General features: G+C 60.7%; 56 protein-coding genes (1 of these 56 cut by a window edge). 30 read left to right on the top strand and 26 right to left on the bottom strand.

The genetic code is table 11. The features are described 5' to 3' along the window. Positions 1-96: 96 nt before the first annotated feature. Together L2I46_RS12015 and L2I46_RS12020 are read left to right on the top strand one after the other, a co-directional pair. Positions 97-516 (top strand): translesion error-prone DNA polymerase V autoproteolytic subunit, encoded by a 420-nt coding sequence (locus L2I46_RS12015; RefSeq protein WP_032452491.1) that lies wholly within the window; start codon positions 97-99, stop codon positions 514-516. Positions 517-518: 2 nt separating this feature from the next. Further along, positions 519-1,784, top strand: a complete 1,266-nt coding sequence (locus L2I46_RS12020; protein ID WP_065805789.1) for a Y-family DNA polymerase — start codon at positions 519-521, stop codon at positions 1,782-1,784. A 6-nt stretch (positions 1,785-1,790) separates the two neighbouring features. Here the strand turns inward: L2I46_RS12020 and L2I46_RS12025 are convergent, their stop codons facing one another. Continuing rightward, positions 1,791-2,696 (bottom strand): LysR family transcriptional regulator, encoded by a 906-nt coding sequence (locus tag L2I46_RS12025; protein ID WP_236947887.1) that lies wholly within the window; start codon positions 2,694-2,696, stop codon positions 1,791-1,793. A 166-nt stretch (positions 2,697-2,862) separates the two neighbouring features. Between L2I46_RS12025 and L2I46_RS12030 the strand changes: the two genes are divergently transcribed. Beyond that, complete coding sequence (locus L2I46_RS12030) at positions 2,863-3,612, top strand: SDR family oxidoreductase (protein ID WP_023289256.1); 750 nt, start codon at positions 2,863-2,865, stop codon at positions 3,610-3,612. Between the two features lie 90 nt (positions 3,613-3,702). On the opposite strand, the gene L2I46_RS12035 is transcribed toward L2I46_RS12030, so the two are convergent. Together L2I46_RS12035 and L2I46_RS12040 are read right to left on the bottom strand one after the other, a co-directional pair. Further along, positions 3,703-4,296, bottom strand: coding sequence for an ester cyclase (locus L2I46_RS12035; protein ID WP_065805828.1), 594 nt, complete (start codon positions 4,294-4,296; stop codon positions 3,703-3,705). A 2-nt stretch (positions 4,297-4,298) separates the two neighbouring features. Next, positions 4,299-5,408: an alkene reductase gene (locus L2I46_RS12040; RefSeq protein ID WP_102002553.1), complete on the bottom strand. Its 1,110-nt coding sequence runs from the start codon at positions 5,406-5,408 to the stop codon at positions 4,299-4,301. 100 nt (positions 5,409-5,508) lie between these two features. On the opposite strand from L2I46_RS12040, the gene L2I46_RS12045 reads away from it, so the two are divergent. From L2I46_RS12045 to L2I46_RS12080, 8 genes are all read left to right on the top strand, one after another. Further along, positions 5,509-6,417, top strand: coding sequence for a LysR family transcriptional regulator (locus L2I46_RS12045; protein ID WP_023289259.1), 909 nt, complete (start codon positions 5,509-5,511; stop codon positions 6,415-6,417). A 124-nt stretch (positions 6,418-6,541) separates the two neighbouring features. Then, positions 6,542-7,399 (top strand): MurR/RpiR family transcriptional regulator, encoded by an 858-nt coding sequence (locus L2I46_RS12050; protein WP_064154862.1) that lies wholly within the window; start codon positions 6,542-6,544, stop codon positions 7,397-7,399. Positions 7,400-7,527: 128 nt separating this feature from the next. Beyond that, positions 7,528-8,856 (top strand): aspartate aminotransferase family protein, encoded by a 1,329-nt coding sequence (locus tag L2I46_RS12055; protein ID WP_048297302.1) that lies wholly within the window; start codon positions 7,528-7,530, stop codon positions 8,854-8,856. Beyond that, positions 8,853-9,407, top strand: coding sequence for a carboxymuconolactone decarboxylase family protein (locus L2I46_RS12060; protein ID WP_171005034.1), 555 nt, complete (start codon positions 8,853-8,855; stop codon positions 9,405-9,407). Before L2I46_RS12055 ends, L2I46_RS12060 begins: the two co-directional genes overlap by 4 nt. Positions 9,408-9,534: 127 nt before the next feature. Continuing rightward, a complete protein-coding gene (gene glnH / locus L2I46_RS12065; RefSeq protein WP_023289263.1) occupies positions 9,535-10,287 on the top strand; it encodes a glutamine ABC transporter substrate-binding protein GlnH in 753 nt (250 codons plus the stop codon). A 51-nt stretch (positions 10,288-10,338) separates the two neighbouring features. Beyond that, on the top strand, positions 10,339-10,995 hold the full coding sequence (glnP, locus tag L2I46_RS12070; protein WP_023289264.1) for a glutamine ABC transporter permease GlnP: 657 nt from the start codon (positions 10,339-10,341) through the stop codon (positions 10,993-10,995). A gap of 2 nt (positions 10,996-10,997) precedes the next feature. Next, a complete protein-coding gene (gene glnQ, locus L2I46_RS12075; RefSeq protein ID WP_236947911.1) occupies positions 10,998-11,720 on the top strand; it encodes a glutamine ABC transporter ATP-binding protein GlnQ in 723 nt (240 codons plus the stop codon). 21 nt (positions 11,721-11,741) lie between these two features. Continuing rightward, positions 11,742-12,758, top strand: a complete 1,017-nt coding sequence (locus L2I46_RS12080; protein WP_236947888.1) for a C45 family autoproteolytic acyltransferase/hydolase — start codon at positions 11,742-11,744, stop codon at positions 12,756-12,758. Here the strand turns inward: L2I46_RS12080 and L2I46_RS12085 are convergent. Then, entirely contained in the window at positions 12,755-13,945 is a 1,191-nt protein-coding gene (locus L2I46_RS12085) for an MFS transporter (RefSeq protein WP_048334769.1), read from the bottom strand. The two genes, L2I46_RS12080 and L2I46_RS12085, sit on opposite strands and share 4 nt — an antisense overlap. Before the next feature lie 175 nt (positions 13,946-14,120). Between L2I46_RS12085 and L2I46_RS12090 the strand changes: the two genes are divergently transcribed. Further along, positions 14,121-15,002 (top strand): LysR family transcriptional regulator, encoded by an 882-nt coding sequence (locus L2I46_RS12090; RefSeq protein ID WP_044522291.1) that lies wholly within the window; start codon positions 14,121-14,123, stop codon positions 15,000-15,002. A 70-nt stretch (positions 15,003-15,072) separates the two neighbouring features. On the opposite strand, the gene L2I46_RS12095 is transcribed toward L2I46_RS12090, so the two are convergent. Continuing rightward, positions 15,073-15,168 (bottom strand): hypothetical protein, encoded by a 96-nt coding sequence (locus tag L2I46_RS12095; RefSeq protein WP_232689797.1) that lies wholly within the window; start codon positions 15,166-15,168, stop codon positions 15,073-15,075. A 91-nt stretch (positions 15,169-15,259) separates the two neighbouring features. Between L2I46_RS12095 and L2I46_RS12100 the strand changes: the two genes are divergently transcribed. Next, entirely contained in the window at positions 15,260-15,571 is a 312-nt protein-coding gene (locus L2I46_RS12100; protein ID WP_032452501.1) for a hypothetical protein, read from the top strand. Positions 15,572-15,692: 121 nt separating this feature from the next. Here the strand turns inward: L2I46_RS12100 and L2I46_RS12105 are convergent, their stop codons facing one another. Continuing rightward, positions 15,693-16,175, bottom strand: coding sequence for a glutathione peroxidase (locus tag L2I46_RS12105; protein WP_236947889.1), 483 nt, complete (start codon positions 16,173-16,175; stop codon positions 15,693-15,695). A 158-nt stretch (positions 16,176-16,333) separates the two neighbouring features. Here L2I46_RS12105 and L2I46_RS12110 point away from each other — a divergent pair, with 158 nt between their 5' ends. Then, a complete protein-coding gene (locus tag L2I46_RS12110; RefSeq protein ID WP_048297308.1) occupies positions 16,334-16,897 on the top strand; it encodes a hypothetical protein in 564 nt (187 codons plus the stop codon). Positions 16,898-16,942: 45 nt separating this feature from the next. Here the strand turns inward: L2I46_RS12110 and L2I46_RS12115 are convergent, their stop codons facing one another. Then, complete coding sequence (locus tag L2I46_RS12115) at positions 16,943-18,226, bottom strand: YeaH/YhbH family protein (protein ID WP_012968476.1); 1,284 nt, start codon at positions 18,224-18,226, stop codon at positions 16,943-16,945. Positions 18,227-18,311: 85 nt separating this feature from the next. After that, positions 18,312-20,246, bottom strand: coding sequence for a protein kinase YeaG (gene yeaG, locus L2I46_RS12120; RefSeq protein WP_004203779.1), 1,935 nt, complete (start codon positions 20,244-20,246; stop codon positions 18,312-18,314). 416 nt (positions 20,247-20,662) lie between these two features. Between yeaG and L2I46_RS12125 the strand changes: the two genes are divergently transcribed. Then, the gene (locus L2I46_RS12125; RefSeq protein ID WP_023289272.1) at positions 20,663-21,409 is read left to right on the top strand and encodes a MipA/OmpV family protein; all 747 of its coding nucleotides are present in this window, start codon (positions 20,663-20,665) and stop codon (positions 21,407-21,409) included. A 91-nt stretch (positions 21,410-21,500) separates the two neighbouring features. After that, a complete protein-coding gene (locus tag L2I46_RS12130; RefSeq protein WP_072420375.1) occupies positions 21,501-22,355 on the top strand; it encodes an aldo/keto reductase in 855 nt (284 codons plus the stop codon). A 60-nt stretch (positions 22,356-22,415) separates the two neighbouring features. Here L2I46_RS12130 and L2I46_RS12135 read toward each other — a convergent pair whose 3' ends face one another. Next, entirely contained in the window at positions 22,416-23,300 is an 885-nt protein-coding gene (locus L2I46_RS12135) for a D-hexose-6-phosphate mutarotase (protein WP_032452506.1), read from the bottom strand. A 74-nt stretch (positions 23,301-23,374) separates the two neighbouring features. Beyond that, a complete protein-coding gene (gene gapA, locus L2I46_RS12140; RefSeq protein WP_004203784.1) occupies positions 23,375-24,370 on the bottom strand; it encodes a glyceraldehyde-3-phosphate dehydrogenase in 996 nt (331 codons plus the stop codon). A 337-nt stretch (positions 24,371-24,707) separates the two neighbouring features. Here gapA and msrB point away from each other — a divergent pair, with 337 nt between their 5' ends. Together msrB and L2I46_RS12150 are read left to right on the top strand one after the other, a co-directional pair. Next, positions 24,708-25,121 carry a peptide-methionine (R)-S-oxide reductase MsrB gene (gene msrB, locus L2I46_RS12145; RefSeq protein WP_004203786.1) on the top strand — a complete coding sequence of 138 codons (414 nt, stop codon included), beginning with the start codon at positions 24,708-24,710 and terminating at the stop codon, positions 25,119-25,121. 43 nt (positions 25,122-25,164) lie between these two features. After that, positions 25,165-25,443 carry a YeaC family protein gene (locus L2I46_RS12150; RefSeq protein ID WP_004203787.1) on the top strand — a complete coding sequence of 93 codons (279 nt, stop codon included), beginning with the start codon at positions 25,165-25,167 and terminating at the stop codon, positions 25,441-25,443. A gap of 94 nt (positions 25,444-25,537) precedes the next feature. Here L2I46_RS12150 and yajD read toward each other — a convergent pair whose 3' ends face one another. The 5 genes from yajD to sppA form a co-directional block, all read right to left on the bottom strand. Continuing rightward, on the bottom strand, positions 25,538-25,882 hold the full coding sequence (yajD, locus tag L2I46_RS12155) for an HNH nuclease YajD (protein WP_002901254.1): 345 nt from the start codon (positions 25,880-25,882) through the stop codon (positions 25,538-25,540). A gap of 160 nt (positions 25,883-26,042) precedes the next feature. After that, entirely contained in the window at positions 26,043-27,296 is a 1,254-nt protein-coding gene (locus L2I46_RS12160; RefSeq protein ID WP_236947890.1) for a glycoside hydrolase family 18 protein, read from the bottom strand. Positions 27,297-27,466: 170 nt separating this feature from the next. Beyond that, positions 27,467-28,108, bottom strand: a complete 642-nt coding sequence (gene pncA / locus L2I46_RS12165; RefSeq protein ID WP_236947891.1) for a bifunctional nicotinamidase/pyrazinamidase — start codon at positions 28,106-28,108, stop codon at positions 27,467-27,469. Between the two features lie 9 nt (positions 28,109-28,117). Beyond that, on the bottom strand, positions 28,118-29,137 hold the full coding sequence (ansA, locus tag L2I46_RS12170) for an asparaginase (protein ID WP_032452508.1): 1,020 nt from the start codon (positions 29,135-29,137) through the stop codon (positions 28,118-28,120). 138 nt (positions 29,138-29,275) lie between these two features. Further along, on the bottom strand, positions 29,276-31,129 hold the full coding sequence (gene sppA / locus L2I46_RS12175; RefSeq protein WP_032452509.1) for a signal peptide peptidase SppA: 1,854 nt from the start codon (positions 31,127-31,129) through the stop codon (positions 29,276-29,278). 166 nt (positions 31,130-31,295) lie between these two features. Here sppA and L2I46_RS12180 point away from each other — a divergent pair, with 166 nt between their 5' ends. Next, positions 31,296-31,847 carry an NAD(P)H nitroreductase gene (locus tag L2I46_RS12180; RefSeq protein WP_032452510.1) on the top strand — a complete coding sequence of 184 codons (552 nt, stop codon included), beginning with the start codon at positions 31,296-31,298 and terminating at the stop codon, positions 31,845-31,847. Between the two features lie 658 nt (positions 31,848-32,505). Here the strand turns inward: L2I46_RS12180 and phoC are convergent. Then, on the bottom strand, positions 32,506-33,252 hold the full coding sequence (phoC, locus tag L2I46_RS12185) for an acid phosphatase PhoC (protein WP_004203793.1): 747 nt from the start codon (positions 33,250-33,252) through the stop codon (positions 32,506-32,508). A 225-nt stretch (positions 33,253-33,477) separates the two neighbouring features. On the opposite strand from phoC, the gene selD reads away from it, so the two are divergent. From selD to L2I46_RS12200, 3 genes are all read left to right on the top strand, one after another. Next, positions 33,478-34,521 carry a selenide, water dikinase SelD gene (gene selD / locus L2I46_RS12190; protein ID WP_048297312.1) on the top strand — a complete coding sequence of 348 codons (1,044 nt, stop codon included), beginning with the start codon at positions 33,478-33,480 and terminating at the stop codon, positions 34,519-34,521. Positions 34,522-34,525: 4 nt separating this feature from the next. After that, positions 34,526-36,472, top strand: a complete 1,947-nt coding sequence (locus tag L2I46_RS12195) for a DNA topoisomerase III (RefSeq protein WP_023289280.1) — start codon at positions 34,526-34,528, stop codon at positions 36,470-36,472. A 174-nt stretch (positions 36,473-36,646) separates the two neighbouring features. After that, positions 36,647-37,627: an NAD(P)H-quinone oxidoreductase gene (locus L2I46_RS12200; protein ID WP_065805804.1), complete on the top strand. Its 981-nt coding sequence runs from the start codon at positions 36,647-36,649 to the stop codon at positions 37,625-37,627. A gap of 43 nt (positions 37,628-37,670) precedes the next feature. On the opposite strand, the gene gdhA is transcribed toward L2I46_RS12200, so the two are convergent. Beyond that, positions 37,671-39,014, bottom strand: a complete 1,344-nt coding sequence (gene gdhA, locus L2I46_RS12205; RefSeq protein WP_004176526.1) for an NADP-specific glutamate dehydrogenase — start codon at positions 39,012-39,014, stop codon at positions 37,671-37,673. A gap of 182 nt (positions 39,015-39,196) precedes the next feature. Next, the gene (locus tag L2I46_RS12210; RefSeq protein ID WP_236947892.1) at positions 39,197-39,607 is read right to left on the bottom strand and encodes a pyrimidine (deoxy)nucleoside triphosphate diphosphatase; all 411 of its coding nucleotides are present in this window, start codon (positions 39,605-39,607) and stop codon (positions 39,197-39,199) included. A gap of 86 nt (positions 39,608-39,693) precedes the next feature. Between L2I46_RS12210 and L2I46_RS12215 the strand changes: the two genes are divergently transcribed. Next, complete coding sequence (locus L2I46_RS12215) at positions 39,694-40,308, top strand: CDP-alcohol phosphatidyltransferase family protein (protein WP_032452514.1); 615 nt, start codon at positions 39,694-39,696, stop codon at positions 40,306-40,308. A gap of 51 nt (positions 40,309-40,359) precedes the next feature. On the opposite strand, the gene L2I46_RS12220 is transcribed toward L2I46_RS12215, so the two are convergent. The 7 genes from L2I46_RS12220 to L2I46_RS12250 all read right to left on the bottom strand — a co-directional run bounded on the left by L2I46_RS12220 (position 40,360) and on the right by L2I46_RS12250 (position 46,974). Then, entirely contained in the window at positions 40,360-41,667 is a 1,308-nt protein-coding gene (locus tag L2I46_RS12220) for a sulfurtransferase (RefSeq protein ID WP_065805805.1), read from the bottom strand. Positions 41,668-41,760: 93 nt separating this feature from the next. Next, a complete protein-coding gene (locus L2I46_RS12225; RefSeq protein ID WP_065805806.1) occupies positions 41,761-42,393 on the bottom strand; it encodes an ATP-binding cassette domain-containing protein in 633 nt (210 codons plus the stop codon). Next, positions 42,393-43,928, bottom strand: a complete 1,536-nt coding sequence (locus L2I46_RS12230) for an ABC transporter permease subunit (RefSeq protein ID WP_110212113.1) — start codon at positions 43,926-43,928, stop codon at positions 42,393-42,395. Before L2I46_RS12230 ends, L2I46_RS12225 begins: the two co-directional genes overlap by 1 nt. Further along, positions 43,901-45,079: an ABC transporter substrate-binding protein gene (locus L2I46_RS12235; protein WP_236947893.1), complete on the bottom strand. Its 1,179-nt coding sequence runs from the start codon at positions 45,077-45,079 to the stop codon at positions 43,901-43,903. The genes L2I46_RS12230 and L2I46_RS12235 overlap by 28 nt, the downstream gene beginning before the upstream one ends. A 2-nt stretch (positions 45,080-45,081) precedes the next feature. Further along, the gene (locus L2I46_RS12240) at positions 45,082-45,642 is read right to left on the bottom strand and encodes a carboxymuconolactone decarboxylase family protein (protein WP_032452523.1); all 561 of its coding nucleotides are present in this window, start codon (positions 45,640-45,642) and stop codon (positions 45,082-45,084) included. After that, a complete protein-coding gene (locus L2I46_RS12245; RefSeq protein WP_032452524.1) occupies positions 45,639-46,349 on the bottom strand; it encodes a TVP38/TMEM64 family protein in 711 nt (236 codons plus the stop codon). Before L2I46_RS12245 ends, L2I46_RS12240 begins: the two co-directional genes overlap by 4 nt. Continuing rightward, entirely contained in the window at positions 46,336-46,974 is a 639-nt protein-coding gene (locus L2I46_RS12250) for a TVP38/TMEM64 family protein (protein WP_223822588.1), read from the bottom strand. Before L2I46_RS12250 ends, L2I46_RS12245 begins: the two co-directional genes overlap by 14 nt. Here L2I46_RS12250 and L2I46_RS12255 point away from each other — a divergent pair. After that, positions 46,906-47,049: a hypothetical protein gene (locus L2I46_RS12255; protein ID WP_023289292.1), complete on the top strand. Its 144-nt coding sequence runs from the start codon at positions 46,906-46,908 to the stop codon at positions 47,047-47,049. The genes L2I46_RS12250 and L2I46_RS12255 overlap by 69 nt on opposite strands. A gap of 155 nt (positions 47,050-47,204) precedes the next feature. Here the strand turns inward: L2I46_RS12255 and xthA are convergent, their stop codons facing one another. Next, complete coding sequence (gene xthA, locus L2I46_RS12260) at positions 47,205-48,011, bottom strand: exodeoxyribonuclease III (protein WP_023289293.1); 807 nt, start codon at positions 48,009-48,011, stop codon at positions 47,205-47,207. Positions 48,012-48,449: 438 nt separating this feature from the next. Between xthA and astC the strand changes: the two genes are divergently transcribed. From astC to spy, 6 genes are all read left to right on the top strand, one after another. Beyond that, the gene (gene astC / locus L2I46_RS12265; RefSeq protein WP_023289294.1) at positions 48,450-49,670 is read left to right on the top strand and encodes a succinylornithine/acetylornithine transaminase; all 1,221 of its coding nucleotides are present in this window, start codon (positions 48,450-48,452) and stop codon (positions 49,668-49,670) included. Then, positions 49,667-50,701, top strand: a complete 1,035-nt coding sequence (gene astA / locus L2I46_RS12270) for an arginine N-succinyltransferase (RefSeq protein ID WP_023289295.1) — start codon at positions 49,667-49,669, stop codon at positions 50,699-50,701. Before astC ends, astA begins: the two co-directional genes overlap by 4 nt. Further along, on the top strand, positions 50,698-52,176 hold the full coding sequence (gene astD / locus L2I46_RS12275) for a succinylglutamate-semialdehyde dehydrogenase (protein ID WP_236947894.1): 1,479 nt from the start codon (positions 50,698-50,700) through the stop codon (positions 52,174-52,176). The genes astA and astD overlap by 4 nt, the downstream gene beginning before the upstream one ends. Next, the gene (gene astB, locus L2I46_RS12280) at positions 52,173-53,498 is read left to right on the top strand and encodes an N-succinylarginine dihydrolase (RefSeq protein ID WP_065805812.1); all 1,326 of its coding nucleotides are present in this window, start codon (positions 52,173-52,175) and stop codon (positions 53,496-53,498) included. The genes astD and astB overlap by 4 nt, the downstream gene beginning before the upstream one ends. Before the next feature lie 9 nt (positions 53,499-53,507). Next, entirely contained in the window at positions 53,508-54,473 is a 966-nt protein-coding gene (astE, locus tag L2I46_RS12285) for a succinylglutamate desuccinylase (RefSeq protein ID WP_236947895.1), read from the top strand. A gap of 342 nt (positions 54,474-54,815) precedes the next feature. Then, positions 54,816-55,228: the 5' portion of an ATP-independent periplasmic protein-refolding chaperone Spy gene (gene spy, locus L2I46_RS12290; RefSeq protein WP_072096650.1), read on the top strand. It continues 73 nt past the right edge of the window; 413 of the gene's 486 nt are visible here — the first part of the coding sequence; it begins with the start codon at positions 54,816-54,818; the stop codon falls past the right edge of the window.

Here is a 55,228-nt window from a genome sequence, read left to right on the forward strand (position 1 = left end):
CAGGAGCCCGGTGCGTAAATCGCGCACGCCGGGATCTGTGCGGGGGGTATCCGGTAACGGGTATCCCTACCGCGACATTATATGGTGGGTTGAAAAATGAACTTTTACACGCCGGTTGAGCTACGTCAGATTGTCTCCTTTCCCTTTTTTGCCGACCTGGTGCAGTGCGGCTTTCCCAGCCCGGCTCAGGACTATGTCGAGAAGCGAATCGACCTCAACGAGCTGCTGGTGCAGCATCCCAGCGCGACCTATTTTGTCAAAGCCGCTGGCGACAGCATGATCGACGCCGGCATTGACGAAGGGGATCTGCTGGTGGTGGACAGCGCGCGCAAAGCGGAGCATGGCGATATCGTGATTGCCGCCGTCGGCGGCGAGTTTACCGTAAAAAAGCTGCAGCTTTTGCCGCGGGTGCAGCTTAACCCGATGAACCCGGCCTATTCGCCCATCGTGGTCGGCCGCGAGGAGACGCTCGATATTTTCGGCGTGGTGACCTACATCATCAAGGCGGCGGGCTGATCATGTTCGCGCACTGTGATGTGAACGCCTTCTATGCGAGCTGCCAGACCGCCTTCCGGCCAGACCTGAAGGGGCGGCCGGTGGTGGTGCTGTCGAACAACGATGGCTGCGTGATCGCCCGCTCGGCGGAGGCGAAGCCGTTTGTGAAAATGGGCGAACCCTACTTTAAGCAGAAGGCGGCGTTTCTTCGCCACGGCGTCGTGGCGTTCAGCAGCAACTATGAGCTGTACGCCGACATGTCCAGCCGGGTGATGTCCACCCTGGAAGAGCTCGCCCCGCGCTGCGAAATTTACAGTATCGATGAAGCCTTTTGCGATGTCAGCGGCGTGCGCCACTGTAGAGATCTGACTGACTTTGGCCGGGAAATCCGCGCCACGGTGCAGCAGCGCACCCATCTGACGCTGGGCGTCGGGATCGCCCCGACCAAAACCCTGGCGAAGCTGGCCAACCACGCGGCGAAACAGTGGCAGCGGCAGACGGGCGGGGTAGTGGATTTATCTTGCCCGCAGCGGCAGCGAAAGCTGATGGCGCTGCTGCCGGTGAGTGAGGTCTGGGGCATCGGGCGGCGGATCGGCAAAAAGCTCGAGGCGATGGGGATCGGCACGGTACTCCAGCTGGCGGAGAGCGATATCCGCTTTATCCGCAAGCACTTCACGGTGGTGCTCGAGCGAACGGTACGGGAGCTGCGCGGCGAGCCTTGCCTGGCGCTGGAGGAGTTTGCCCCCGCGAAGCAGGAAATTATCTGCAGCCGCTCGTTCGGGGATCGCATTACGGCCTATGAGGATATGCGCCAGGCGATCTGCAGCTATGCCGCGCGGGCAGCAGAAAAGCTGCGCGGTGAGCATCAGTACTGCCGGTTCGTCTCCGCCTTTGTCAAAACCAGCCCCTTCGCGCTGAATGAACCCTATTACGGCAACAGCGCCTCGCTGAAGCTGCTGACGCCGACGCAGGATTCCCGGGATATTATCGCCGCGGCGACAAGCTGCCTGGACGCCATATGGAAAGCGGGGCACCGCTATCAGAAGGCCGGGGTGATGCTCGGCGATTTCTACAGCCAGGGCGTCGCCCAGCTGAACCTGTTCGACGAGCTTGCCCCGCGGCAGAACAGCGCCAGGCTGATGCAGGTGCTCGACCAGCTGAATGCGAAAAACGGCAGGGGGGCGCTCTATTTTGCCGGCCAGGGGATCCAGCAGCAGTGGCAGATGAGGCGAGAGATGCTATCGCCGCGCTACACCACGCGATACGGCGACCTGCTCCGCGTCAGATAACGCGCTTTATCCCTGCACCGCAGCCGGAAAAACCGCCGCCAGCCAGTCAATAAAGACGCGGAGCCGGGGCGGGACGTGCCGGTGCCGGGCATAGACGACGTGAAAGGGATAGGGGGCCGGGCGCCAGGCGCTGAGGATCTCCACCAGTTTGCCGCTTGCCAGCGCCGGTCTTAGCGAATAGGTAAAGGTCTGCACAATGCCTAAGCCCGCCTCGACGGCGGCAATATGCGCGTTGCTCTCATTGATGCCGAGATGGGGCTCTGTCTTGAGCTCGGTACTGACGCCGTGACGCGTAAAGCGAAACGGAAACGCTCTGCCGCTGGCCGGCGACAGATAGCTGATGAGTTGGTGGCCATGATGGAGTTCATCCGGCGAGGCGGGCGTGCCGCAGCGCTGAAGATAGTCAGGGGTGGCGCAGGTAACCAGCGTCGCCTCGCCGATTTTACGGGCGATCAGCGTCGAGTCTTCCATCGGCCCGCCGCGGATGGCGCAGTCAATATTGCCGCTGATGAGGTCCGCGGGTTTATCGGCCACCTGCAAATCAATACGGATATCCGGCCAGGAGGTCATAAAGTCCGCCAGCAGCGGGATCAGCACATCGCGCGCGGTCGACCCGCCGATGGCGATCCGCAGATGGCCCTTCGGCTTATTGTGGGCGGTATTGAAGGAGGCGTCGATCTCTTCCAGGTCTTCCAGCAGGCAGCGAGCTTTTTCATAGTACTCCCGTCCTTCCGGCGTTACGGTAATACGCCGGGTGGTGCGCTGCAGGAGGGAAACCCCCAGGTGCGCTTCCAGTTGCTTGATGGTTTTGCTGAGGGTGGCGTTGGGCATATCCAGCGAGTCCGCGGCGCGGGTAAAGCTGCCGGCTTCGACAACGCGGGTGAAGGCTTTGAGGGCTGAAAACCGGTCCATTATGGGCGTGATCCTGGTTATTGGACGTCATTATCCACGGAGGGGAAAAGTGTTTTTCAGATTAGGCCATTTTTCCGCCTCTCTGAGGCGATTACAGTGCTTTCCATACCCGGCGGGGCGCTTTCGCGAGCCTGGCCTGTTTATACTCTAACCAAGGAAATGCACCATGAGCAAAAAACTTGCGGATAAAGTGGCGTTAGTGACCGGCGGCAGCACCGGGATTGGCCTGGCGTCGGCGAAAGCGCTGGCGGAGCAGGGCGCGAAGGTGTATATCACCGGCCGCCGACAGGAGGAGCTGGATGCGGCGGTAAGATTCATCGGGCCCGCCGCCCGCGGGATCCGCGCCGACGCCGCCGTGTTAAGCGACCTTGACGCGGTATTTGCGACCATTGCCGACGAGTCCGGCCGCCTGGATGTGCTGTTCGCCAATGCTGGCGGCGGGGATATGCTGCCGCTGAGCGCCATCACCGAAGCGCACGTCGAGCGGATTTTCGCCACCAACGTGCGCGGGGTGGTGTTCACCGTGCAGAAAGCGCTGCCGCTGCTCACCGACGGCGCCTCGGTGATTTTGACCGGCTCTACGGCGGCGGTCAAAGGGACGGCGAACTTCAGCATCTATAGCGCCAGTAAAGCTGCGGTACGCAGCCTGGCGCGCTCCTGGGCGCTGGAGGTGAACGACCGCGGGATCCGCATCAATGTCGTCAGCCCGGGGCCGGTACGTACCCCGGGTCTGGGCGGGCTGGTGGCGGAGGCGGACCGTCAGGGCTTGTTCGACGCCCTGGCTGCCAGCGTACCGCTCGGACGGCTGGGCGAGCCGGAGGAGATTGGCCGGACGGTGGTGTTTTTAGCCTCTGACGAGTCGAGCTTTATTAACGCCGCAGAGATCTATGTCGATGGCGGGCTGGCGCAAATTTAAGCGCCGGACTCCGCCAGGCGAGCAGCCCCGGCGGATACCGGGGCGGCTCGTGGTTTTGCCGATCGCTTACTCATCGTCCGGGTGGGCAGCTTATTGCGCGCCCAGCTGTTTCATCAGCGTCAGGTTATCTTCAATATGCCAGTTGGCGGCAATTTTACCGCCGCTGATCTGATAGATATCGGTGGCGATAAAATCGATATTTTGTCCTTTACCCTGCCGGGTGCCGAAGGTCCCGGTAAAGTGGCCATGAAAATGTAAGTGTGAGACCACCCGGTCACCGGCCACGATCATTTGTTCGACATCACAGCGTAAATCCGGCACCGCCTGGCGAAACGCTCTGGAGGCAAGGATCGCTCCTTCCGGCCCCTGTCGGCGCCCTTCCGGGGGCGTTTTATCGATAAAATTCCCCGCCAGCGCCGCCCGGGCCAGCGCTTCATCGCCGGTATTCCAGAACGTGGCGTATTGCCTGGCGACATATTCATTGGCGGCGCGTGTGGCAGCGGGAAGGCTGCTATCAACGATGAGCTGGGCTGGCTTCAGCAAACCCTGCGGGGCTGAAAACGCGGAGCCGGATATCCCGGCAAGCAGCAGCGCGGTGGCGCAGCGACGGCGCGTGATGCCGCGTCTGGCCTGCGTGCAGACCACAGCGACACCACGCCCGGCAGGTAACATGTTGTGGGTCATTTTCACTCTTTATGCTCCGTATAGAAGGGATAGTCGGTATAGCCCGCCGCCGTTCCGCCAAACAGCGTGCCGGGATCGCTGACGGTCGCCAGCGGCCAGCGGTGCTGAAGCCGCTGCGGCAGGTCGGGATTGGCAATAAACGGCCGGCCGAAAGCCACCAGGTCGGCGAGACCGGCGCCAAGAATACGCTCCGCCTTCTGCTGATCGTAATTCCCGGCCACGATCAGCGTACCGCTGAAGGTTGCGCGCAGCGTGTCGCGGAAGTGCCGGGGAACGGCTGGCGCATCGTCCCAGTCCGCCTCCGCCAGATGGATAAAGGCGATACCCTGCTGTTCGCACCAGGCCGCCAGGGCAAGGATGGCGTCGATCACCTGCGGGTCATTCATCCCGCGCTGGGTAATGAAGGGGGAAAGGCGGATGCCCGTCCGCTCGCGGCCGATAGCGTCGCTGATGGCGGTCAGCACCTCCTGGGCAAAACGGATCCGGTTGTTCAGGCTACCGCCGTACTCATCGGTGCGCTGGTTGGCGGTACGCCGCAGGAACTGGTCGATCAGATAGCCATTACCGCCGTGCACCTCCACGCCGTCAAACCCCGCCGCGATCGCATTGCGCGCCGCCTGGCGGTAATCGGCGACAATACGCTGGATATCCGACCGGGAGAGCGCCCGCGGCGGTGGGCAGTCCACCATCTGGCCCCGGCCCTGCTCATCCACCACCCAGACCTGGGCGTCCGGCGCCAGCGCCGAGGGGGCCACGGGTTGACCATCCGCATGAAAACGGGCGTGCGACATGCGTCCCACGTGCCAGAGCTGAGAAAAAATAACGCCGCCGGCCTGGTGTACGGCCCGGGTCGTCAGCTGCCAGCCGGCAATCTGGTCTGCGGAATGCAGGCCGGGCGTCCAGGAGTACCCCTGTCCCTCGGGAGAGATTTGCGTCGCCTCCGTGACGATCAACCCCGCGCTGGCGCGCTGGCGGTAATACTCCGCCATCAGCGCGGAGGGGATATTTCCCGGCTGCAGGGCGCGCGCCCGGGTCATGGGGGCCATGACGATGCGGTTTTTCAGCGGCAGCGTACCGATGCGATGACGATCAAAAAGTGAGAGCGTATTCATAATGATGTCCCTTGCGAGTGGAATGGAAATCACTTTACAGTCGGGATCTGATTTTGATAATTAGACGAAAAACAGATTCACTTTTCGGGAAATGCGAAAAATGGGCAAACTGGAAGATATGGCGCTGCTGGTGGCCGTCGCCGAGGCGGGGGGACTCTCCGCCGCCGGCAGACGGTTGTCGCTCTCGCCGGCCACCATGACTGCACGTCTGAAGGCGATGGAAGAGCGTTATCAGACCCGCCTGTTCCATCGTTCCACGCGGGCTATCACCCTGACCAACGCGGGGGAAGATTTTTATCATGCCGCGCGGCGCGTGCTGGAGGAGGCGCGCCACGCCGAGTCGTTGCTGACGCAAAAAGAGGGGGTCCTGAGCGGCGATATTCGCCTTTCCGCCCCCTCCGACTTTGGCCGACAATACCTTAGCCCGGCCATCGTCGACTTTACCCGCCGTCACCCGGAAGTGACCTTTTCCGTCTACTTAGGCGAGCGCGTGGAGGATCTGGTCGCCAACCGGCTGGATATGAGCATTCGCGTCGGTAACCTGCCGGACAGCAGCCTGGCCATCCGCCACATTCGTCCTAACCACCGAGTGCTGGTGGCCTCGACGGCTTACCTTGCCGCCCGTGGAACGCCTGCTTCGCCCGAGGCGCTGCATCATCATCGCTGCCTGGCGCTGGAGCGGCACGGCGTGGTGATGAACGAGTGGCGCTTTGAGGAGGCGGGAAAAGAGCAGGTCATCCGGGTGACGCCGGCGATGGTCTGCGACGATGGGGCACTGCTGCGGCAGTGGGCGCTCAGCGGGGCGGGGATCGCCGGTAAATCATGGTGGGATGTGAAGAGGGATGTCGAGGAGGGGCGGCTTCAGGTGTTGTTTGCCGACCGCTTCACCGGTTTCAGCCGGTTAGACCGCAAGGAGGTTGGGCTGCAGTTTGTCTTTCCCCAGCGAAAGCTGCAGCCCCCTCAGGTATCGGCGTTTATGGCGTTTTTTATCGACTGGCTGGAGAGGTGACGGGCACGGCGGTTAGTCATGCTCAGAACCGCAAAGGATGGCCCCCGGGTGTTATGCCAGCCTATAGAGTCTTGATCTCAAATATGATTAGATAGCTTTCACTTAAAACCAGTCAGTGGCTGCCATGAATCTCAGGGAAAAAATCATTAATGAATTCGGCGGGTTGTCGCCCGAGCTGCAACGCGCCGCCGAGTTCTCACTGCAAAATGCCAGTCAGCTGGTGGTGTTATCCATGCGCGCCTTCGCGGCGGAAGCCGGGGTAAAACCGGCGACGCTGCTGCGTCTGGCGCAGCGGCTGGGCTACCGCGGCTGGAGCGAGCTAAAAAGCGATTTCATTGACGACCTGGGGCTGCGCAATGATACATACGTATCAAAAGCGGAAAAAATGATGGCCCGCGGCACGCAAACGCAGCTGTATAAAGAGGTATTTCAGGCGCATCAGGCGAACCTGACCTTTACGCAAAACGAAAATGCCCAGCAGATGGAGCAGGCGGTGACCTTGCTCGATAGCGCGGAGAATGTCTATATCTGCGGATTCCGCGCCAGCTTTCCGATCGCGTGGTCGCTGTTCTATGTCTATCGACTGTTCAACCGCCAGGTATCGTTAATCGATGGCCTGGCCAGCAATATCGAAGTCTTTACCCGTGAACTCACCGCCCGGGACTGCGTCTTACTCACCAGCTTTGCGCCCTATTCACGCGAATCACTGGATGTTTTACGGGCAGCCCGGCAGGCCGGGGCGAAGATCCTCGCCATTACCGATTCGCCGGTTTCCCCCTTAGCGCAGGCGGCAGACTGCACGCTGCTGTTCTCCATCGACAGTCCGTCATTTTTCCCTTCCGTGGTCTCCGGCATGGGGCTGGCGGAGTGTCTGCTGGCGATGCTGGTGGTGCGCCACGGCCGGGAGGCGGTGAGTAAAATTGAAAGTGCCGAACGCTATCTCATTGAGTCTGGCGCCTACGTGATCCCCGGTAAGTCCTGATAAATGATTCAAATGTATCAGTTATAAGTATAATGGATGCATTTATATCTTTAATTCGTTGACGTGATCCAAATGGATCCTGCAAGATACGCTCAATTAATGTAGCGGATTCAGGAGCAGAACCCAGTATGAGTCATGTCATTCACCGCAGCCTGCGTAGCACGCCGATGGTGGCCTCACGTGCGCAAGGGGCCTATATCTTTGATGCTCAGGGAAAACCGTATCTTGATGCCTGTGGCGGGGCGGCGGTTTCCTGCCTCGGACACGCGCACCCTGATGTGCTGGCGGCGATGCACCGCCAGATCGATCGGCTGGCCTATGCGCATACCAGCTTTTTCACCAGCGATGCCGTCGAGCAGCTTGCCGAACATCTCACCCGCACGGCGCCCGGCGAGCTTAACTACGCCTACTTTGTCTCGGGCGGTTCTGAGGCGGTAGAGACGGCGCTGAAGATGGCGCGGCAGTACTTTGTGGAGATCGGCCAGCCATCGCGCACCCGCTTTATCGCCCGTCAACAGAGCTATCATGGCAATACGCTGGGCGCGCTGGCGGTGGGCGGTAACGAATGGCGCCGTCGCCAGTTTGCCCCCTTATTAATGGATGTCATTCGCGTCTCCGCCTGCAATGAGTACCGCGATCGCCGGGCTGACGAGACCCAGCAACAGTATACCGAACGTCTGCTCAATGAGCTGGAGCAAGCCATCCTTGAGGCCGGCCCGGAAACGATCATCGGTTTCTGTGCGGAAACCGTGGTGGGAGCGACGACGGGAGCCACGCCGCCGACGCCGGGCTATCTGCAAGGGGTCCGCCGCCTGTGCGACAAATACGGCATCCTGTACATCGCGGATGAGGTGATGTGCGGTATGGGGCGGACCGGGACGCTGCATGCGTTTGAACAGGACGACGTGGTGCCCGATTTAGTGACCATCGCCAAGGGACTCGGCGGAGGCTATCAGCCGATTGGGGCGGTACTGGCGAGTGAGACCATCGTCTCCGCGCTGAAGGCGGGCAGCGGGTTGTTCCAGCACGGTCACACTTACATTTGTCATGCCACCGCCGCGTCGGCAGCCCTGGCGGTGCAGCAGGTGATCGCGCGCGATAATTTACTGGACGCCGTCAAACAGCAGGGCGCCTATCTGCACAAGGCGCTGCGCGAGGTGCTGGGGGAGTTACCGCATGTCGGTGATACGCGCGGACGCGGCCTGTTTGCGGGGGTCGAACTGGTGCGCGATAAAGACGACAAAACGCCATTCGATCCTGCCCTGAAGCTGCACGCCGCGATCAAAGCAAACTGTATGGCGCGCGGACTGATGGTCTATCCCATGGGCGGCACGATCGATGGCCAGTCTGGCGACCACATCCTGATTGCACCGCCGTTTATCATCACCCCGGCGCAGCTCGATTTTGTGGTCGATACCCTGAACAGCGTGATCCGCGAAGAGACGGGGAAATTATGATCAATCGTTTACCGCCCCTGGCGGAACAGGAATGGGACGATCGGCAGCGTCAGTTAGCGGAAGAGATCATCAACGGACCGCGCGGCGCCTTACTGCCGCCTTTTGAGCCGCTGTTGCGTAGTCCCGAGCTGATGGCCCATGCCCAGCGTATGGGGGAGTACCTGCGCTATCGCAGCGCGCTGGGCCAGCGTCTTTCTGAACTGGCGATTTTGCTGACCGCGCGGCACTGGTCGCAGCCGGTAGAGTGGGCGATCCATGCGCCGATAGCCCGCGAGAAAGGGATCTCTGCCGCGGCGGTGCAGGCGATTAAGGAAAGGCGCCGGCCCGCGGATCTGCGGCCCGATGAGCAGGCGATCTATGACTTCTGTCAGCAGCTGCATCAACAGCAAAAGGTCAGCGATGAGACCTGGCAACAAGCCATTGAGTTATGGGGCGAGAAGGGCGTGGTGGATCTGATTGGAATAAACGGTTATTACAGTTTTCTCTCCATGGTGATGAACAGCGCGCAAACGCCAGTACCGGATACCTCTGACGCTCTGTTTTCTGAATAAGTTATCGATTTTATTCGGGCGCATAAAACTGCGCCCGGCATATCAGCTCTTATTATTGGTTCTTCCGGCGAGATATTTCGCAGGATGACGTTCGTTGTAGGCTATTTCACTGACGCTGAGGGTAATTATGAGTGGATTATTTAAGAAATTAAAGCTGACGCTGGCATTAGTTATTTGTTCAGCCAGTTTTGTGACAGCAGCAGAAGATAAAATAACGGTGGGTGTCGATACTGCCTTTGTTCCATTTGAATTTAAACAAGGCGATAAATATGTGGGCTTTGATATCGATCTGTGGGACGCGATTGCGAAGAAAATGCATATCAGCTACGAATTAAGGCCAATGGATTTCGGCGGCCTGATCCCCGGTCTGCAGTCGCGTAATCTGGATGTGGCGATGGCGGGAATAACGATTACCGATGCGCGCAAGCAGGTCGTGGACTTCAGCGAAGGATATTATAATGCCGACCTGCTCATGGCCGTGAAAAGTACCGACAACTCCATTGTTAAATTCAGCGATTTGACCGGGAAAAAAGTCGGCCTTAAGCAGGGGACAGCGGCAGCCAGCTTTATGAAAAGCAAATATAAAGCGAATTATATCGAGTTCCCGAATATCGATAACGCCTACCTTGACCTGCAGGCCGGTAATCTCGATGCCGTGGTTCATGATTCACCGAATGTCCTTTACTACGTGAAGACGGCGGGTAACGGCAAGGTCAAATCCACCGGTGAGACGGACAGCATTCTGCCACAGCAGTATGGCTTTGCGATGCAGAAAAACAGCAGCCTGACGCCAAAAGTCAACCAGGCCCTGCAGGCCCTGCGCGCCGATGGCACCTACGACAAGATTTACGTAAAGTGGTTTGCTAAACAGCCGAAATAACCCTGCCAGGTCGGAGCGATCCGACCTCATATTTTCTTTACGGGTAGAAGCATGAATTTTGACAGTCGCTATATTTGGGATGCATTGCCGCTGCTGATGCAAGGTTTGCAGCTGACGCTGATTATTTCGTTATCAGGCTTGTTAGGTGGATTAATCATTGGCTTGCTGGCCGGGACCTGCCGCGCATTAGGCGGAACAATATCCAAAACGGTATCGCTGGTGTTTGTGGAAGTCATCCGCGGGACGCCAATTATGGTGCAGGTGATGTTTATCTACTTCGCCCTGCCGATGGTGTTGCCAGTGCGTATTGACCCGGTTCCCGCCGCCATTATCACCATTGTGATTAACTCCGGGGCTTATATAGCGGAGATCACCCGGGGGGCGATTCTGTCGATTAATAAAGGATTTAAAGAAGCCAGCCTGGCGATGGGATTATCGCCGCGCAGCACCCTGTGGCATGTCATAATGCCGCTGGCTTTTCGGCGGATGATCCCGGCATTAGGCAATCAGTGGATTATCAGTATTAAAGATACCTCGCTGTTTATTGTCATTGGCGTGGCAGAATTAACCCGTCAGGGACAAGAGATTATTGCCGGCAATTTTCGGGCGCTGGAGGTGTGGACGGCGGTGGCGATGATTTATCTGTTTTTGACATTGTGCCTGAGCTTCCTGCTGAAACAACTTGAGAAAAGGATCCATATTTTATGAGCATGGTTGAATTTAGCGCGGTAGCGAAAAACTTCGGCGCCACTCAGGTGCTGCACGATATCAATTTAAAGATTGAAGCGGGCGAGGTGGTGGTGATCATCGGTCCTTCCGGTTCGGGAAAATCGACCCTGCTGCGCTGCATTAACAAGCTGGAGGCGATCTCTTCGGGAACGCTGCTGGTGGCGGGCATGCACATTACGGATCCGCACGCGAATGAGTGTGATATTCGCCGCGAAGCCGGTATGGTGTTTCAACAGTTTCATTTATTCCCGCATCTGACCGCCCTGGAGAATGTTATGTTCGGTCCGCTTCGCGTGCGCAAGCAGAGTAAGGCCGCGGCGCGGGAGCAGGCGCTGGCGTTGCTGGACCTCGTGGGGCTGCGTGAACGCGCCAACCACTATCCGGCAGAGCTCTCGGGCGGTCAGCAGCAGCGCGTGGCGATAGCGCGCGCCCTGGCGGTGAAACCCAAAATGATGTTATTTGATGAGCCAACATCCGCCCTCGATCCCGAACTGCGGCATGAGGTGTTAAAGGTCATGCGATCCCTGGCCGAAGAGGGCATGACGATGGTGATTGTGACCCATGAGATTGGCTTTGCCAGAGAGGTGGCTTCCCGGTTGATCTTTATTGATGGCGGCACCATTGCCGAAGATGGTTCACCTGAGGCGCTGCTCACGGCCAGCAGCAATCCGCGTCTGCAAGAGTTTTTGCAACACGTATCCTGAACATAAGTGAATGATGACAATATGAAAACAATCGCAATCCGTGGTTCCGCCTATGCGGTCGGTCAGCAGCTTGGCGCGTTTGGTCGTGAGGCCTGGCATACTAAAATCAGGCAAACGGCGCTGTGGCAAACCGTAACCGCCCTGAAAACGGCGGAACAGACCCAGCGCATGCGCGCAGCCGTGCAGGCGCAGTTCCCGCTGATTTGGCAGGAGCTGGAGGGCATGGCGGAGGGGCTGCAGGCGCCGGTGGATGAGGTGTTCGCCTGGAACTGTCGCGGCGATCTGGTACGTTCGACGTCAGATGGCTGCACCACCCTGGCGGGGAAAAGCCCGGAGGGCGCGTTGATCATTGCGCACAATGAAGACGGCTTCCCGCAGCTGCGTGAAGAGTGCGCCATCGTCAGCGTAACCCCGGAGGTGGGCCTCGCCTTCACCAGCTTTGCCTATCCCGGCTCCCTGTGCGGGCACACCTTCGCGGTGAATGAGAAGGGGATAGTCAATACGGTCAACAATATTCGCACCGTGCATCGTCCGGACGGCATGCCGCGCCAGATTGTGGCCCGCGCATCGCTGAACGCCGCCACCTTAGAGGAAGCCGTCACTTTGCTGAGCGCCACGCCGCGCGCGGGCGCGTTTCACCACACCCTGGGCCAGATGGGCGATAGCCGTCTGTTTAGCGTGGAAGCCACCGGCTCCGGCAGCTCGGTGCTCGAGTTGTCCGCCACCGGCGGGCATGCCAACCATCTGATCCATCCCCAGCTTGCGGCCATTGAACAGATCGTGACCGGGAGCTCCGGTTCGCGCCAGCGGCGCCTGGACGCGTGGCTGGCGACGAACCCGCCGCTGGATGGCGTGACAGCGAAAGCGATGCTCTCCGACCAGCAGGATCCGCTGTTACCGATTTACCGGCTGTCTCCCGACGATCCGGATGAGGAAAATACGCTGGCGACGGCCATTTTTACCTTGAGCGCGACCCGCGTCGTGTGGCAGGTCTTCACTCTGGACCGTGAAAACGCGGTTTTACAGGGCAGCGTTTAGCGGGCCGAGGGCGCTTTCAGCAGGGCGATCAGCAGCGTACTGCCCACCATGATCCCCGCCGCCAGCCACACCATTCCCGACAGGCCAGCTGAGGCGATCAGCTGGCCGCCGACAAGCGCCCCGGTGCCGATGGCGGCATTAAAAATGGCCACGTAAATGGCTGACGCCGGCTGGGCGACCGCGCCCGCGCTGCGCAGCAGCCAGGTCTGTAAGCCGACGAACACAATCGCGATGCCGGCGCCCCACAGGGCTAACAGTAGCCCGCTAAAACAGAACGGCAGTGGCGCAAGACGGGCGGCGCCAAGGATCGCCAGCGCGCCACCGCTCAGCAGCAGCGCAGCGAAAATCAGCCCCTTCAGATGACGATCGATAAGCTTACCCGCGATAACGTTACCCAGCAGCCCGGAAACCCCTGACAGCAGCAGCAGGCCGGAGAGGGCGGTCGCCGGGACTCCCTGCAGATTTATCAGCAGCGGTTCAATGTAGGTGAAGGCGGCAAAGTGAGCGGTAATGATGCAGGCCGTGGCGCCATACAGGCCACCGAGCAGCGGATTGCGGAAAATATCGCGATAAACACGCAGCCTGACGGAGGCAGGGGCGGCCAGCGGGGGCAGCGTCGAGCACAGCGCCGCAGCGGCGGCCAGTGACAGCAAGGCCATCGCCATAAACGCGTGTCGCCAGCCCGCCAGGGTGGCGATAAAGCTCGCCAGCGGTACCCCCACTACGCTTGCCGCCGACACGCCGCCAAAAATGATCGCCGTGGCCAGCCCCAGCCGGTGCGGCGGCACCAGCTGCGCGGCGACGATGCCAATTAAGGCCCAGAAGGCGCCATGCGCCAGGGCGCCAATCATGCGGGCGCTCATCAGGGCGAACATCGAATGAGACCGGGTTGCGGCGAGGCAGGAAAGCGCCAGGATCAGCATCAGCCCGACCAGCAGCGCCTTGCGGGAAATACGCGCCGGCATCGCGCCGGAAAGCAGAGCCGCCAGGGCGCCCACCCAGCCATAGGCGGTGACGGCGAGGCCCATGCCGGATTCCGTCTGGTGAAAATCCGCCGCCAGGGCGCTGAGCATGCCCACCGGCGCCAGTTCGCTGGTGACGATCGAAAAGGCGCAGATCCCGAGCGCAACGACGGCTATCCAGACGCGCGCCGGCGCCGGGTGGAGGGGTAAAGCAATCTCTTTCATATCAGGCGTATCCTTAGGAAAGGAGCGTTCCGCGCGGTGCGCGGACGTTCCGGTGAGGAGCGAGCAGGCGACCGGATGGCCTGGTTGTCTCCGCGAGTGGCGTGCAGTATCATCCCTGCGAAACTGATAAAAAAGAGCGGAAAACGGAGAGTCGTTTTCCATAGATGGAAAATAGATGACCGCAGAATTTAACTGGGATGATGCGCGCATATTCCTCGCCATCGCCCGGGCGGGAACGCTGAGCGGCGCCGCCGACAAGATGAACATGGGGATTGCCACGGTCTCCCGCCGGCTGGATCGGCTGGAGCAGGCGTTGAACGTTCCGCTCTTCAGCCGCCATCAGAGCGGCTATCGCCTGACCGACGATGGCGAAGCCCTGCTCGCGCGGGCTGAGGCGCTGGAATACGCAGGCCTGGCGTTCGGCGAAGCGGCGCAACTGCAGGGGCATGTCGCCGGGGTTGTCCGCCTGGCCACCGCGGACAACCTGGCCACGCATTTTATTCTGCCCTCCCTGAAAGGGCTCCTGGACCAATATCCCGAGCTGCGGGTGGAGGTGCTGAGCGGCGTGCAGCCGGTGAACCTGCACCGTCGGGATGCCGATCTGGCGATCCGTATGGTCAAGCCTGAGGCCGGGCATCTGACGTTAAAGCGTCTGGGGACGGTGGGGTTTGGCGTCTATGGCGCCGCCGGCTATCTGGCCGGGGCGGACGGCCTGTCGCTGAGCGAGGCGGACTTTGTGGGGTGGCCGGAAACTCACCAGCACCTGCCGGCCGCCCAATGGATCACGCGCACCCTGCGCGGCCGGCCGTGTAAAGTCGAAGCCAATACGCTCGTGGCCCAGGTTTCCGCGGTATCCGCGGGCCTCGGACTGGGCGTCCTGCCGCACTTTATGGCGCGGGCCAGCGGCCTGCAGTGCCTGCAGCCGGAGATCGGCGCGGATCAGACCCTCTGGCTGGTGATGCATTCCGACCTGGCCGGGTCAAGACGCGTGCGGGTTCTCGCCGACCATCTCATCGCTCTCTTTGCGGATCATCAAGAGCGGCTGGCGATGCCCTGAAGGGACGCGGCTTGGGCGTGTATCGATAAGCTCCCCCCGGGCTGACGAGCCACGATTTTTTCCGCGCCCGCTAACAGTCATACTCACCGCGCAATATTCGGCCCAATGCTGCGCCGCAGTCGAAAATACTGCAGAGTGAGGGGATACCCTCGTCCGGCAAAATAATTTTGCGTTGTTGCCAGCGCCGCCTTGTTGCGCTCCCCCAAAAATGCCTGTCGATGTTAGGGTGAGAGGTTGATTACCACAGGAGAACGCAAATGATTGTCAGGACCTGGCACGGCTGTGTGCCATTGCAACATGCCGAGGGGTTTGCAAAGCACCTTGAGCTGACCGGCGTGGAACACGCCCGGGGTATCCCCGGCAACAGGGGCGCGCTGGTGCGCCGGGAAAACCAGGGCGAATGGGCGCATTTCTTTCTCGCCACCTACTGGCAGGATCTCGCGGCGGTCAAAGCCTTCGCAGGCGAAGACTATCACGTCGCGGTCACCTATCCGGACGACGAAGTATTCGAACTGCTCTCCGACCCCTACGTGTTTCAGCATGAGGTTGAGGCCGTGTCGCCGCTGTAGGCTGCGTGTCGGGCAGGCGGAAGTTAGGCCAACCACAGACGGTTGCTGGCCGCGTGAGATCGACCTCTACCTTGCATGGGCAGCCAGCCACCGTTGGGTGAGCGTGGAATGACAGGAACACTTAGCGTTTGAGTGCGGCAGCAATGGCGGCTTCCATTTTCTCCGGCGTCGTGAACGGCGCAAAACGCGTGAGGGGAGTGCCGTCGCGACCGATGAGGAACTTGGTGAAATTCCACTTGATCCGTCCGCCGAGCACGCCGGGCAACGCTTGTTTCAAATAACGAAACAGCGGATGCGCGGCGGGGCCGTTGACGTCCACTTTCTCAAACATCGGGAAGCTCACGCCGTAGTTAACGTGACAGGTCTGCTCGATTTCATCCGCACCGCCGGGTTCCTGCTTGCCAAACTGGTTGCAGGGGAACCCAAGCACAACCAGCCCCTGAGCCGCGTACTTTTTGTAGAGCGCTTCAAGGCCAGCATATTGCGGCGTGAAGCCACAATGGCTGGCCGTATTCACCACCAGAACCACCTTGCCAGCATAGTCAGCCATGGAGAGGGGCTGTCCGCGCAGGCGGGTAGCCGTCAATTGATAAAAAGGGGTCATAGCAGGCTCCTGAGAGTAGAAATAGTTCAACGCTGACGATCGCGCGAATGTTTGAAGCAGATTAGGCAGTTATGATACACAGGGTTAGGGATTTGTACCTGGAGTGTTAAAAAAACGCCAGATGTCATAGAAAAAATCGCGAACAGGAACGGCTGAAAATGGTGAAATATATCTTATCGCTGGTCGTAGTGGCGATACTCGCAGGCTGTACCAGCGCGCCAAACTTGCCGCCTCGGGATACCATTGTGGCGATGAAACCCACAGAGTCCGGTATTGTCGCCAGCTCAGCGAAATACAGTTACCGCTTTGTCCGTGACGGTGTGCCTGAGGAATATCAGCGTTATAAGACCTTTTATGAGCGCTTTCACCAACAGGCTTCCGGCGTGCGGGTTAACTTTGTCGTGGAACAACATGAGGTGACGGCGGAATATCTGGTGGTGATGGATCAGCGCAAACTGGATGCCGGGCAGCATAGCGAGCTGGTAAATCAGTATCATGCGGTGCAGATTGATAACGATCGCCTCGGGGTGTTGTTTAAAGCGACAGGGTTTTGGACGGCATCGGACGCGTCAGATCTGGCCGCCGCCTACCAGTTAGCGCACCCCGTTGTGGTATCAATCAATGATAAGACCAAAACGATTAGCTCGCTTGGCGCCGTCGCCATGGCCCCGTTGTTTCCGTTTTACATGATGTATGGCTGTGCCATCGGGCCTTGTGTCTGAGGAAAATAGCCAGCAAGTCACTCGACTCACTGGCTGAGTATTTCACTACGCTTCACTTTTAGACGATTGTTTGTGAAACAGTTCGCGGAATACCGGGTAGATATCCTCCTGGTCGCGGATATGCTGCATGGCGAAATTATCAAAGGTCGCCTGCAGGTGTTCATACTCGCGCCACAGGGTCTGATGCGCCCGGCGGGTAATTTCGATATAGCTGTAATAACGCACCACCGGCAGAATTTTCTTCGCCAGCAGTTCGTGGCACAGTGGGGAGTCGTCGGCCCAGTTGTCGCCATCCGACGCCTGGGCGGCGTAGATGTTCCACTGCGCCGGGTCATAACGCGCCTGCACCACTTCATCCATCAGCTTCAGGGCGCTGGAGACGATGGTGCCGCCGGTCTCCTGAGAGTAGAAGAACTCGTGTTCATCCACCTCTTTCGCCTGAGTATGGTGGCGGATGTAGACCACATCGACGTTTTTATAGGTCCGGCTGAGGAACAAATACAGCAGGATATAAAAGCGCTTGGCCATGTCTTTGGTGGCCTGGTCCATCGAGCCTGAGACGTCCATCAGGCAGAACATTACCGCCTGGCTGGAGGGCTCCGGCCGTTTTTCGTAATTTTTGTAGCGTAAGTCAAAGGTGTCGATAAACGGCACCCGTTCAATTTTAGCCCGAAGTTCGGCAATCTCTTTGCGCAGGCGCTCCTCCTCCAGCAGCTGCACCGGTTCGCTGCGGCTGATGGTCTCCAGATCCTCCTCCAGGGCGCGCAGTTCACGGCGCTTGCCGGCGGTCATCGCCGTCCGGCGGGCCAACGAGTTCTGCAGCGAACGCACCACGCTGATGTTGGCCGGCACCCCGTTAGAGGTAAAGCCCGCGCGATGGGTTTTAAACTCGTTCAGCTGCCGGTGCTGATTTTTCTTCAGGTTCGGCAGGGCGAGATCTTCGAACAGCAGATCCAGGTACTCATCTTTCGAAATCTGGAAGACAAACTCATCCTTCCCTTCGCCATCGGCGCTGGCTTGCCCCTGACCGCCGCCCCCGCCGCCGCCGCCCCCTTGCGGGCGTTCGATGCGGTCGTTTTGCACGAAATGGTCGTTGCCAGGGTGGACGCGGTTGCGCAGCCCGCCGCGACCCTGATGAAACATCGGCTCGTTGATATCGTCCGTCGGGATCGAGACGGATTCTCCGCTCTCAATATCGGTCACCGAGCGCTTGTTGATGGCCTCGGAGATCGACTGTTTAATCTGCGCCTTATAACGGCGCAAAAAGCGCTGACGATTGACGGCGCTTTTGTTTTTCCCGTTCAGGCGTCGGTCTATGAACCAGGTCATATGCCCTCCTGTACTGCATTAGCCAACTTTACTTATCATCATTCAGCTGCAGTTGGCCCGGCGGCGCACCGCCGGGCTGGACGCATCAGGACGATTTACGAACCCGCAGGTACCACTCGCACAGCAGGCGAACCTGTTTGCGGGTGTAGCCTTTCTCCATCATGCGGTCGACAAAGTCGTCGTGTTTTTTCTGCTCATCGGTTGAGGTTTTGGCGTTAAACGAAATGACCGGCAACAGCTCTTCGGTATTGGAGAACATTTTCTTCTCAATAACCGTGCGCAGTTTCTCATAGCTGGTCCAGTTCGGATTACGTCCGCTGTTGTTGGCTCTGGCGCGCAGCACAAAGTTGACGATTTCATTACGGAAGTCTTTCGGGTTGCTGATCCCGGCCGGCTTCTCAATTTTCTCCAGCTCGGCATTCAACGATTCACGGTCAAACAGCTGCCCGGTGTCCGGATCGCGATATTCCTGATCCTGGATCCAGAAGTCAGCGTAGGTGACATAGCGATCGAAAATGTTCTGCCCGTACTCGGAGTAGGATTCCAGATAAGCGGTCTGGATCTCTTTGCCGATAAACTCGGCGTATTTCGGGATCAGATAGCCTTTGAGGAACTCCAGATAGCGCTCGGCCTGCTCCTGCGGGAACTGTTCGCGCTCAATCTGCTGCTCCAGCACATAGAACAGATGCACCGGGTTGGCCGCCACTTCAACATGGTCGAAGTTAAACACCCTTGAGAGGATCTTAAAGGCAAAGCGGGTGGAGAGCCCGTTCATCCCTTCATCCACCCCGGCGTAGTCGCGATACTCTTGATAGGATTTCGCTTTCGGGTCGGTATCCTTCAGGCTCTCGCCGTCATAGACCCGCATTTTCGAGTAGATGCTCGAGTTTTCCGGCTCTTTCAGGCGCGACAGAATCGAGAAGCGCGCCAGCGTTTCCAGCGTGCCCGGGGCGCATGGCGCATGCGTCAGTTCGCTGCTGTTGAGCAGTTTTTCATAGATACGGATCTCTTCGGAGATCCGCAGGCAATAAGGCACTTTGACGATATAGACGCGGTCGAGGAAGGCCTCATTGTTTTTGTTATTACGGAAGGTCACCCATTCCGATTCGTTGGAGTGGGCAAGGATGATCCCGTTAAACGGCAGGGCGGAGATCCCTTCGGTCCCGTTATAGTTACCCTCCTGGGTCGCGGTCAGCAGCGGATGCAGCACCTTGATCGGCGCTTTAAACATCTCGACGAACTCCATGATCCCCTGGTTGGCGCGGCACAGCGCACCGGAGTAGCCGTAGGCGTCCGGGTCGTTCTGCGCATAGTGTTCCAGCTTACGGATATCCACTTTACCCACCAGCGCTGAAATATCCTGGTTGTTCTCATCGCCCGGTTCGGTTTTGGCGATGGCGACCTGCTCGAGAATCGATGGCCAGACTTTGACCACGCGGAATTTCGTGATATCGCCGCCAAACTCATGCAGGCGTTTGGCCGCCCACGGCGACATAATGGTGCCGAGATAGCGGGTAGGGACGCCATACTCTTTCTGAAGGATCTGCGCATCCTCCTGCGGATTGAACAGGCACAGCGGGTGATCGTTAACCGGGCTGCGCTCGCCGTTGGCGCTCAGCACATAGATAGGCACGCGCTGCATCAGGGCTTTCAGCCGTTCAGCCAGCGATGATTTACCACCGCCCACCGGTCCCAGCAAATAGAGGATCTGTTTCTTCTCTTCCAGCCCCTGGGCGGCATGCTTGAGGTAGGAAACGATCTGCTCAATGGCGTCTTCCATACCGTAAAACTCTTCAAACGCCGGATAGCGTGCGATGACCCGGTTTGAAAAGAGACGGGATAGCCGCGGCTCGAGAGCCGTATCAACCATGACGGGTTCACCAATGGCCATCAACAGACGTTCTGCCGCATTGGCATAGGCACTGCGATCTTGCCGGCAGATGGTAAGAAACTCCTGCAGTGTGAACTCTTCGTCCTTGGCAGCTTCATAGCGCTGGCGATAGTGATCGAATATATTCATGGCATGCCGTCCTTTCGTTTTTTAGCACAGGTTGAGAGCCGTTCATATGAATAGTGGGGGCCCCCGGAAGACATAAGCTGAACATCGCTCTCCTGGTATCCAGCAACCCTTATGCCAGGTTGCGGGTGGGGTAGCGTGAATGTGCCCTGCAATTACACCTTCTAAATTTAAGCGTAGATGCATTTAGAAATCTTGCATGCCGCAGAAAATCAATTTCAATGACATATCAATAACTCATCCTGAAAAAGACGCTTTTTGATTCGCCGGGACGTGAAGCTGTCATCGGGCTGTCACCAGATGGTAAGAGAAGGGTGGGAAAGTGAACGATTTGTGTCATATCGGGTAAAGAATTTGAGGCATGAGACCTACGACGGTAAACTGCACGGGCTGATTATTTGACAACGGGAATATGGATTGTGACTAAAATCAAACTTCTGGCACTCGGCGTGCTGATTGCGACCTCCGCCAGCGCGGCGCATGCCGATGGGAAGTTCACGCTTGGGGCTGGCGTCGGCATCGTTGAGCATCCGTACAAGCAGTATGATGCGGATGTTTATCCGGTGCCGGTCATTAGTTATGAGAGCGATAACTTCTGGTTCCACGGTCTGGGCGGGGGTTACTACCTGTGGAATGACACCAACGATAAGCTGTCGATAACGGCCTACTGGTCGCCGATGTACTTCAAGCCGGGCGACAGCGATAGCGAACAAATGCGTCGCCTGGATAAACGTAAATCGACCGTGATGGCCGGTCTTTCTTATGTCCACAATACGCCCTATGGCTTCCTGCGCACGACGATTGCCGGCGATACGCTGGATAATAGCAACGGTATCAACTGGGATCTCGCCTGGCTGTACCGCTACACCAACGGGAACCTGACGCTGACGCCGGGCATTGGCGTCGAGTGGAACAGCGACAATCAGAACGAATACTACTATGGCGTCTCGCAGCATGAGTCCCGTCGCAGCGGGATGCGCAGCTACGATCCGGACAGCAGCTGGAACCCGTATCTGGAGCTGGCGGCCAACTATCGCTTCCTCGGCGACTGGAGCGTATACGGTATTGCGCGCTACACGCGTCTGTCGGATGAAATTACCGATAGCCCGATGGTGGACAAATCCTGGAGCGGTCTGATCTCAACCGGGATCACCTACACCTTCTGATTGTGCATTATTACAGTGCGCTTTATGCATCAAAACAGGGCTTCGCGCCCTGTTTTGCTTTAGGGTGGTGCAGGGCGCGAAGAAGGAGACGATGGTGAAAAAAACAGTATGCTTTGGCGAGCAGGCGGCAGTTCCGGCCATCGGGCTGGGAACCTGGTATATGGGCGAGAACGCGGCGCAGCGTCAGCAGGAGGTGGCTGCACTGCGCGCGGGCATCGACCATGGCCTGACGGTAATCGATACCGCGGAGATGTATGCCGACGGCGGGGCGGAGGAGGTAGTGGGCCAGGCGATCCGCGGCCTGCGCGACCGGGTGACGCTGGTCTCTAAAGTCTATCCCTGGCACGCCGGCGGAGCGGCGATGCGCCGCGCCTGTGAAAACAGTCTGCGCCGGCTGCAGACCGACTATCTGGATATGTATCTCCTGCACTGGCGGGGCGATATCCCCCTGCAGGAGACGGTCGAGGCGATGGAAAGGCTGGTGGCCGAGGGCAAAATCCGCCGTTGGGGCGTCTCCAATCTGGACACCGACGATATGCAGGCGCTGTGGCGCACGGCGGGCGGCGAACGCTGCGCCACCAACCAGGTGCTCTATCATCTCGCGTCGCGGGGCATTGAATACGATCTCCTGCCCTGGTGCCAGCAGCACACCCTGCCGGTGATGGCCTATTGCCCGCTGGCGCAGGCGGGGCGCTTACGCGATGGACTTTTTCAGCATACCGATATCATCAATATGGCTAACGCGCGGGGCGTGACGGTGGCGCAGCTGCTGCTGGCCTGGGTGATTCGTCATCCGGGAATGCTGGCGATCCCGAAAGCGGCGACTATCGAGCATGTGGTGCAGAATGCCGTCGCGCTTGATATCGTTCTCAGCCCGCAAGAGCTTGCGCAGCTGGACCGCCTCTATCCGCCGCCGCCGCGGAAAACCCGGTTGGAAATGGTTTAACCCACAGCGCATCCAGGTGGAGAAGAGAAAAAGCCCCGTGATAAACGGGGCTTTTTGCGGTTAGCGTTTTTTCACGCTGATGGTTTGCGCCAGGCGAGACGGGGTCTCTTCACTGGCTTTCTGCGGCTGGGTCACGCAGCAGGTTTCGACGCAAACGAAGGTTTTATAGCCATCGTCCGGCATGTCGCCCATGCTGACGGACAGCGCCGGGCCCGGGTTCCAGGCCACCACGTTGTGCTGATGATGATGCACCACGTCGATCGTGCGGCTGAGCGCGTCGTCGTGGATCACGCTGCAGCCTTCGGCGTCGAGATAGACGCGGTCGGTACGATCCGGGAAGGTCTGCACGCCGTTGTTCAGAACGCCTACTTCGGCGTTCTTCACTTTATCGATATAGCGCTCGCCAAGACCGCTCACTTTCACCGCCGCGATATCGCCAACGTTGAAGTAGCTGTGCAGGGCAGAGGTGGTCTCGAATTCGCCGTGGGCTTCCAGCTCGATTTCGCAGGTCTTGCCCAGCTTGAAGCGGGCATAGAGGGTGAACTCATGCGGCCACAGCTTCATGGTTTCAGCGCTGTTCTGCAGCGCAAAGGTCAACATCACGCCGCTGTCGTCTTCATCATGCCCTTCCAGGGTCCACGGCAGGTTGCGGGCAAAGCCGTGCGACGGCAGGCCCTGCTGCGCCGATGGGCCAAACCACGGCCAGCAAATCGGCACGCCGCCGCGCAGGGCGACGCCCTGTTTAAATGGGGTGTTGTTGCTCAGCCACAGGACTTCTTCTTCACCGGCGGGTTTCCAGGAGAGCAGGTGCGCCCCCTGCAGCGCCACAGAGGCTTTCACCTGCGGATGGTCGATGACAATCAGCTCCAGGTCGTCCAGCTGGCGACGGGAGATAACGGGCGAAATGGTTTCATTCACCGGGAGAGCAAAAATTTTATTTATCATTGTGCAATCCTATCTCTGCAGACAAAAAAAAGAGCGACCGAAGTCGCTCTTACAGATTACTTTTTCATCTCAACTTATTTGGAGATGTGGGCAATCAGGTCCAGAACTTTGTTGGAGTAGCCAGTTTCGTTGTCGTACCAGGAAACCAGTTTAACGAAGTTGTCGTTCAGTGCGATACCTGCTTTAGCATCGAACACGGAAGTGCAAACTTCGCCGTTGAAGTCGGTAGAAACAACGTCGTCTTCGGTGTAACCCAGAACGCCTTTCATTGCGCCTTCAGAAGCGGCTTTGATAGCTTTCTTGATTTCTTCGTAGGACGCTGCTTTTTCCAGACGAACGGTCAGGTCAACAACGGATACGTTCGGAGTCGGAACGCGGAACGCCATACCGGTCAGTTTGCCGTTCAGTTCTGGCAGTACTTTACCTACTGCTTTAGCAGCGCCGGTAGAGGACGGGATGATGTTCTGAGCTGCGCCGCGGCCGCCGCGCCAGTCTTTGTGAGACGGGCCATCAACGGTTTTCTGAGTAGCGGTGGTTGCGTGGACGGTGGTCATCAGGCCTTCAACGATACCGAAGTTGTCGTTGATGACTTTAGCCAGCGGTGCCAGGCAGTTGGTGGTGCAGGATGCGTTGGAAACGATGTCCTGGCCAGCGTAAGTGTCGAAGTTAGCGCCACGAACGAACATCGGGGTGTTGTCTTTGGACGGGCCAGTCAGAACGACTTTTTTCGCGCCAGCGGTGATGTGTTTACGAGCGGTTTCGTCGGTCAGGAAGATACCGGTTGCTTCAGCAACAACGTCAACACCAACTTCGTCCCACTTCAGGTTAGCCGGGTCACGTTCAGCGGTAACACGGATTTTTTTACCGTTAACGACCAGATGACCGTCTTTCACTTCAACGGTGCCGTCGAAACGACCGTGAGTGGAGTCATACTTCAGCATGTAAGCCATGTACTCTGCGTCTAACAGGTCGTTGATTGCAACGATCTCGATGTCAGAACGTTTCTGAGCAGCACGGAAAACAATGCGACCGATACGGCCAAAACCGTTGATACCTACTTTGATAGTCATATATTCCACCAGCTATTTGTTAGTGAATAAAAGGTTGCCTGTAAAATTACAAAAACCTTACGCAGCGTCAAGCGGAATCGTGTCAATCATTGCGACAAATCAATCCTGAGCACACCTTGCGCGATTGATTTGCCTCACTCTCCCTTTGAGCCCAATTCCATATGGGGGCTGCGCGCGGAATTTTAAAGGGCATTTAAGATAAAAACGTGATTTAAGTCACAATTATCTGGCTGCCTGTGGGCACCGGATAAGTTTAGAACAAAAGTGTACGCTTCATTGTTAATGTTTTGTTAGAATTGGGGCGAAAGTTGTCCATTGCAAAGCGAGATGTAAGCCCATGGCAAATAAACCCTCCCCGGAAGAGCTGAAAAACGGCTTGAGCGAAATGCAGTTTTACGTGACCCAACATCATGGCACCGAACCGCCTTTCACCGGACGGCTGCTGCACAACAAGAAAAATGGCGTGTATCACTGCCTGGTGTGCGATGCGCCGCTGTTCAACTCCCAGACCAAATACGACTCCGGCTGCGGCTGGCCGAGCTTCTACGAGCCGGTAAGCGAAGAGGCCATTCGCTATCTGGACGACAGCTCCCACGGCATGCAGCGCATTGAGATCCGCTGCGGAAATTGTGATGCCCATCTCGGTCACGTGTTTCCGGATGGCCCGCAGCCGACCGGCGAGCGCTATTGTGTCAATTCGGCGTCGCTCAGCTTCACCGATGAGCAGAACGGCGAGCAGATCAAGGGTTGAAGAAACGATTCAGCAAATTATTCCAGGTGGAGGTGAGCGGAAGATGGATATTGAGCAAATTATCGACAGCATGACCCCGGAAGTGTATCAGCGTCTGGCGACGGCGGTAGAGCTGGGAAAATGGCCGGATGGCGTGGCGCTGACGCCGGAGCAGAAGGAAAATAGCCTGCAGCTGGTGATGCTGTGGCAGGCCCGGTATAACACCGACGCCCAGCATATGACCATCGACACCCGCGGGCAGATGGTGATGAAGAGCAAACAGCAGCTGAAGGAAGATTTCGGCATCGTGCCGAAGCCGATCGCCACCGTGAAGTTGCAATAAACCGCCGGCCGGCGGGGAGACGTTCCGGCGTCGGGTGATCCGGCGCCGGACCAGGGTAGCGTCAATGACCGCGCCCGGCGGTCAGTCGCTTCGCTTACTTTTTATTCATCATCGCTTTCAGGTCGGCAAACGGGTTGTAGGTGGCCTCGCCGACGCTCTTTTGCGCATCTTCGCCCGCTACCACCGTGGAGCCATACTGATCGGCTTCGGTGTACTTGGAATGTTCGTGATCGTGACAGTAAAGGCACAACATCTCCCAGTTGCTGCCATCTTCCGGGTTATTGGAGTGGTCGTGATCGATATGGTGCACCGTCAGCTCGCGCAGATTGGAGTAGACAAACTCCCGTGAGCAGCGTCCGCATACCCAGGGAAAGAGCTTGAGCGCCTTTTCGCGGTAACCCACTTCCAGACGTGCGTAATTTTTGGGGATATAGGCCATGGCCCCCTGCCTCCTGTCAAACGGTTAAGCTGCGCCAGCCCCTGGCGCAGCGGATAACAGGCATCATAACCTATCCCGGGCAGCGCGATATACCTGCATTGCCGGCGATGCTGCCTGCGTCACGCCGCCCGGCGGCGGCGATGCGGCGGAACAGCCGCGATTAGTGTTTGATCCCCAGCGATTCCGCCAGCTGGCGGGCCAGCTGGTTCTGGTCATCGGCGCCATACTCCCAGAACATCGCTCCGGCGAGGCCTTTCGCCTTGATGTAGTCCGCTTTAATGGCCACCGAGCGCGGGTTCTCGTAGGAGAGGGCGAACAGCGGCTTGCCCTCCGCGGACTGCACCGACAGCCACGGGACTTTCGCCTCATCGTCCCAGTGCTCGGTAAAGCGTTTCTGCGGATCGTTGAGCAATTTGCCCACGATATCATTGTATTTCACGTAGGTGTCTTTGCTCAGGTCATAGCCCAGCGAGGCAAACAGCGCGATCTGCTGTGGACCAAAATAGGGCTGGGTGACCGGGTTCTTTTGCGCATCCGCTTTACTCCAGTCAATCCCCGGCTCGACCGCCCGTTTCGGCACCCGGCCATAAAAACCAATTCCGAGGTTCATCTGGCTGGGTTTAAGCCCGGCGGCCAGGTAATTGTTGACCACAAAATCGGCGCTGTATTTATCCGCCGCGGCGACCGTCGGCCAGTGGCTGGAGTCATACAGGTTCGAGTTGAAGTACTGCGTGCCGTAGGCCATGTCGTAGGTCATCAGGTTGATGTAGTCGAGCGATGACGCAATCGCTTTAACGTCCACCCAGCTTTTCGGGCTTTCGGCGTTGGCGCCCACGGCGATAGTGACCAGTTTCCTGGTACCAAACGCTGCGCGCAGCTCTTTTAACAGCGCGGTAAAGTTATCGCGATCGGCCGGTTGACTGGCAACCAGCCCCCAGGCGCCGTTGACCGGAAACTCCCAGTCGAGGTCAATCCCATCCAGACCATATTTTTCAACAATTTCCTGCGCAGACTGAATAAACACCTTCCGGGTTTCTTTGCTTGCCGCCGCGCCGGAGAAACCGCGCGCTCCCCAGCCGCCGACCGACAGCAGGACTTTGAGGTCCGGGTTCTGTTTACGCAGGGCCGGGAGCTTTTGCAGATCCGCCTGCACCTTCGGCGACAGCCAGATCTCGTGCAGATGAGCAGGATCATTCAGGGCTGCGTTGGTCTCGTCTTTTTCATCGTTATAGATAAGGCCAAACGAGTAGTTGAGATGGGTGATCTGCCGGACGTCCAGCTTGTCGATATCCCCGCCCGGCCCGGCAGTGACGTCGCCGCCGCCGTTGAAATAGCCGACGGACATCAGCGGTTGGGCAGAGAGCGCGGAAGCGCAAAGCAGGGGCAAGGCTGCCAGCAAGGGCAAACGTTTCATAGTGGTTCCTCTTTGACTTAAAAAAATAACCGCGCCACGGAAATGGCGTGGCGAAAAAACAGCCTTGCCAGACTACCAGCAATAACCTGTTGAAACTGCGAGAGAGTTCAATTTATGGACGATAGCGAGGCGGCAGAAGAAGCCCCGGCGCGGGCGCGCCGGGGAAGGGATCAGGCGTGGGTTTCCCGCCAGTCATCGAGGGTATAGAGCGTGGCGCCTGCGGCGGCCATCTCCATAAACGCCTGGCTGCTGTCCTGCGGCTGAAGATTCACCCCGCGGCAGCCATCGGTGATGACGTTGACCGCGTAGCCCAGCGCCAGGGCATCCAGCACGGTGAACTTAACGCAGTAATCGGTGGCGAGGCCGAGCACGGTCAGCTCCACGATCCCCTGACCACGCAGCCAGCCGTCCAGTTCAGTTTTCTGCCGGTGACCGTTGTCAAAAAAAGCGCTGTAGCTGTCAATGACCCGGTTTTGCCCTTTGTGGAACAGGGCGGCGATGGCCTGCTGCTTGAGCAGGGGATGCAGCGCCGCGCCTTCGCTGTGCTGAACGCAGTGATCCGGCCAGAAAGTTTGCGCCAGGCCATCCAGGTCGCCCACGGTGTAGGGCTCCACCTGATGCTGGCTGGCGAAGCTGCCGTGATCCGCCGGGTGCCAGTCCTGGCTGGCGACGATGGGCTCGCCGCGCGCCAGGCTCCAGTCGATAAGCGCATTGGCCACCTCGACGGTACTGTCGCCTTCGGGAACCGCCAGCGCGCCGCCGGCGCAGAAGTCGTTCTGCAAATCAACCAGTAACAGCGCTCGATGCGCCATACGTCCTCCTTAAGCTTCGTCAGGGGTCAGTTCGCCACGCAGATTCTGCTGCATCGCCGCGCGAATGGCGTCAACGTCCAGCTGCTGGCTCAGCAGATAGTGTAGCTTGGTCAGCGTCGCTTCCACCGTCATATCGAAACCACTGATGACTCCCGCCTGGGCGAGGGCATTGCCGGTGGCATAGCCGCCCATGTTCACTTTCCCGGACATGCACTGCGTCAAGTTGACCACCACAATGCCGCGCTGGCTGGCTTCCGCCAGCACCTGAATAAACTCGCCATTCTGCGGCGCATTGCCGACGCCGTAGGAGCGGAGGATCAGCGCTTTCACCGGCTGGCGCAGGAAATTACGCACCACGTCGGCGGAGATGCCGGGGTAAATCGTCACCACGCCAATCGGCTGCGGGGTGATAGGGTGCACGATAAGCTCTCCGCAGCCCTGCGGCGCCGGCGGGGTACCGAGACGGCGGATATGGATCCCGGCCTCCAGCAGCGGCGCGAGGTTTGGCGAGGCGAAGGCGTCAAAGCCGTCGGCATGGGCTTTAGTGGTACGGTTGCCGCGGAACAGCCGATTGTTGAAGAACAGCGCCACTTCGTTAATCGGATAGTTGGCGGCGACGTACAGGGCATTGAGCAGGTTGATCTGGCCGTCGGAGCGCAGCTCGGCCAGCGGGATTTGTGACCCTGTCACAATCACCGGTTTGCCGAGGTTTTCCAGCATGAACGACAGCGCAGAGGCGGTAAACGCCATGGTGTCGGTACCGTGGAGGATCACAAAGCCATCATACTCCTCGTAATGGCTGCGGATATCGTCGGCGATGTGCTGCCAGTCCTCAGGGGTCATATCGGATGAATCCATCAGCGGATGGTATTCATGGATCGTGAAGTCCGGCATCTCCGGGCGATGGAACTCAGGCATCAGCGCCAGCTGTCGCTGGAGATGGCCGGAAACGGGTACATAGCCGTGTTCAGAGCGCTGCATACCGATGGTCCCACCGGTGTAGGCAACGTAAATCGATTTTTTTTGCATAGCATCGCTTAGGTTGGTCGTAGACAGGCGCAGTATAAAGAGACGGAGGAAAAAATACAGTGTTGGCCGCTCGCTTTGTGGCGGCGCTGGCAGGTGCGGAAAAAAGGCTGCCCCGGGAGACGGGGCAGCCGCTGCGTATTAACGGATGTTGGCGCAGGTCAGGCAGAAGGCATAGCGGTTCTGCGGGTCGTTAAACGCCGCCAGCTTGTCGCTTTCGGCTTTCACCGTCTCGGCTGCCGCGGCCACCGGTGCAGGCAGCCAGGCCTGAATGGCGGCCGGCAGCGAGGCGCGTACCGAACCGGTCAGGCTGTCCAGCACCATCGAGAAGAAGGTGGGCTCTTCCTGATAGTAGTTGAGGTGCCAGGTTTTCAGCTTCGCCAGCTCGGCGGCCTTGGCCACCGCGTCGTCGAAGTCGCCGAGGCTGTCGACAAGACCGTTGGCTTTGGCATCTTCCCCGGTCCAGACGTGGCCTTGGGCAATCTGGTCGATTTTCTCCGGCGTGCTCTTACGCGCGTTAGCCACCAGGGTGATAAAGCGTTGATAGCCGTTCTCAATGCTCAACTGCATCAGCTGCTGCACTTCCGGCGGCAGCGCTTTGGTGCTGGAGATATCCGCCAGCGGCGACGTGGCGACGCCGTCGGTATGGACGCCAATCGACCCAAGGGTGTTTTCCACGGTGTTGATCACCCCAAAGATGCCGATGGAGCCGGTGAGGGTGCTTGGGTTCGCGACAATGTAGTCCGCCGGCGTGGAGATCCAGTAGCCGCCGGAGGCCGCCATGCCGCCCATTGAAACGACCACCGGTTTACCCGCGGCTTTGGCTGCCGCCAGCTCTTCGCGAATGATTTCCGAGGCGGTCACGCTGCCGCCCGGGCTGTTGACGCGCAGGACGATGGCCTTAATTTTCGGGTCGAGGCGCGCATCGCGAATTTGCGCAGCGGTGGTGTCGCCGCCAACGTTGCCCGGGGTCTCCTCGCCGTCCATGATGGCGCCGTTGGCGAAGATCACCGCGATGGCGGAACCCTGGTCAGACGGTGTCTTCACGTTGTAGTCGTAATAGCTGATCGCCCGGTAATTGTTATCCGCTTTGCTCCAGCCAAACTGTTTGGTCAGCGCCTTTTCCACTTCCGTGGAGGTCGCCAGCTCATCCACCAGCTTATTGTCCAGCGCATATTTCGCCGTATCGCCGCCCACCTTACGCAGGCCATCGATAATGCCCTGGGCGCCCGGGAAGAGCTGCTGGGTGGTGATCTGCCGGTTGGCGGCGATGGTGTTGAGGTAGTTCTGCCACAGTTCGCCAATCCAGCGGCTGTCCGCTTCGCGGGCGGCAGGGGACATGTCATCGCGAATGAAAGGCTCGACGGCGGATTTATAGGTGCCGACGCGGAAGACATGGGTGGAGACTTTCAGCTTATCCAGCAGCGACTTGTAGTACAGCCCGTTGGTGGCGAAGCCGTGCAGGTCCACCTCGCCCTGCGGAGAGAGCCAGATTTTGTTGGCAAAGCTCGCCAGGTAGTACTGGCCCTGGCTGTAGCTGCTGCCGACGGCATACACCGGTTTGCCGCTGTCGCGGAATTCGCGCAGCGCTTTACCGATGTACTGCATGGACGGCTGATCGCCGCCGACGAAGTTTTTCAGATCCAGCACAATACCGGTGATATTACGGTCATCCTTCGCCTGACGGATGGTCTGCACGATATCGAACAGAGAATTCTCCTGCAGACGGTCCGAGCTGGCGCCAAACAGCTGGCGGCCAATTACGCCGAGCTTGCTGCTGGCGGACGGTTTATCCACCACCACGCCGGTAATATCCAGCAGCAGCGCGCCGCGCGCGGCATGTTCGCTGGTGGTGCTGCTGAACTGGCTCCAGATGCCGATACACACCAGCACCAGCACCAGGAAGATCGCATTGAGGGCCAGTTTGCGAATAAAGTTGAGTATCCGCCACGTCCATTTAAAAAAGCTGGCAATCAGTCGCCAAAGGGTTCGCATGTATTCTCCCTAACGTTATCTAAAAATGGGCAGGCCGCAGGGGCCGCCGCGTCTGGCTATCCTAAAGAGTGAGCCGTCGGTTGTCAGCAGGAATCACCGACCGCGCTGTAACAAAATCCTTGTGCATGTTAATTTTATGAAAAATGACATCACAGGAGTTATACAGATGGATGCTCTCGACCTACTGCTTAATCGCCGCAGCGCTTCCCGCCTGGCGGAACCGGCCCCGGCCGGCGAACAGCTGGAAAACATTCTGCGCGCCGGGCTGCGCGCCCCGGATCATGGCACCCTGCAGCCGTGGCGCTTTTTCATTATCGCCGATGACGGCCGCGAACGCTTTAGTCAGCTGCTGGAAAAGGGGGCCCGGGAGGCCGGCCAGGATGAGAAGGGCATAGAGAAAGCCCGCAATGCGCCGTTTCGCGCGCCGCTGATCATTACCGTAGTGGCGCGCTGTGAAGACCACCCGAAGGTGCCGCGCTGGGAGCAGGAGATGTCCGCTGGCTGCGCGGTGATGGCGATGCAGATGGCGGCCCTGGCCCAGGGATTCAACGGCATCTGGCGCAGCGGAGCATTGACCGAGAGCCCGGTGGTGCGGGCCGGCTTCGGGTGCCGCGAGCAGGATAAAATCGTCGGCTTCCTCTATCTGGGCACGCCGCAGCTGAAAGCCTCAACCACCATTGCCCTGCCGGATACCGCGCCGTTTGTGACGCGATTCTGAGTCAGCGCGTGTTACGCCGGGTGACGGCTGCGCCTTACCCGGCCTACATTCGTACGACCTGTCGTTAATTTATTCACCATTGTTGCTGAAACTGCCGGTGCTGGCGGCCTCAAAATCGCTGAGACGTTCCCGGAAGGCCGGGGCAGCCCGCATGGATGCGGGCTGAGGGCCGTGTTTTGCATGGACGCTGCCTCGGCCCGACCCGAAGCCTGCAGGGATAAGTCGAAGGGACCACGCAGTGGCGATTTTGCTGGCCGGAGCCCGGGGGTACAGGGGGCGGCGGCGACTGGCCGCCCCCTGTGCGCTCCCTGCGCCATGATTGACATAACGCAGACGATTAGCCGGGAGCGCCATCTGCCCGGACATAACACAGGAGTGGTAGCCCTGCTAAGCGCAGCGCGAGCAGGGAAATTTACGATTGTGCCGTTATTTCGCCGGGTGGCGGCTGCGTCTTACCCGGCCTACATAACCATCCCGATATCAGACGGTTACCCCTCAATGTAGGCCCGCGCAAGCACAGCGCCGCCGGGCGATGGCAGCAGGCTCGGAGCCGCATCTATGCCGGGTGGCGGCGTGCGCGTGACCCGGCCTGCCGCCCCAAAGGTAACCCGGACAAGGCGCGTCAGGCGCCGCCTCCCGGAGTTCAACGGCGATGACGTTACTTCTGCGTTTTGGCGAATTCGTCTTTGGCTTTCTGCAACTGCTGCTGGAAGGCCGGGTTGGTGTGCAGCGTGGCGACCACCGCGGAGCCGACGATGCGCGCCGCATCGACATCGCTCTGCCAGTGATAGCCGCAGATCACCCGGCTCTCGCCGAGCTCATAGCCGCGCTTCAAAATTTCGTTCTGCCGCTGCGGGTTGATCTCCGCCAGCACCAGGGCGGTGGCCCAGCCGATGGAGGTATGCCCGGATGGGTAAGAGCCGTTTTTCGCCAGCTTGTCCTGCTCGGTGGTGTTGCAGGTGGAGACACCGTAGAAGGCAAACGGGCGAATGCGCATATACTTCTCTTTCGCGCCGCGGGTCGCCAGATCGCCGGCGTCTTCAATCATATTGGTCAACAGCTTATGGAGCTGCGGCGCGTCCTTTTCGGTGATCGGCGAGCCAAAGGCGCTGGAGAAGGCGTTAGCCACGCCGCCCGCGCTGAGGTTGGCATCCTCTGCCGCCAGCTTCCCGCGCTCGGTGTTGCGCAGCAGGCGCCCCTGCTCATACATCGCCTGATCGTTTAAGAACGCGATACTGCCCACCGCCGGCGGCGGCGGCAACAGCGCCAGGCTGTCGATGGCCTGGGCATTGGTCAGATAGTAGAGATCGGGCTTGGTGGTGACATCGTTACCGGGGGGAACCAGCGCGAAGGCGTTAACGGAGAAGAAACTGGCCAGGCAAAGGGCAAGAACACGCTTTTTCATTAGAATTTCCTTACGTCATAATCATTCCAGAGAAGACAGTCCTGGGTTGTCACATTTCTGTCATCTTTAAGTAAAAGTGAAAATGGTCGGGAAAAAATTGCCGCGTCTCGCAAAAACGGCTTTTTGTCTGCTTAATGAGCAACCATACGCGATTTCAGACTGTCGTACTTACCACCCTGACGTTTGGGCGCTAACATAGCGGGATTGCAATGACAGGAGATGTCCATGAGCGAGCAAGCCATTCGTTTAACGCAATACAGCCACGGAGCCGGTTGTGGTTGTAAAATTTCCCCGAAAGTGCTGGAAACCATCCTGCATAGCGAGCAGGCGAAGTTTGTCGACCCGAACCTGCTTGTCGGCAACGAAACCAGCGATGATGCCGCCGTTTACGATCTTGGTAATGGCACGTCAATCGTCAGCACCACCGACTTCTTTATGCCGATTGTCGATAATCCGTTCGACTTTGGCCGCATTGCCGCCACCAACGCCATCAGCGATATTTTCGCCATGGGCGGGAAACCGATTATGGCGATTGCCATTCTCGGCTGGCCGATCAACACCCTGGCGCCGGAAATTGCCCGCGACGTGGTGGAGGGCGGGCGCTTTGCCTGCCAGCAGGCCGGGATCGCGCTGGCGGGCGGCCACTCCATTGACGCTCCTGAGCCGATCTTTGGTCTGGCGGTCACCGGCGTGGTGCCCACCGAGCGCATCAAGAAAAACAGCACCGCGCAGGCGGGCTGCAAACTGTATCTCACCAAACCGCTGGGGATCGGCGTGCTGACCACCGCGGAGAAAAAATCGCTGCTCAAGCCAGAGCATCAGGGGCTGGCGACGGAGACCATGTGCCAGATGAACCTCGCCGGCGCCGCGTTTGCCGCTATCGACGGGGTGAAGGCGATGACCGACGTCACCGGCTTTGGCCTGCTCGGCCACCTCAGCGAGGTGTGCCGCGGGGCCGGCGTGCAGGCGCAACTGCGCTATGCCGATATCCCGAAACTGCCGGGGGTGGAGGAGTATATCGCCGCCGGCGCGGTGCCGGGCGGCACCGGGCGCAACTTTGCCAGCTACGGCCATTTGATGGGCGAGATGCCGACGGAGTGGCGCGATCTGCTGTGCGACCCACAAACCTCAGGCGGTCTGCTGCTGGCGGTGACCCCGGAGGCGGAGGCGGAAGTCCAGGCCGCCGCGGCGGAGTTCGGTATTAAGCTAGCCGCCATCGGCGAGCTGGTGACCGCCCGTGGCGGGCGACCGATGATCGAGATCCGTTGATTCGATGCGGTTGTTTATTGCAGAAAAACCGAGTCTCGGTCGGGCTATCGCCGATGTGTTGCCTAAACCGCACCGCAAAGGCGATGGCTATATTGAGTGCGGCAACGGGCAGGTGGTCACCTGGTGTATCGGCCATCTGCTGGAGCAGGCGCAGCCGGACGTCTATGACAGCCGCTATGCCCGCTGGAATCTCACCGACCTGCCGATTGTGCCGGAGAAATGGCAGCTGCAGCCTAAACCTTCGGTCACCAAACAGCTGAATGTGATCAAGCGCCTGCTCGGCGACGCCGAGGAGGTTATCCACGCTGGCGACCCCGACCGTGAAGGGCAACTGCTGGTGGACGAGGTCCTCGACTACCTGCAGCTGGCTCCGGAGAAGCGCCAGCAGGTGCAGCGCTGTCTGATAAACGATCTCAACCCGCAGGCGGTGGAGCGGGCGATCAACCGCCTGCGCGCCAACAGCGAGTTTGTGCCGCTTTGCGTGTCGGCGCTGGCGCGGGCGCGCGCCGACTGGCTGTACGGCATCAATATGACCCGGGCCTATACTCTGCTGGGGCGCAACGCCGGCTATCAGGGGGTGCTCTCCGTGGGGCGGGTGCAGACCCCGGTGCTCGGCCTGGTGGTGCGCCGCGATGAAGAGATTGAAAACTTCGTCGCCAAAGATTTCTTCGACGTCAAAGCGCATATCGTCACGCCGCAGGAGGAGCGCTTTGTCGCGACCTGGGTGCCGAGCGAAGCCTGCGAACCTTACCAGGATGAAGAAGGGCGCCTGCTGCATCGTCCGCTGGCCGAGCACGTGGTTAAGCGTATCGAAGGCCAGCCGGCGCTGGTGACCGGCTATAACGATAAGCGCGATTCCGAACCCGCGCCGCTGCCGTTTTCGCTGTCGGCGCTGCAGATTGAGGCGGCCAAACGTTTCGGCTTCAGCGCGCAAAACGTGCTGGATATCTGCCAGAAGCTGTATGAAACCCACAAGCTCATCACCTATCCGCGTTCGGACAGCCGCTACCTGCCGGAAGAGCATTTCGCCGGCCGCCATGCGGTGCTGAATGCGATTGCCGTCCATGCGGCGGATCTGCTGCCGCAGCCGGTGGTGGATCCGGAGATCCGCAACCGCTGCTGGGATGATAAAAAGGTCGACGCGCACCATGCGATTATCCCGACCGCCCGCAGCAGCCAGGTCAAACTCACCGATAACGAAGCGAAGGTCTACACCCTGATCGCCCGGCAGTATCTGATGCAGTTCTGCCCTGACGCGGTGTTCCGTAAATGCCAGATTGACCTTGAGATCGCCAACGGCAAATTTGTCGCTAAAGCGCGTTTTCTGGCCGAGGCGGGCTGGCGGACGCTGCTTGGTAGCAAAGAGCGCGATGAAGAGAACGACGGCACGCCGCTGCCGGTGGTGGCCAAAGGCGATGAACTGCTGTGCGAGAGGGGCGAGGTGGTGGAGCGCCAGACGCAGCCGCCGCGCCACTTTACCGACGCCACGCTGCTGTCGGCGATGACCGGGATTGCCCGCTTCGTGCAGGATAAAGATCTGAAGAAGATCCTCCGCGCCACCGACGGCCTCGGCACCGAAGCAACCCGCGCCGGGATTATCGAACTGCTGTTTAAGCGCGGTTTCCTGAGCAAAAAGGGGCGCTATATTCACTCCTCGGAGGCCGGAAGGGCGCTGATTCATTCCCTGCCGGAGATGGCCGGGCGACCGGACATGACCGCCCACTGGGAGTCGGTATTGACGCAAATCAGCGAGAAACAGTGCCGCTATCAGGACTTTATGCAGCCGCTGGTGGGGACGCTGTATCAGCTGATCGAGCAGGCGCGCAGCACGCCGGTGCGCCAGTTCCGCGGTCTGGTGGCGCCTGGCGGGGCGAAAAAATCCTTCAGTAAGGGCAAAGGCAAAGCGAAAGGCAAAAAAGCGGCAGACGATGCCGCGCCGCCGCCGCAATAACCCGCCCGGCGGCCGCGAGGATGCGCTTCCCCGCGGCCGCCGTTTCTCCCCCCGCCAGGTCAATGGTCTACACTAAACAGCCGGGAAGGGGTTGACGACCCCCTCAGAACAGGGATGCCCATTCCCCTTCCCGATGCCGTTGCTCATTTCTCTCCCAGGCGATAAGGAGGACCCGTGAAATATATCGCTATCAGCCAACCGGGCGGCCCGGAAGTATTGCAGATCCGCGAAGGTGAGATCCCCACCGTCGGGGAGCATGAGGTGCTCATCAAGGTGAAAGCGGCGGGCGTCAACCGGCCGGATATTCTGCAGCGCCAGGGGCTGTACCCTATGCCTGAGGGCGTCACCCCCGTGCCCGGCCTCGAGGTGGCGGGTGTGGTCGTGAAGGTCGGCGTGCAGGTCACAACCTTTGCCCCCGGGGATCGCGTCTGCGCGCTGACCAACGGCGGCGGGTATGCCGAATACTGCGCCGTCCCGGCAGGCCAGACGCTGCCGATCCCGGCGGGCCTCAGCTTTAGCGAAGCGGCCGCCATTCCGGAAACCTTCTTCACCGTGTGGGCGAACGTTTTCCAGCTCGGTAAGCTGCAGTCCGGCGAGAGCATTCTGATCCACGGCGGCGCCAGCGGGATTGGCACCACCGCGGTCCTGCTGTGTCACGCGCTGGGGATGAGCGTCTATGCCACCGTCGGCCAGGACGAAAAAATTGCCGCGCTGCGACCCTACGCCACGGCGATCAACTACAAAACCGAAGATTTCGCAGAGAAAATTCACCAACTGACCAACGATGAAGGGGTGGATGTCATTCTGGATATCGTGGGCGGCCCTTACTTTAACCGCAACCTGGGGCTACTGAAAAAGGATGGACGGCTGGTGATCATCGGCTTTATGGGCGGGCGAATCGCTCATGAGGTGGATATTCAGACCCTGATGCTCAAGCGGGCCACCGTCACCGGCTCCACCATGCGCGGCCGGACGGCGGCGGAGAAACAGGAGATTGCCGAGGCGCTGCGGCGCCACGTCTGGCCGCTGCTTGAGGCAGGGAAATGCAAGCCGATGATCTACGCCAGCTACCCGATGGCGGAGATTGCCGAGGCGCATGCCTGTCTGGACAGTGGTCAACATCTGGGGAAAGTGGTGATCACGATGACGTCGTGAGACGCCTCCCGGCGGGCAGCCGCCGGGAGGGCGTCAGGGGAGGTTAAATCACGCCCTGGGCCAGCATGGCATCCGCCACCTTCACGAAACCGGCGATATTGGCGCCGCGCACGTAGTTGGTCTGCTTCGCTTCACCGCCGTACTGCACGCAGGCGTGGTGGATATCCAGCATAATGTGATGCAGGCGAGCATCCACTTTTTCCGCTTTCCAGCCCATGCGCGCGGCGTTCTGCGCCATCTCCAGACCGGACGTCGCCACGCCGCCGGCGTTGGCCGCTTTGCCCGGGGCAAACAGCACGCCAGCTTCAAGGAACAGATCGGTTGCGGCGATGGTGGTCGGCATGTTGGCGCCTTCCGCCACGGCCTTCACGCCGTTGGCAATCAGCTGGCGGGCGGCATCGACGTCCAGTTCGTTCTGAGTGGCGCAAGGCAGGGCGATATCCACCGGCACTGACCATGGCTGCTGGCCTTCGAGATAGGTGAGGCCAAACTCGCGGGCGTAGTCGGCCACCCGGCCGTGGGCACGCTCTTTGATGTCGATCAGGCGGGCCAGTTTTTCTTTGGTGAAGCCCGCCTCGTCAACGACGGTGCCGTTGGAGTCGGAGGCGGTGACCACCCGCGCGCCAAGCTCCATCGCTTTCTCAATGGCGTATTGCGCGACGTTGCCGGAGCCGGAGACCGCCACGCGAGCGCCTTCGAAGCCGAGGCCGTGACGTTTGAGCATTGCTTCGGTGAAGTAGATCAGGCCGTAACCGGTGGCTTCCGGACGGATCAGGCTGCCGCCGAAGGAGAGGCCTTTACCGGTGAAGACGCAGGCGCTGTTGTTAGAGAGTTTGCGCATCATGCCGGCCATAAAGCCGACCTCGCGGCCGCCGACGCCGATATCGCCTGCCGGTACGTCGGTATCCGGGCCAAGATGGCGATAGAGCTCGGTCATCAGCGCCTGGCAGAAGCGCATCACTTCGCCATCGCTCTTGCCTTTAGGATCGAAATCGCTGCCGCCTTTCCCGCCGCCCATCGGCAGGGTGGTCAGGGCGTTTTTGAAGGTCTGCTCGAAGCCAAGGAATTTGAGAATCGACAGATTCACCGACGGATGGAAGCGCATCCCGCCCTTATACGGGCCGATGGCCGAGTTGAACTGCACGCGCCACGCGCGGTTGACCTGGACCTGATTGCGGTCGTCCACCCACACCACGCGGAACTGGATCACGCGCTCCGGTTCCACCAGACGTTCCAGCAAAGCAAGCTGACGATAGCGCGGATTTTCCTCAAGGAATGGCCACAGGGTGGTCATGACCTCCCGGACGGCTTGAGCAAATTCGGTTTGATGAGGATCGCGCTGTTGAACGCGGGTGAGAAAGCCTTCCAGAGTGCACGTCTGATCCATAGATATAAGTTCCCCTTATGGTTGTGGTTGCATGTATTTATTATGATTCGGTCCTTGAAAAAACCGATTTTCCGACTATAACACCGCTAATCCTTAGGCAAGCAAGGAAAAATTAAGCCGTCAGCAAAATTTATAATTGCCCGCCCGTCATAACTAAAAACGATGACGAGGCGGCGATCGGATCAGCGGGGAGAAAGGGACGGTCGCTGGGCGATAAAGGCGTGCAGGAGGGGGATATCGGCCGGGGCGAGATCGAGGGTTAAGGCGTCGGCAGGAAGGCACCAGCGCAGCTGGCTGTGATAGTGGGCCAGCGGCGCGCCCTGAAAGTCCGGTACCCACCAGGCGTGCAGATGGATCTGGCGACCGGAGACTTCCCGCTGATGGCTGGCGATATAGCATGCCGGGTGGGCGATGATGCCCATCTCCTCCCGCAGCTCCCGGGCCAGCGCCTGCGGCTGGCTTTCACCCGGCTCCACTTTGCCGCCGGCGAATTCCCACATTCCCGGCTGGTCGGCGTGGGGCGGGCGCTGCGCCAGCAGAATTTTGCCATCCTGTTCAATAATGGCGGCGACAACTTCAATCATTTTTAGCATAAGCATCAACGTTAATAAGACCAAACTGGCCTATTATCACCGCCATAGACCTTCACTGACAACCGCCAACTCTGCTGGAGACCCCCGTGCTTGATAGCCACTTGCATCCTCGCCTCAAACCTCTGCTTAACGCTGCCGCCGGCGCGCTTGACCGCCCGGGCATTTCGCCAGACGGGCTGACGCTGCTCGGTTTTGCCATCGGCGCGCTGGCTCTGCCATTTCTGGCATTGGGGTGGTATGGCGCGGCGCTGGCGGCCATTCTTCTCAACCGCCTGCTGGACGGCCTGGACGGCGCCCTGGCGCGGCGGCGCGGGCTTAGCGACGCCGGCGGTTTTCTCGATATCTCACTGGATTTTCTCTTCTATGCCCTGGTGCCGTTCGGTTTTATCCTGGCGGATCCGCAAAATAACGCCCTGGCGGGCGGCTGGCTGCTGTTTGCCTTTATCGGCACCGGCAGCAGCTTTCTCGCCTTTGCCGCGCTGGCGGCAAAGCACCAGATCGCCAATCCCGGCTATGCCCATAAATCGCTGCACTATCTCGGGGGGCTGACGGAGGGGACGGAGACTATCCTGCTGTTTGTCCTCAGCTGCTTGTTTCCGGCGCATTTCGCCTGGCTGGCGTGGCTGTTTGGCGCGCTATGCTGGCTGACGACGGCGACGCGTATCGCCAGCGGCTACCGGACCTTAAAGCGGGTGGCGTGAGCGGAAAATCGCGCGTCGCCGGCAGGGGGCGACGCGCGCGGGTGGGACGCGTTACTGACTGCTTTCCGGGCCGCGTTCTCCGCGGGCGACCGGATTGTGCGGGTTGCTGCTCCATTCGTACCAGCCGCCGTCATAGACGGCGACGTGCGGCCAGCCCATGGCCCGGGCATACATGAAGGTTTCCGAGGCCCGCCAGCCGGTTCCGCAATAGAACGCCACCTGTTGGTCAGGCAGGATGTTCCACTGGCGCCACAGGGCGGCGATATCGTCGGCGCTGCGCATGGTGCCGTCCGGGTTATGGAAGTCTTCCATGTGCGTGGAGTCGCTTCCGGCATGGCCCCAGCGGGCGCCGGCGATGTCGCCCTTCGGTTTGATATAGCTGTAGCCGCTGGTGGTGCCGATAAACTCCGGCCACGAGCGGACGCTGACCAGCGAGGCGTCCTGGCGGTGCAGCAGACCGCGGGCCTGCCCGGTATCCAGCATCAGCTGCGGCTGGCCGGGGATCGGCGCGCCAAAATCCGGCGCCGGCTGCGGCGTCGGCGGCATGCCGCGCTCCACCGGCAGACCGGCGTCGGACCAGGTCTGCCAGCCGCCGTCCAGCAGGCGCACGTCTTTGACGCCGGCGTACAGCATGATCTGCGCCACCCTCGCCGCGGCGTAGACGTCGCGACCGTAGAGGATCACCGTGGTGTCATGGCGGATGCCGTGCTTCGCCAGCATCGCCTTCAGCTGCGCATCGGACACTTTATTCCACAGCGGTTCGCTCTCCACCTCATTGGTGTCGATATAGCCCGCGCCCGGGATATGGCTCAGCAGATAGAGCTTCGGCGCTCCCCAGGCGGCCTCAAACACTTTCCAGTCGCCGGCCGGGGCGGCAGCCACGCTTTTCCCTTGCTGCAGATCGTGCAGCCACTGCGGGTAGACCAGCTGTTCAAAGTGCGGCAGCTTTTGCAGACGGTCGCCCTGGCTCAGAGCGTCGCTCAGGACGTTGAGCCGGGTGAAGCCCGCTTGTTTCAGTCGCGCCGCGACGCTGGCGTTATCCTCAGGACTGCCGTACAGCGCGATGGGGGTATCGGGCTGGAGCTGGTGCTGTTTAGCCCAGCTGTGGAGCTGCTCGTCGCTCATGGCGCCGAGCCAGCGGGCGGAAAGGTTCAGCGCCTGCGGCTCATGCCCTTCCGGGCCGTTGACGTGCTGCGGCCAGCCGTTGTAATAAGCGCTCAGGCGGGTGTCGATGGCCACGCCGTGCTGCTGTTGCAGGTGGGAGAGGGTGAGCGCTGGCATGGTTTCAGCGGCGCAGGTGGTGGTAGCAGCAAGCCCCATGAGCAGGGCGAGTGCGGTCAATTGAGAAACACGTTTCATCGAAATGCCCGACGGTAAAAAGTGGAGGGCGTATTCTCCGCTTGCCAGGCGTTGATTTCTTTGCGGTAACGCAGGTTTGCACGCTATTGCGCTTCATTGCCAGCGCTCCATCGCCAGGCACCGCCCCGTCGGCGGACAGTCCTCGCGATCGTGGGTCACCAGGACCGCCGGAATGGCCTGGCGGGCCAGTTCCTCAAATACCCAGCGGCGGAACGCGGCGCGCAGGGTGGCATCCAGGCGGCTGAAGGGCTCATCCAGCAGCAGCGCCTCGGGGCGCGCCAGCAGGGCGCGCAGCAGACTCACCCGCGCCCGCTGTCCGCCGGAGAGCGTGGCCGGGTCGCGCGCGGCGAATCCATGCAGCCCGGCGCGACTGAGCGCCTGCTCCACCGCGGCTTTTCGCGCCTCGCCGCGCACGCTTTCCGGTAGCGCCAGCTGTAAATTTTGCCCGACGCTGAAATGGTCGAACAGCAACGGGTCCTGAAACAGGATGCCGATGCGCCGGCGCTCCGTCGGCAGCGTATCGCAGCGCCGATCGTTGAGCCACAGCTCGCCCTCGGCGCGGAAGTCGCCGGCCAGAGCGCCAATCATCCACGCAAACAGCGTCGATTTTCCGCTGCCGGAAGGGCCCATCAGCGTCAGCACTTCACCCGGGGCCACCGAGAAGGCGACCTCCCGCAGCAGCGGCTGACGTTTCACGCTCAGGGTCAGATGGTTTACGGTTAGCACTAGCGAAGTCCTCGTCGATAGCGGCCCGCCAGCCAGGCCAGCAGGGCCGTCAGGGTAAAGCATACCGCCGGCAGCAGTAATTGCCACAGCGCCTGGGCGGCGAGCGTCTGCGCCTCGCCGCCGCTGCTGAGCGCCACCGCCTGGCTGGTGAGCGTCGGGATACGGCCTGCCCCCAGCCATAGCGTTGGCAGATACTGCGCAATGCTCACCGAGAAACCCACCGCCAGGGCGGTCAGCAGCGGGCGGGTCAGCGAGGGCAGGGTCAGCAGCCAGAAAATACGCGTGGGATCCCAGCCGAGCGTGCGGGCGATCACCGCCATCCGCGGATCGCGCTGGCGCCAGGCCGGGCGCAAAATAAACAGCATCCACGGCACCACCCACAGCAGATGGCCCCACAGGACGGTCCACCATTCGCCGTCTAGCCAGGCGTACAGGGCCAGCCGGTACTGGCCGTCGGCCAGCGGCAGGGCCGGCAGCACCAGCGGCAACCAGACCCAGCCATCTCCCCGCGCCGGGCCGCAGGCCAGCCACAGCAGGCAGACGGCCGCGCCGAGGGCGCAGGCCGCCAGCGCCAGACCAAGGCTGTTAATCAATGCCTCGGTCTGCGGCGGCGCCGAGCGCGCCAGCCCCGCCAGCAATAGTGCGCACAGCAGGCCGCTCAGCGGCAGGGCACTCGCCAGCAGGCGGCCGGGCAGGGCGTGGGGATGGGGATGCCGAACGCCGCGCAGATCGGGCAGACGTCGACGCTGTAGCCGCCATCCGCCCCAGGCGACCAGCGCCAGCCCGCCGAGGATCGCCAGCAGCAGCAGGCTGGCCAGCGCCCCTTTCGCCAGCTGCAGGTCATCGCCCTGGCTTAACCACTGCCACGCCAGCACGGCGAGGGTGGGCGGATTGCCGGGCCCCAGCACAAGGGCGACGTCTACCGTCGACAGGCTCCAGGCCGCGGCGGCCAGCAGCACCATGCCGAGGGCGGGCAGCAGCCCAGGCAGCACCAGCCAGCGCAGGCACTGCCAGCGGCCGTAGCCGAGGCTCTTTAGCGCTGTCGCCTGGTCGGCGAGGCGCGCCTCCCCCAGCAGGCCGTAGATCACCCACAGCACAAAGGCGCTCTCTTTCAGGGCCATCGTCAGGCCAAGCCCGATGCCGTACCGGTCGACCGGCGGCGTCAAAAACGGCAGCCGCTGCCAGATCCAGCCGCCTTCGGCGAACAGCAGCAGCGCCGCCGTCGCCAGGGCTAGATGGGGCACCGCCAGCAGCAAGGGCAGGCGGGAAGCCAGTCGCCGCCAGCGGGCCGAAGGCCAGAGGGCGGCGACGATGGTCAGGGCGATCAGTAACGCGCCGCCGACGGACAGCAGCGTGGAAACAAAGGTGGCGGCCAGCGCCTGGCCCAGCTGCGGGTCGGCGAACAGCGCCCGCCAGTGGACCGGGGAGAGCGCCGGCCACACCAGCCCTGCGGCGGCGGGGAATAAGGGCAGATAGATTGCCGCCATTGTCCCCCAGGCCAGCAGGATCAGTGGGTACCGTAGCGGCGCAGCCATTCCTGCTCCAGTGCGTCAACCCACGCCGCGTGCGGCTCGGCAAGCACCGGCGGCAGATCCTGCGGCAGGGTGGCCGCCAGCGCCTGGCGCTGCTTGTCAGGTAGACGCTGCGGGTCCAGGACGCTTGGATCGCCCCAGACGGCGGCATCCGCCTTGCGCAATTGCGCCTCAGGGGAGAGCAGGAAATTGGCCACCACTTTGGCGGCGGCGACGGCGCGCGCGTTGGCCGGAATAGTCACGAAATGGACGTTGCCGAGGGTCCCTCCGGTAAAGCCGAAGCTGTAGCTGTCCGCCGGTAACTCCCCGCTGGCGGCCTTCTGCCGGGCATGGAGCGGATTAAACGTCAGCGACAGGCGGAGGGTGCCCTGGTTGAGCATGGCGTCCATCCGCGCCGGCGACGCCGGGAAATCCTTGCCCGCCCGCCACAGCGCCGGGTGCAGCGCATCGAGATAGCGCCACAGCGGGGCGGTGACCGCCGCGAAAGTCGCCGTCTGAGGCGGCTGGCGCAGGGCGGCAGGCTGGTCGGTGAGGGCGATCAGCAGCTGCTCCAGCAGGGCGGTACCGGTGAAGTCCGGTGGCCGCGGGTAGGTTACGCTGCCCGGATGGGCTCTGGCGAAGGCCAGCAGCGCCTGCGGGCTGGTGGGAGGCTGCGGGGTTTGTTCGCGGCGGGCGATAAACGTCAGCTGGGCGCTGCCCCACGGCGACTCGGCGCCCTCGGTGGCGACAGAAAAATCTTCCTGAACCGGCTTTTGCCGATCGACATAGCGCCAGTTGGGCAGCGATTCGGCCCAGCCGGTGAGCAGCAGGTTGGCCTGTTTTAGGGTGTGAAAGTTTTCGCCGTTGATCCACAGTAAATCCACCGAACCGCTGCGGCGACGGCCAGCCTGCGCCTCAGTCTGGATGCGTTTCACCGCGTCGGCGGCGTCGGCGATGGGGACAATACGCAGGTCGATCGCGTAGTGGCGTTTGACCTCCTCGCTGACCCACGCCAGATAGCGGTTAACGGCCGGGTCGCCGCCCCAGGCGTTAAACCAGACGGTCTGGCCACGGGCTTCCGTCTGGGTCTGCCGCCAGCTGTCGTCGGCATTCACCACCAGCGGCCAGAGCAGCAGCAGGTACAGACAGAGGCTGAAATCACGCAAACGGCGCATCGTTACTCCTTATTGTGCGGGGAAGAGGGGGGGATCTTGCACAGCCCCTGGGCCGGGATCGCCATCGCGGCGTTGAACCGCGCTGATAAATTTTGCAGGCCAATCAGGGCGGTCAGCTCGGTGAGCGCCCGGGCGTCAAAATGCGCCGCCATCGCGCTGCGCAGGGCATCATCCACCTCCGGCGGCGTCTGGCTGGCGGCTTCGGCATAGGTCAGCGCCAGACGCTCTTGCTCGCTAAACAGCGTACTGTTGCGCCAGTCGGCGACCGCCAGCAGTTTGTCGCGACCTCCGCTCCGCGCCGCGAGGGTCATGCTGGTGATATCGATGCAGAATTCGCAGTGGCACAGCTGGGCGATGCGGGCGCTGACCAGCGAGCGCAGCACCGGATCCAGCGGCGAGCGGCGGCGTTCAATATAGCCCACGAACAGCGAGACCAGGTAAAACAGCCACGGGATCCGTCCCCACCAGCGAATGGGGCTCAGCACCTGGCCGTAATGACGACGGTGCAGCCAGGCCTGCGGACGAAGGATCAGGGGGACAGTATCCAGCGGGGGTAAGCTCATGGCGACGATCTCTTATGACGTTCACGGTAAATATTTTTGGCGATGGAGATGACCACCGCCAGGGCAAAAAGCAGCGAAAGGCCAGTGGCCAGCCAGAAGGCGCCTCCGGTCAGCAGACTCCCGGCCCAGGAATAGACGATGGTCGCCGGCAGCTGTCCCACGCCGGTGGCCAGCATAAAGGGCCAGAAGCGCAGCGAAGTCAGTCCGGCGGCATAGCTGACCGGATCAAAAGGGACAAACGGCAGCAGGCGACAGACCAGGATCGTCTGCGGGCCAAAGCGGGCGAAATAGCCGTCGACGCTGCGCAGCACCGTGCGGCCGGTGAGTTTCTCCACCACCTCGCGCCCCAGCGCTCTGGCGATGCAGAAGCAGAGCCCGGCGCCGACCATGGCGCTGAACCACGACAGCGCGCCGCCCCAGAAGGCGCCGAACAGCGCGGCGTTCGCCAGGGTGATCAGGAAGGCCGGCAGCGGGGCGACGATCGCCTGGAGGAGCATCAGCGCAAAAGAGACCAGCGCCGCCTGCGCCCCCCAGGCGGCGATAAAGTCTTTAACATGCTGGGGATCCAGCGACGCTAGCGCCGTCAGGCTGTGCTGCAGAAAGGCTCGCCCGCCGGGGAACCACAGCCAGGCGGCCAGAGCGGCAACGGCCACCACGGCGAGGGCCAGCCGGGCGCGGCGCAGGTGACGGCGATCAGGTCGGGTCATGGCGCACCTCCTCGCCGGGCGTTGCCACACGGCGGGCGCGGGCAAACCGTTTGCCCATCTGCACCAGGGCAAACAGCAGCCCGCCGGCGAGGCTCAGCTTGAGCGCGAAGGCGAAGGTCGCCCCCTCGCGAGCCAGTTCGCTGGCCATCACCGAATAGATCACCAGGCCCGGCAGGGTGGTCACGGCAGAGATCAGGGTAAAAGGCCAGAAGGGGATCGCCGTCAGGCCGTAGGCGTAATTCTGAATGTTGTAGGGAAAGAGCGGTACCAGGCGGGTGAGGATCAGAAAATCGCTGCCGCTGCGGGCGATACCGCGCTCAATGGCCTGGAAGACGGCGGTATGGCCCACATAGCGCTGCAGCAGATCGCGCCCAAGCCAGCGGGCGATCAAAAACGACAGCGAAGAGGCGACAGTGGCGGCGGCAAACGAGAGCAGAGAGCCGGTCAGCGGGCCGAAGAGTATTCCGCCGGCGATCACCAGCAGGCTGCCGGGGATCAGGCACAAGGTGGCAATGATAAACAGCGCTGCATAGACCAGATAGCCCCAGGCGCCCTGATGGCGCAGGGTCTCCTGCAGCAGATGCAGGTGAGTCAGCAGATCGTGGAGACCGACGCGGTGGCTGATAACGGCCAGCGTGGCCGCCAGCGCGATGAGTCCCAGCCCTTTACCAATGGCCGGATGATGGCTTCTTTTTCATGAAGGGGTCTCCTGTACAGCCTGGACGCGGTGGACATTAAAAAGTGCGCGCGACAGTATCCTGTTCAGACGACGGCCACAATGGTTTACCGTCGCTTTGTTGATTTTGCTCAGGAAATTCTGCCCCCCGCGCGGCGGGAGGCAGGTCAGAACGTGGCTTACGGCCGGAAGGTGGCCCATACCGGCGCGTGGTCGGATGGTTTTTCCATCCCGCGGATCTCATAATCGATTCCAGTCTCCACGCAGCGCTGGGCCAGAGGCTGGCTGGCCAGCAGCAGGTCGATGCGCAGCCCGCGGTTATCGTCGAAGCCTTTGGAGCGGTAATCAAACCACGAGAAGTGCTCCTGATTGTCCGGGTTAGCCTGACGCCAGGTATCCACCAGGCCCCAGCCCAGCAGGCGGTCCATCCATTCCCGCTCTTCCGGCAGGAAGGAACATTTGCCGGTGCGCAGCCAGCGTTTGCGGTTCTCTTCACCGATACCGATGTCGAGATCGGTAGGGCTGATGTTCATATCGCCCATGATCAGCACCGGATTCTCTTTATTGAGCTCGGTCTCCAGATAGTTCTGCAGATTCTGATAGAACGCCGCTTTGGCCGGGAATTTGGTCTCATGATCGCGGCTTTCACCTTGCGGGAAATAACCATTAATCACCGTAACGTTACCGAACGGCGACGGGATCTCGGCCATGATGATGCGGCGCTGAGCCTCTTCGCCATCGTCCGGGAAACCGCGGCGGACGGCAATCGGCGTCTCTTTGGTCAGCAGAGCGACGCCATAATGGCCTTTCTGGCCGTGATAAAAGACGTTATAGCCGAGTCTGGCGACCTCTTCGAGAGGGAACATATCGTCGTGAACTTTGGTTTCCTGCAGGCCAATCACGTCCGGCTGGTGCTTTTCGACGATGGCGGCCAGTTGGTGTGGGCGGGCGCGCAGGCCGTTGATATTAAAAGAGACGAATTTCATAGTCGCTGCCACTGTGCAAGGTGAATAGTGCAGGGATGGTAGCAGAAATTCGCCAGGCTGGCTGCCATCCGATGCGTCATTCTGCCAATCGCTGCGCATGAGCGTGCCGTGGGTGCCCCTTTTGCGGGCACGCCGCGCCAAAAAAGGGCAAATAGCTACGATAAATTTCGCAGAAGATCACAATTACAGAATTATATCTTACCTTTGCATAACTTATCTTCTTTAATCACTGTTCATCCCCCTTTATCGGATACTTATTCACTAAGTATGCATTTTATGTGAATAGTGCCAGGTTGTAACTCATTGATATTTCGTTATCTCATCCGGTTTATGCATTTTTATCGCTGGCTGGCACGAACCGTGCAATCTACATTTACAGCGTAATAACTCATATTTATTAACATTATTGCTACTTTTAATTTACCGGAAGAGGTCGATATGTCTCAGTCAATTACGCGTAACCACTTTGATGAATGGATGATGCCGGTCTACGCGCCAGCGGCTTTTATTCCGGTGCGGGGCGCCGGGTCGCGGCTGTGGGATCAGCAGGGCAAAGAGTATATCGATTTTGCCGGAGGCATCGCCGTGAACGCGCTGGGGCATGCGCATCCGCGTCTGGTGCAGGCCCTCACCGATCAGGCTGGCAAGTTCTGGCATACCGGCAATGGCTATACCAATGAGCCGATCCTGCGTCTGGCCAAAATGCTTATCGATGCCACCTTCGCCGACCGGGTCTTCTTCTGTAACTCCGGGGCCGAGGCCAATGAGGCGGCGCTCAAGCTGGCGCGTAAATATGCCCACGATCGCTTTGGCAGCGAGAAAAGCGGCATTGTCGCCTTCCAGAACGCCTTTCACGGGCGGACGCTGTTCACCGTTTCGGCAGGCGGTCAGCCGGCCTACTCCCGGGATTTTGCCCCGCTTCCGCCGCAGATCCAGCATGCGGTGTTTAACGATCTCGCGTCGGCAAAGGCCTTAATCAATGACCAAACCTGCGCGGTGATCGTCGAGCCGGTGCAGGGCGAAGGCGGCGTGGTGCCGGCCAGCGTCGAGTTTTTACGCGGCCTGCGCCAGCTTTGCGACCAGCACAACGCCCTGCTGATTTTCGATGAAGTGCAGACCGGGGTCGGGCGCACCGGCGAACTGTATGCCTATATGCACTACGGCGTGACCCCCGATGTGCTGACCACCGCCAAAGCGCTGGGCGGCGGCTTCCCCATCGGCGCGCTGCTGGCGACAGAGGCCTGCGCCAGCGTGATGACCGTCGGCACCCACGGCACCACCTACGGCGGTAACCCGCTGGCGGGGGCGGTGGCCGGCGAGCTGCTGTCGATCGTCAATACCCCGGAAGTGCTCTCCGGCGTCAGACAGCGCCATCAGTGGTTTTGCGAACGCCTGCAGGCGATCAACGCCCGCTATGGTCTGTTCAAGGAGATCCGCGGCCTGGGGCTACTGATCGGCTGCGTGCTGAACGACGCCTGGGCCGGGAAGGCGAAAACCCTCAGCAACCTGGCGGCGGAAGAGGGTGTGATGATCCTGATCGCCGGCGCCAACGTGGTGCGTTTCGCGCCGGCGCTGAACGTCAGTGAAGAAGAGGTGAACAGCGGGCTGGATCGCGTCGAGCGGGCCTGCGCGCGATTCCTGGCGGGAGTTTCATCATGATGGTTATTCGACCGGTGGAGCCGGGCGATCTGCCCGGGCTGCTGAAGCTGGCGGCGGAGACCGGCGGCGGGCTGACCTCGCTGCCGGTGGATGAAGCCACCCTCGCGGCGCGGATCGCCCGCTCACAGCAAACCTGGCGCGGCGAGCTGCCGAAAAGCGAGCAGGGCTATGTCTTTGTGCTGGAAGAGAGCGAGAGCGGCGCAGTGGTGGGCATCTGCGCGATAGAGGTGGCGGTGGGGCTCAACGATCCCTGGTACAACTACCGGGTCGGCACCCAGGTCCATGCCTCGAAGGAGCTTAACGTCTATCAGGCGCTGCCGACGCTGTTTCTCAGTAACGACCACACCGGCAGCAGCGAGCTGTGTACCCTGTTCCTCGACCCACAGTGGCGCAAAGAGGGTAATGGCTATCTGCTGTCGAAATCGCGCTTCTTATTTATGGCCGCCTTTCGCGAGCGCTTTAATGAGAAGGTGGTTGCCGAGATGCGCGGGGTGATTGACGAGCACGGCTATTCCCCATTCTGGGAGAGCCTGGGCAAACGCTTTTTCGCCATGGAGTTTTCCCGCGCCGACTACCTGTGCGGCACCGGACAGAAGGCTTTCATTGCCGCCCTGATGCCCAAGCACCCGCTGTATATCGATTTCCTCACCCCCGAGGCGCAGGCGGTGATCGGCAAGGTCCACCCGCAGACCGCCCCGGCCCGGACGGTGCTGGAGAAAGAGGGGTTCCGCTACCTGAACTACATCGATATTTTCGACGGCGGCCCGACCCTGGAGTGCGATATTGACCGGGTGCGGGCGATCCGCAAAAGCCGTCTGGTGACCACCGAGGCCGGCGAAACGCCGCCCGGCGACGGGCCGCTGTGCCTGGTGGCGAACGAACAGTACCACCAGTTCCGCGCCCTGCTGGTGCATGCCGACCCGGATGGCGACACCCTGACCCTCAGCGCCCGCGAGCTGGATATGCTGAAGTGTCATGCCGGCGACCAGGTGCGCATGGTGCGCCTGATCCCTGAGGAGAAAACCGCATGAGTCTGTGGATTAACGGCGACTGGCGGCCCGGCGATGGGCCGCGCTTCAGCAAACAGGATCCGGTCAACCTGAAGGTTGTCTGGCAGGGAGAGGCGGCGGACGCCGGGCAGGTCGCCGAGGCGGTGGCGGCAGCCCGCCAGGCGTTCCCTGCCTGGGCGCGGCTGCCGTTTGCCGACCGCCAGGTCATCGTCGAAAAGTTTGCCGCGCTGCTGGAGGCCAGCAAGGCGGAGCTGACGGCGATTATCGGCGCCGAGACCGGAAAGCCGCGCTGGGAGGCGGCCGGGGAAGTGACGGCGATGATCAACAAGGTGGCGATCTCGGTGAAGGCGTACCACACCCGCACCGGCGAACAGCACAGCGATCTGCCCGATGGCGCCGCGACGCTGCGTCACCGGCCGCATGGCGTGCTGGCGGTCTTTGGCCCCTATAACTTTCCCGGCCATCTGCCGAACGGGCATATCGTGCCAGCGCTACTGGCGGGCAATACCGTGGTGTTTAAACCCAGCGAACTCACCCCGCACAGTGGCGAAGCGGTGGTGAAGCTGTGGGAGCAGGCCGGCCTGCCCACCGGGGTGCTCAACCTGCTGCAGGGCGGTCGGGAAACCGGCGAGGCGCTCAGCGGCCAGGCGGATATCGACGGGCTGCTGTTTACCGGCAGCTCGACCACCGGTTTTCATCTGCATCGCCAGCTGGCCGGACAGCCGCAGAAGATCCTCGCGCTGGAGATGGGCGGCAATAACCCGCTGATCGTCGACGATCCGCGGGACGTCGATGCCGCGGTGCATCTGACCATCCAGTCCGCCTTTATTACCGCCGGCCAGCGCTGCACCTGCGCCCGGCGTCTGCTGGTCCGGCGCGGAGAGGCGGGAGATGCTTTCCTCTCCAGGCTGGTGACGGTGAGCCAACGGCTGATCCCCGCGGCGTGGGACGCCGAGCCGCAGCCGTTTCTCGGCGGGCTTATCTCTGAACAGGCCGCGCAGAAAGTGCATCAGGCCTGGCTGCAGCGGATCGCCGCTGGCGCAGCCACCCTACTGGAGCCGCGCTTATTGCAGGCCGGGACGTCGCTGCTGACGCCGGGGATTGTCGACATGAGCGACGTGGCCCAGGTCGAGGATGAAGAGGTGTTCGGCCCGCTGCTTGGCGTCTGGCGCTACGACACTTTCGAGGAGGCGATTGCCCTGGCCAATGCCACCCGCTTCGGGCTCTCCTGCGGGTTAATTTCCCCGGAACGGGAGAAGTTCGATCGGCTGCTGCTCGAGGCGCGGGCCGGGATAGTCAACTGGAACAAACCGCTGACCGGGGCGGCGAGTACCGCGCCGTTCGGCGGCACCGGGGCCTCTGGCAATCATCGCCCCGGGGCCTGGTATGCCGCCGATTATTGCGCCTGGCCGATGGCCAGTCTCGAATCGCCGACCCTGACGCTGCCCGCCAGTCTCAATCCGGGGCTCGACTTTCTGGCCGGGGAGGCGTCATGACCGCCCGCGAAGTCAACTTTGACGGTCTGCCCGGACTGACCCATCACTACGCCGGGCTCTCCTTTGGCAATGAGGCCTCCACCCGGCACCGCTTTCGGGTGTCGAACCCGCAGCTGGCGGCAAAGCAGGGGCTAAAAAAAATGAAAGCCCTCGCCGACGCCGGCTATCCGCAGGCGGTGATCCCCCCTCAGGAGCGGCCCAACGTGCCGCTCCTGCGTCAGCTGGGCTTTAGCGGCAGCGATGAACAGGTGGTGGCTCGCGCGGCTCAGCAGGATCCGGATCTGCTGTCGGCGGTGAGTTCGGCCTCGGCGATGTGGGTGGCCAACGCCGCGACGGTCTGTCCTTCCGCCGATTCGCTGGATGGCCTGGTACACCTGACGGTGGCGAATCTGCAGGATAAATTCCACCGCGCCAGCGAAGCCCCCACCACCGGAGCGTTGCTGCAGGCGATCTTCCCGGACCGCACGCGATTTGCCATCCATCCGGCGCTGCCTGCCTCGGCATGGTTTGGCGACGAAGGGGCGGCGAATCATAACCGTCTCGGCGGGGAATATGGCGCCCCCGGCGTTCAGCTCTTTGTCTATGGCCGCCGCCGGGGAAGCGAAGAGGCGCCGCGTCGCTATCCGGCGCGGCAAACCCTTGAGGCCAGCCAGGCGGTGGCGCGCCTTAATCAGGTCAATCCCCGCCAGCTGATCTTCGCCCGCCAGCATCCGGCGGCGATCGACATGGGGGTTTTTCATAACGATGTCATCGCGGTGAGCAATCGTCAGGTCCTGTTCTGCCATGAGCAGGCCTTTGCCGACCAGAACGCGGTTTTGCAGCAGCTGGCGCAGCAGGTGCCGGGCTTCACCCCGCTGGTGGTTCCCGCCAGCCGGGTCACGGTGGAAGAGGCGGTTGCCACCTATCTGTTCAACAGCCAGCTGTTGAGCCGGGCGGACGGCAGCATGGCGCTGATCCTGCCCCAGGAAGCCCAGGCGCATCCGGGCGTGTGGAACTATCTCAATGAGCTGCTGGCCGGGGATAACCCCATCGCCGCGCTGCAGGTTTTTGATCTGCGCGAGAGTATGGCCAACGGCGGCGGTCCGGCGTGCCTGCGTCTGCGGGTAGTGTTGACGGCCGAGGAGTATCAGGCGGTCAATCCGTACGTCCTGATGAACGATACGCTGTTTGCCACCCTCAATGATTGGGTGGATCGCTACTATCGCGATCGTCTCACCCAGGCCGACCTCGCCGACCCCCAGCTGCTGCGGGAAGGGCGCGACGCGCTGGATCGGTTGACCCAGATCCTGCAGCTCGGTTCGGTTTATCCATTTCAGCAATAAGGGGGCGCGGTGGAACACTTTCTGGCATTAACCCTGGCGGGGCGTTTGCCCCATCACTTTCACGGCGAGACGGCCCATTTCCGCTGGCACTGGCTTGGGGAGGGGATCCTTGAGCTGACGCCGCATGCGCGCTGCGAGCGCGGGCTGGTGCTCTCCTGCGTCATCCATGGCAACGAAACGGCGCCGGTGGAGATTGTCGACCGGCTGGTGCAGCGGCTGGTTCGGGAGGAACTCCCCCTGCGCTGGCGGCTGCTGGTGATCGTCGGTAACCCGCCGGCGCTGCGGGCGAATAAACGCTATCTGCACAGCGATATGAACCGGATGTTTGGCGAGCGCTGGCGGCAATTCCCGGCCAGCGAGGAGACGCAGCGGGCGCAGCGGCTGGAGCAGGCGGTGGGCCGCTTCTATCGCGACCACGATGGTCCGCGCTGGCACCTCGATCTGCATACCGCGATCCGCGGGTCGCTGCATCCGCGCTTCGGGGTGCTCCCGGCCCGCGATACGCCCTGGGAGGAGGATTTTCTTCACTGGCTGGGCGGCGCCGGGCTGGAGGCGTTGGTGTTTCATCGCCAGCCAGGCGGGACCTTCACCCACTTCAGCTGCGAGCGGTTCGCGGCGCTGGCCTGCACCCTTGAGCTGGGCAAAGCGCTGCCGTTGGGGGAAAACGATCTGACGCAGTTTGCCGCCGCCGAGGGGGCTATCTCCCGACTGCTGGTGGGGGATCTGGCCATTGCCGACGCCCTGGCGCCGTTGCGCTACCGGGTGGTGCAGCAGATCACCCGCCATAGCGACGATTTCCGTCTGCATATGGCGGATCGGACGCTGAACTTCACCCCCTTCGCCCCAGGCACGCTGCTGGCGGAGGAGGGGGAGATGCGGTATGTGGTGGGGGCAGAGCCGGAGTATGTTCTGTTTCCCAATCCGGCGGTGGCCAGGGGGCTGCGCGCTGGCCTGATGCTGGAAAAATTACCCTGAGGGCAAGCCGTCCGCCGGGCGGCCTGCTTAATTTCGCGCGTCGTTTTACATCTTCTTATTTTTTCGTGCGCCAGCGTAAATTTGCAGATTATTCCTGGTAAATGCTTTGTTTTTAATCTCTCCTCCTTTATACTCTCCATAATTTCTCTGCAAAACAGTAGGTTATTTATTTTTTATTGCAATTCCTCGTTCAAATTCCTTATTTTCTCCATAATTGGTGAGAAACTGTTTTTTACACTTTCATTGTTTTACTCTTGCTCTGACTAATTGACGATTAACGTCGTAAAGTTAATCTCGTCAACACGGCAACGCGCCGTAAGAATAACGTAAAGTAAGGATTGAATGATGAAGAAACTCACTGCACTGTTTGTTGCCTCTACTCTGGCTCTGGGCGCGGCTAACCTGGCTCACGCCGCCGATACCACCACCGCGCCGAGCGACAGCAAGCCGATGATGATGCATCATAAAGGCGGCCCAGGTCAGCATGACATGATGTTTAAAGGCCTCAACCTGACCGATGCGCAGAAGCAGCAGATCCGCGACATCATGAAGAGCCAGCGCGAAAATATGAAGCGTCCGTCCCTCGACGAACGCCGCGCGATGCACGAGCTGATCGCCAGCGATACCTTCGACAAGGCGAAAGCGGAAGCGCAGATCGATAAGATGGAGGCGCAGCATAAAGCGATGGCGCTGTCCCGCCTGGAAACGCAGAACAAGATCTACAACATTCTGACCCCTGAGCAGAAAAAACAGTT

The sequence above is a fragment of the Klebsiella sp. 2019SCSN059 genome (genome assembly GCF_021739525.1).
GTDB lineage: Bacteria > Pseudomonadota > Gammaproteobacteria > Enterobacterales > Enterobacteriaceae > Klebsiella > Klebsiella quasipneumoniae.

What these genes read in the sequence shown, in the direction of transcription:
- L2I46_RS12105 (WP_236947889.1), bottom strand. Translation starts at nt 16,175, where the DNA reads ATGACCCCTTTTTATCAATTGACGGCTACCCGCCTGCGCGGACAGCCC.
- astC (WP_023289294.1), top strand. Translation starts at nt 48,450, where the DNA reads ATGTCTCAGTCAATTACGCGTAACCACTTTGATGAATGGATGATGCCG.
- L2I46_RS12085 (WP_048334769.1), bottom strand. Translation starts at nt 13,945, where the DNA reads ATGAAAGAGATTGCTTTACCCCTCCACCCGGCGCCGGCGCGCGTCTGG.
- L2I46_RS12090 (WP_044522291.1), top strand. Translation starts at nt 14,121, where the DNA reads ATGACCGCAGAATTTAACTGGGATGATGCGCGCATATTCCTCGCCATC.
- L2I46_RS12045 (WP_023289259.1), top strand. Translation starts at nt 5,509, where the DNA reads ATGGGCAAACTGGAAGATATGGCGCTGCTGGTGGCCGTCGCCGAGGCG.
- L2I46_RS12060 (WP_171005034.1), top strand. Translation starts at nt 8,853, where the DNA reads ATGATCAATCGTTTACCGCCCCTGGCGGAACAGGAATGGGACGATCGG.
- L2I46_RS12195 (WP_023289280.1), top strand. Translation starts at nt 34,526, where the DNA reads ATGCGGTTGTTTATTGCAGAAAAACCGAGTCTCGGTCGGGCTATCGCC.
- ansA (WP_032452508.1), bottom strand. Translation starts at nt 29,137, where the DNA reads ATGCAAAAAAAATCGATTTACGTTGCCTACACCGGTGGGACCATCGGT.
- gapA (WP_004203784.1), bottom strand. Translation starts at nt 24,370, where the DNA reads ATGACTATCAAAGTAGGTATCAACGGTTTTGGCCGTATCGGTCGCATT.
- L2I46_RS12100 (WP_032452501.1), top strand. Translation starts at nt 15,260, where the DNA reads ATGATTGTCAGGACCTGGCACGGCTGTGTGCCATTGCAACATGCCGAG.
- L2I46_RS12115 (WP_012968476.1), bottom strand. Translation starts at nt 18,226, where the DNA reads ATGACCTGGTTCATAGACCGACGCCTGAACGGGAAAAACAAAAGCGCC.
- pncA (WP_236947891.1), bottom strand. Translation starts at nt 28,108, where the DNA reads ATGGCGCATCGAGCGCTGTTACTGGTTGATTTGCAGAACGACTTCTGC.
- astB (WP_065805812.1), top strand. Translation starts at nt 52,173, where the DNA reads ATGACCGCCCGCGAAGTCAACTTTGACGGTCTGCCCGGACTGACCCAT.
- L2I46_RS12210 (WP_236947892.1), bottom strand. Translation starts at nt 39,607, where the DNA reads ATGCTAAAAATGATTGAAGTTGTCGCCGCCATTATTGAACAGGATGGC.
- L2I46_RS12220 (WP_065805805.1), bottom strand. Translation starts at nt 41,667, where the DNA reads ATGAAACGTGTTTCTCAATTGACCGCACTCGCCCTGCTCATGGGGCTT.
- L2I46_RS12255 (WP_023289292.1), top strand. Translation starts at nt 46,906, where the DNA reads ATGGCGCAGGGTCTCCTGCAGCAGATGCAGGTGAGTCAGCAGATCGTG.
- L2I46_RS12050 (WP_064154862.1), top strand. Translation starts at nt 6,542, where the DNA reads ATGAATCTCAGGGAAAAAATCATTAATGAATTCGGCGGGTTGTCGCCC.
- L2I46_RS12130 (WP_072420375.1), top strand. Translation starts at nt 21,501, where the DNA reads ATGGTGAAAAAAACAGTATGCTTTGGCGAGCAGGCGGCAGTTCCGGCC.
- xthA (WP_023289293.1), bottom strand. Translation starts at nt 48,011, where the DNA reads ATGAAATTCGTCTCTTTTAATATCAACGGCCTGCGCGCCCGCCCACAC.
- yeaG (WP_004203779.1), bottom strand. Translation starts at nt 20,246, where the DNA reads ATGAATATATTCGATCACTATCGCCAGCGCTATGAAGCTGCCAAGGAC.
- L2I46_RS12020 (WP_065805789.1), top strand. Translation starts at nt 519, where the DNA reads ATGTTCGCGCACTGTGATGTGAACGCCTTCTATGCGAGCTGCCAGACC.
- glnH (WP_023289263.1), top strand. Translation starts at nt 9,535, where the DNA reads ATGAGTGGATTATTTAAGAAATTAAAGCTGACGCTGGCATTAGTTATT.
- astA (WP_023289295.1), top strand. Translation starts at nt 49,667, where the DNA reads ATGATGGTTATTCGACCGGTGGAGCCGGGCGATCTGCCCGGGCTGCTG.
- yajD (WP_002901254.1), bottom strand. Translation starts at nt 25,882, where the DNA reads ATGGCCTATATCCCCAAAAATTACGCACGTCTGGAAGTGGGTTACCGC.
- L2I46_RS12240 (WP_032452523.1), bottom strand. Translation starts at nt 45,642, where the DNA reads ATGAGCTTACCCCCGCTGGATACTGTCCCCCTGATCCTTCGTCCGCAG.
- gdhA (WP_004176526.1), bottom strand. Translation starts at nt 39,014, where the DNA reads ATGGATCAGACGTGCACTCTGGAAGGCTTTCTCACCCGCGTTCAACAG.
- L2I46_RS12080 (WP_236947888.1), top strand. Translation starts at nt 11,742, where the DNA reads ATGAAAACAATCGCAATCCGTGGTTCCGCCTATGCGGTCGGTCAGCAG.
- L2I46_RS12040 (WP_102002553.1), bottom strand. Translation starts at nt 5,408, where the DNA reads ATGAATACGCTCTCACTTTTTGATCGTCATCGCATCGGTACGCTGCCG.
- glnQ (WP_236947911.1), top strand. Translation starts at nt 10,998, where the DNA reads ATGGTTGAATTTAGCGCGGTAGCGAAAAACTTCGGCGCCACTCAGGTG.
- phoC (WP_004203793.1), bottom strand. Translation starts at nt 33,252, where the DNA reads ATGAAAAAGCGTGTTCTTGCCCTTTGCCTGGCCAGTTTCTTCTCCGTT.
- L2I46_RS12135 (WP_032452506.1), bottom strand. Translation starts at nt 23,300, where the DNA reads ATGATAAATAAAATTTTTGCTCTCCCGGTGAATGAAACCATTTCGCCC.
- selD (WP_048297312.1), top strand. Translation starts at nt 33,478, where the DNA reads ATGAGCGAGCAAGCCATTCGTTTAACGCAATACAGCCACGGAGCCGGT.
- astD (WP_236947894.1), top strand. Translation starts at nt 50,698, where the DNA reads ATGAGTCTGTGGATTAACGGCGACTGGCGGCCCGGCGATGGGCCGCGC.
- L2I46_RS12030 (WP_023289256.1), top strand. Translation starts at nt 2,863, where the DNA reads ATGAGCAAAAAACTTGCGGATAAAGTGGCGTTAGTGACCGGCGGCAGC.
- L2I46_RS12110 (WP_048297308.1), top strand. Translation starts at nt 16,334, where the DNA reads ATGGTGAAATATATCTTATCGCTGGTCGTAGTGGCGATACTCGCAGGC.
- L2I46_RS12150 (WP_004203787.1), top strand. Translation starts at nt 25,165, where the DNA reads ATGGATATTGAGCAAATTATCGACAGCATGACCCCGGAAGTGTATCAG.
- L2I46_RS12235 (WP_236947893.1), bottom strand. Translation starts at nt 45,079, where the DNA reads ATGCGCCGTTTGCGTGATTTCAGCCTCTGTCTGTACCTGCTGCTGCTC.
- sppA (WP_032452509.1), bottom strand. Translation starts at nt 31,129, where the DNA reads ATGCGAACCCTTTGGCGACTGATTGCCAGCTTTTTTAAATGGACGTGG.
- L2I46_RS12180 (WP_032452510.1), top strand. Translation starts at nt 31,296, where the DNA reads ATGGATGCTCTCGACCTACTGCTTAATCGCCGCAGCGCTTCCCGCCTG.
- L2I46_RS12230 (WP_110212113.1), bottom strand. Translation starts at nt 43,928, where the DNA reads ATGGCTGCGCCGCTACGGTACCCACTGATCCTGCTGGCCTGGGGGACA.
- L2I46_RS12035 (WP_065805828.1), bottom strand. Translation starts at nt 4,296, where the DNA reads ATGACCCACAACATGTTACCTGCCGGGCGTGGTGTCGCTGTGGTCTGC.
- L2I46_RS12160 (WP_236947890.1), bottom strand. Translation starts at nt 27,296, where the DNA reads ATGAAACGTTTGCCCTTGCTGGCAGCCTTGCCCCTGCTTTGCGCTTCC.
- msrB (WP_004203786.1), top strand. Translation starts at nt 24,708, where the DNA reads ATGGCAAATAAACCCTCCCCGGAAGAGCTGAAAAACGGCTTGAGCGAA.
- L2I46_RS12025 (WP_236947887.1), bottom strand. Translation starts at nt 2,696, where the DNA reads ATGGACCGGTTTTCAGCCCTCAAAGCCTTCACCCGCGTTGTCGAAGCC.
- glnP (WP_023289264.1), top strand. Translation starts at nt 10,339, where the DNA reads ATGAATTTTGACAGTCGCTATATTTGGGATGCATTGCCGCTGCTGATG.
- L2I46_RS12055 (WP_048297302.1), top strand. Translation starts at nt 7,528, where the DNA reads ATGAGTCATGTCATTCACCGCAGCCTGCGTAGCACGCCGATGGTGGCC.
- L2I46_RS12245 (WP_032452524.1), bottom strand. Translation starts at nt 46,349, where the DNA reads ATGACCCGACCTGATCGCCGTCACCTGCGCCGCGCCCGGCTGGCCCTC.
- L2I46_RS12015 (WP_032452491.1), top strand. Translation starts at nt 97, where the DNA reads ATGAACTTTTACACGCCGGTTGAGCTACGTCAGATTGTCTCCTTTCCC.